Annotated in this window: 49 protein-coding genes and 2 pseudogenes (1 of these 51 running past the window's edge); 27 read left to right on the top strand and 24 right to left on the bottom strand. The window is 64.9% G+C overall.

All coding sequences use genetic code 11. From position 1 onward, the window contains the following. Nucleotides 1–144, top strand: partial view of a LysR family transcriptional regulator gene (locus IEW22_RS13765; RefSeq protein WP_188587185.1) — the final stretch only. Its footprint begins 762 nt before the window's first position; only the last 144 of its 906 coding nucleotides appear in the window; its start codon lies beyond the left edge, outside the window; the stop codon is at nt 142–144. A 61-nt stretch (nt 145–205) separates the two neighbouring features. Continuing rightward, nucleotides 206–1,105, top strand: coding sequence for a LysR family transcriptional regulator (locus tag IEW22_RS13760; protein ID WP_188587184.1), 900 nt, complete (start codon nt 206–208; stop codon nt 1,103–1,105). Here IEW22_RS13760 and IEW22_RS13755 read toward each other — a convergent pair. Together IEW22_RS13755 and fabG are read right to left on the bottom strand one after the other, a co-directional pair. Beyond that, nucleotides 1,098–2,321 (bottom strand): acetyl-CoA C-acetyltransferase, encoded by a 1,224-nt coding sequence (locus tag IEW22_RS13755; protein ID WP_188587183.1) that lies wholly within the window; start codon nt 2,319–2,321, stop codon nt 1,098–1,100. The genes IEW22_RS13760 and IEW22_RS13755 overlap by 8 nt on opposite strands. 77 nt (nt 2,322–2,398) lie before the next feature. After that, nucleotides 2,399–3,142 (bottom strand): 3-oxoacyl-ACP reductase FabG, encoded by a 744-nt coding sequence (fabG, locus tag IEW22_RS13750; protein ID WP_188587182.1) that lies wholly within the window; start codon nt 3,140–3,142, stop codon nt 2,399–2,401. 197 nt (nt 3,143–3,339) lie between these two features. Between fabG and IEW22_RS13745 the strand changes: the two genes are divergently transcribed. Then, a complete protein-coding gene (locus tag IEW22_RS13745) occupies nt 3,340–4,557 on the top strand; it encodes an acyl-CoA dehydrogenase family protein (protein ID WP_188587181.1) in 1,218 nt (405 codons plus the stop codon). Between the two features lie 96 nt (nt 4,558–4,653). Here the strand turns inward: IEW22_RS13745 and IEW22_RS13740 are convergent, their stop codons facing one another. The 4 genes from IEW22_RS13740 to IEW22_RS13725 form a co-directional block, all read right to left on the bottom strand. Further along, nucleotides 4,654–6,357: a class I adenylate-forming enzyme family protein gene (locus tag IEW22_RS13740; protein WP_229742652.1), complete on the bottom strand. Its 1,704-nt coding sequence runs from the start codon at nt 6,355–6,357 to the stop codon at nt 4,654–4,656. Further along, complete coding sequence (locus IEW22_RS13735; protein WP_188587180.1) at nt 6,354–7,118, bottom strand: SDR family NAD(P)-dependent oxidoreductase; 765 nt, start codon at nt 7,116–7,118, stop codon at nt 6,354–6,356. Before IEW22_RS13735 ends, IEW22_RS13740 begins: the two co-directional genes overlap by 4 nt. 83 nt (nt 7,119–7,201) lie before the next feature. Then, the gene (locus IEW22_RS13730; RefSeq protein WP_188587179.1) at nt 7,202–8,335 is read right to left on the bottom strand and encodes a thiolase family protein; all 1,134 of its coding nucleotides are present in this window, start codon (nt 8,333–8,335) and stop codon (nt 7,202–7,204) included. A gap of 112 nt (nt 8,336–8,447) precedes the next feature. After that, nucleotides 8,448–9,827 carry an MFS transporter gene (locus IEW22_RS13725; RefSeq protein WP_188587178.1) on the bottom strand — a complete coding sequence of 460 codons (1,380 nt, stop codon included), beginning with the start codon at nt 9,825–9,827 and terminating at the stop codon, nt 8,448–8,450. A 264-nt stretch (nt 9,828–10,091) separates the two neighbouring features. On the opposite strand from IEW22_RS13725, the gene IEW22_RS13720 reads away from it, so the two are divergent. From IEW22_RS13720 to IEW22_RS13710, 3 genes are read left to right on the top strand one after another with little or no spacing between them, the layout of a single operon-like run. Next, nucleotides 10,092–11,285, top strand: a complete 1,194-nt coding sequence (locus IEW22_RS13720) for an acyl-CoA dehydrogenase family protein (RefSeq protein WP_188587177.1) — start codon at nt 10,092–10,094, stop codon at nt 11,283–11,285. 49 nt (nt 11,286–11,334) lie between these two features. After that, nucleotides 11,335–12,492, top strand: coding sequence for an acyl-CoA dehydrogenase family protein (locus tag IEW22_RS13715; protein ID WP_188587176.1), 1,158 nt, complete (start codon nt 11,335–11,337; stop codon nt 12,490–12,492). Nucleotides 12,493–12,535: 43 nt separating this feature from the next. Continuing rightward, nucleotides 12,536–13,357: a crotonase/enoyl-CoA hydratase family protein gene (locus IEW22_RS13710; protein WP_188587175.1), complete on the top strand. Its 822-nt coding sequence runs from the start codon at nt 12,536–12,538 to the stop codon at nt 13,355–13,357. 115 nt (nt 13,358–13,472) lie between these two features. Here the strand turns inward: IEW22_RS13710 and IEW22_RS13705 are convergent, their stop codons facing one another. After that, nucleotides 13,473–15,146 carry an alpha-keto acid decarboxylase family protein gene (locus tag IEW22_RS13705; RefSeq protein ID WP_188587174.1) on the bottom strand — a complete coding sequence of 558 codons (1,674 nt, stop codon included), beginning with the start codon at nt 15,144–15,146 and terminating at the stop codon, nt 13,473–13,475. A gap of 431 nt (nt 15,147–15,577) precedes the next feature. Between IEW22_RS13705 and IEW22_RS13700 the strand changes: the two genes are divergently transcribed. The 6 genes from IEW22_RS13700 to IEW22_RS13675 all read left to right on the top strand — a co-directional run bounded on the left by IEW22_RS13700 (nt 15,578) and on the right by IEW22_RS13675 (nt 23,492). Further along, complete coding sequence (locus IEW22_RS13700; protein ID WP_308421398.1) at nt 15,578–17,134, top strand: amidase; 1,557 nt, start codon at nt 15,578–15,580, stop codon at nt 17,132–17,134. A 98-nt stretch (nt 17,135–17,232) separates the two neighbouring features. Next, complete coding sequence (locus IEW22_RS13695; RefSeq protein WP_188587172.1) at nt 17,233–18,732, top strand: ABC transporter substrate-binding protein; 1,500 nt, start codon at nt 17,233–17,235, stop codon at nt 18,730–18,732. Nucleotides 18,733–18,791: 59 nt separating this feature from the next. Continuing rightward, the gene (locus tag IEW22_RS13690; RefSeq protein ID WP_188587171.1) at nt 18,792–19,739 is read left to right on the top strand and encodes an ABC transporter permease; all 948 of its coding nucleotides are present in this window, start codon (nt 18,792–18,794) and stop codon (nt 19,737–19,739) included. Between the two features lie 83 nt (nt 19,740–19,822). Next, the gene (locus IEW22_RS13685) at nt 19,823–20,596 is read left to right on the top strand and encodes an ABC transporter permease (RefSeq protein WP_229742650.1); all 774 of its coding nucleotides are present in this window, start codon (nt 19,823–19,825) and stop codon (nt 20,594–20,596) included. Beyond that, nucleotides 20,593–22,476 (top strand): dipeptide ABC transporter ATP-binding protein, encoded by a 1,884-nt coding sequence (locus tag IEW22_RS13680; protein ID WP_229742648.1) that lies wholly within the window; start codon nt 20,593–20,595, stop codon nt 22,474–22,476. Before IEW22_RS13685 ends, IEW22_RS13680 begins: the two co-directional genes overlap by 4 nt. Continuing rightward, a complete protein-coding gene (locus IEW22_RS13675; RefSeq protein ID WP_188587169.1) occupies nt 22,473–23,492 on the top strand; it encodes a P1 family peptidase in 1,020 nt (339 codons plus the stop codon). The genes IEW22_RS13680 and IEW22_RS13675 overlap by 4 nt, the downstream gene beginning before the upstream one ends. Nucleotides 23,493–23,497: 5 nt before the next feature. On the opposite strand, the gene IEW22_RS13670 is transcribed toward IEW22_RS13675, so the two are convergent. The 4 genes from IEW22_RS13670 to IEW22_RS13655 form a co-directional block, all read right to left on the bottom strand. Then, nucleotides 23,498–25,165: a PucR family transcriptional regulator gene (locus IEW22_RS13670; protein WP_188587168.1), complete on the bottom strand. Its 1,668-nt coding sequence runs from the start codon at nt 25,163–25,165 to the stop codon at nt 23,498–23,500. A 206-nt stretch (nt 25,166–25,371) separates the two neighbouring features. Next, a complete protein-coding gene (locus IEW22_RS13665) occupies nt 25,372–26,190 on the bottom strand; it encodes a PDR/VanB family oxidoreductase (RefSeq protein WP_229742646.1) in 819 nt (272 codons plus the stop codon). A 132-nt stretch (nt 26,191–26,322) separates the two neighbouring features. Beyond that, entirely contained in the window at nt 26,323–26,544 is a 222-nt protein-coding gene (locus IEW22_RS13660) for a hypothetical protein (protein WP_229742644.1), read from the bottom strand. Beyond that, nucleotides 26,541–27,704: an aromatic ring-hydroxylating dioxygenase subunit alpha gene (locus IEW22_RS13655; protein WP_188587167.1), complete on the bottom strand. Its 1,164-nt coding sequence runs from the start codon at nt 27,702–27,704 to the stop codon at nt 26,541–26,543. Before IEW22_RS13655 ends, IEW22_RS13660 begins: the two co-directional genes overlap by 4 nt. A 145-nt stretch (nt 27,705–27,849) precedes the next feature. On the opposite strand from IEW22_RS13655, the gene IEW22_RS13650 reads away from it, so the two are divergent. Beyond that, nucleotides 27,850–28,674, top strand: a complete 825-nt coding sequence (locus IEW22_RS13650; RefSeq protein WP_229742643.1) for an IclR family transcriptional regulator — start codon at nt 27,850–27,852, stop codon at nt 28,672–28,674. Here the strand turns inward: IEW22_RS13650 and IEW22_RS13645 are convergent. The 7 genes from IEW22_RS13645 to IEW22_RS13615 all read right to left on the bottom strand — a co-directional run bounded on the left by IEW22_RS13645 (nt 28,582) and on the right by IEW22_RS13615 (nt 36,329). Beyond that, nucleotides 28,582–29,097, bottom strand: a complete 516-nt coding sequence (locus tag IEW22_RS13645; protein ID WP_188587165.1) for a MarR family winged helix-turn-helix transcriptional regulator — start codon at nt 29,095–29,097, stop codon at nt 28,582–28,584. The two genes, IEW22_RS13650 and IEW22_RS13645, sit on opposite strands and share 93 nt — an antisense overlap. A gap of 113 nt (nt 29,098–29,210) precedes the next feature. Further along, nucleotides 29,211–30,101, bottom strand: coding sequence for an amidohydrolase family protein (locus IEW22_RS13640; protein ID WP_188587164.1), 891 nt, complete (start codon nt 30,099–30,101; stop codon nt 29,211–29,213). Next, nucleotides 30,098–31,588, bottom strand: a complete 1,491-nt coding sequence (locus IEW22_RS13635; RefSeq protein ID WP_229742642.1) for an acyl-CoA synthetase — start codon at nt 31,586–31,588, stop codon at nt 30,098–30,100. Before IEW22_RS13635 ends, IEW22_RS13640 begins: the two co-directional genes overlap by 4 nt. Before the next feature lie 41 nt (nt 31,589–31,629). After that, on the bottom strand, nt 31,630–32,595 hold the full coding sequence (locus IEW22_RS13630) for a 3-hydroxyacyl-CoA dehydrogenase NAD-binding domain-containing protein (RefSeq protein WP_229742641.1): 966 nt from the start codon (nt 32,593–32,595) through the stop codon (nt 31,630–31,632). Next, entirely contained in the window at nt 32,592–34,631 is a 2,040-nt protein-coding gene (locus IEW22_RS13625) for an acetoacetate--CoA ligase (protein ID WP_229742640.1), read from the bottom strand. Before IEW22_RS13625 ends, IEW22_RS13630 begins: the two co-directional genes overlap by 4 nt. Beyond that, nucleotides 34,628–35,410 (bottom strand): crotonase/enoyl-CoA hydratase family protein, encoded by a 783-nt coding sequence (locus IEW22_RS13620; protein ID WP_188587162.1) that lies wholly within the window; start codon nt 35,408–35,410, stop codon nt 34,628–34,630. Before IEW22_RS13620 ends, IEW22_RS13625 begins: the two co-directional genes overlap by 4 nt. A gap of 121 nt (nt 35,411–35,531) precedes the next feature. Beyond that, nucleotides 35,532–36,329 carry an IclR family transcriptional regulator gene (locus tag IEW22_RS13615; protein WP_229742639.1) on the bottom strand — a complete coding sequence of 266 codons (798 nt, stop codon included), beginning with the start codon at nt 36,327–36,329 and terminating at the stop codon, nt 35,532–35,534. A gap of 109 nt (nt 36,330–36,438) precedes the next feature. Here IEW22_RS13615 and IEW22_RS13610 point away from each other — a divergent pair, with 109 nt between their 5' ends. The 5 genes and pseudogenes from IEW22_RS13610 (at nt 36,439) to IEW22_RS13590 (ending at nt 42,466) form a co-directional block, all read left to right on the top strand. Continuing rightward, on the top strand, nt 36,439–37,641 hold the full coding sequence (locus tag IEW22_RS13610; RefSeq protein WP_188587160.1) for a 4-hydroxybenzoate 3-monooxygenase: 1,203 nt from the start codon (nt 36,439–36,441) through the stop codon (nt 37,639–37,641). A 38-nt stretch (nt 37,642–37,679) separates the two neighbouring features. After that, on the top strand, nt 37,680–38,492 hold the full coding sequence (locus IEW22_RS13605; protein WP_188587159.1) for an IclR family transcriptional regulator: 813 nt from the start codon (nt 37,680–37,682) through the stop codon (nt 38,490–38,492). A gap of 86 nt (nt 38,493–38,578) precedes the next feature. After that, nucleotides 38,579–39,535, top strand: coding sequence for a PDR/VanB family oxidoreductase (locus tag IEW22_RS13600; protein WP_229742654.1), 957 nt, complete (start codon nt 38,579–38,581; stop codon nt 39,533–39,535). 117 nt (nt 39,536–39,652) lie between these two features. After that, a pseudogene (locus tag IEW22_RS13595) lies at nt 39,653–40,887 on the top strand (cytochrome P450). A 136-nt stretch (nt 40,888–41,023) separates the two neighbouring features. Next, complete coding sequence (locus tag IEW22_RS13590) at nt 41,024–42,466, top strand: aldehyde dehydrogenase (protein WP_188587158.1); 1,443 nt, start codon at nt 41,024–41,026, stop codon at nt 42,464–42,466. A 113-nt stretch (nt 42,467–42,579) separates the two neighbouring features. Here IEW22_RS13590 and IEW22_RS13585 read toward each other — a convergent pair whose 3' ends face one another. The 4 genes from IEW22_RS13585 to IEW22_RS13570 are packed head-to-tail and all read right to left on the bottom strand — an operon-like array spanning nt 42,580 to nt 47,059. Continuing rightward, nucleotides 42,580–43,788, bottom strand: coding sequence for an acetyl-CoA C-acetyltransferase (locus IEW22_RS13585; RefSeq protein ID WP_188587157.1), 1,209 nt, complete (start codon nt 43,786–43,788; stop codon nt 42,580–42,582). Continuing rightward, nucleotides 43,785–44,609, bottom strand: a complete 825-nt coding sequence (locus IEW22_RS13580; RefSeq protein WP_188587156.1) for an IclR family transcriptional regulator domain-containing protein — start codon at nt 44,607–44,609, stop codon at nt 43,785–43,787. Before IEW22_RS13580 ends, IEW22_RS13585 begins: the two co-directional genes overlap by 4 nt. Beyond that, nucleotides 44,606–45,778 (bottom strand): bifunctional 3-oxoadipate enol-lactonase/4-carboxymuconolactone decarboxylase PcaDC, encoded by a 1,173-nt coding sequence (pcaDC, locus tag IEW22_RS13575; protein ID WP_188587155.1) that lies wholly within the window; start codon nt 45,776–45,778, stop codon nt 44,606–44,608. The genes IEW22_RS13580 and pcaDC overlap by 4 nt, the downstream gene beginning before the upstream one ends. Further along, a complete protein-coding gene (locus IEW22_RS13570; RefSeq protein WP_188587194.1) occupies nt 45,779–47,059 on the bottom strand; it encodes a lyase family protein in 1,281 nt (426 codons plus the stop codon). A gap of 194 nt (nt 47,060–47,253) precedes the next feature. Between IEW22_RS13570 and IEW22_RS13565 the strand changes: the two genes are divergently transcribed. Beyond that, entirely contained in the window at nt 47,254–48,003 is a 750-nt protein-coding gene (locus IEW22_RS13565; protein WP_188587154.1) for a CoA transferase subunit A, read from the top strand. Then, on the top strand, nt 48,000–48,674 hold the full coding sequence (locus tag IEW22_RS13560) for a CoA transferase subunit B (RefSeq protein WP_188587153.1): 675 nt from the start codon (nt 48,000–48,002) through the stop codon (nt 48,672–48,674). Before IEW22_RS13565 ends, IEW22_RS13560 begins: the two co-directional genes overlap by 4 nt. On the opposite strand, the gene IEW22_RS13555 is transcribed toward IEW22_RS13560, so the two are convergent. Then, nucleotides 48,664–49,629, bottom strand: coding sequence for a LysR substrate-binding domain-containing protein (locus tag IEW22_RS13555; RefSeq protein ID WP_188587152.1), 966 nt, complete (start codon nt 49,627–49,629; stop codon nt 48,664–48,666). The two genes, IEW22_RS13560 and IEW22_RS13555, sit on opposite strands and share 11 nt — an antisense overlap. Nucleotides 49,630–49,721: 92 nt before the next feature. On the opposite strand from IEW22_RS13555, the gene pcaH reads away from it, so the two are divergent. The 5 genes and pseudogenes from pcaH to IEW22_RS13530 all read left to right on the top strand — a co-directional run bounded on the left by pcaH (nt 49,722) and on the right by IEW22_RS13530 (nt 53,853). Continuing rightward, nucleotides 49,722–50,549 carry a protocatechuate 3,4-dioxygenase subunit beta gene (gene pcaH / locus IEW22_RS13550; protein ID WP_188587151.1) on the top strand — a complete coding sequence of 276 codons (828 nt, stop codon included), beginning with the start codon at nt 49,722–49,724 and terminating at the stop codon, nt 50,547–50,549. Then, nucleotides 50,546–51,295: a protocatechuate 3,4-dioxygenase subunit alpha gene (pcaG, locus tag IEW22_RS13545; RefSeq protein ID WP_188587150.1), complete on the top strand. Its 750-nt coding sequence runs from the start codon at nt 50,546–50,548 to the stop codon at nt 51,293–51,295. The genes pcaH and pcaG overlap by 4 nt, the downstream gene beginning before the upstream one ends. 387 nt (nt 51,296–51,682) lie before the next feature. Next, nucleotides 51,683–52,290 (top strand): annotated as a pseudogene (locus IEW22_RS13540) (NUDIX hydrolase). A gap of 210 nt (nt 52,291–52,500) precedes the next feature. Beyond that, the gene (locus IEW22_RS13535; RefSeq protein WP_188587148.1) at nt 52,501–53,046 is read left to right on the top strand and encodes a YceI family protein; all 546 of its coding nucleotides are present in this window, start codon (nt 52,501–52,503) and stop codon (nt 53,044–53,046) included. A 381-nt stretch (nt 53,047–53,427) separates the two neighbouring features. Continuing rightward, nucleotides 53,428–53,853 carry a hypothetical protein gene (locus tag IEW22_RS13530; RefSeq protein WP_188587147.1) on the top strand — a complete coding sequence of 142 codons (426 nt, stop codon included), beginning with the start codon at nt 53,428–53,430 and terminating at the stop codon, nt 53,851–53,853. Nucleotides 53,854–53,863: 10 nt separating this feature from the next. Here the strand turns inward: IEW22_RS13530 and IEW22_RS13525 are convergent, their stop codons facing one another. Beyond that, nucleotides 53,864–54,844 (bottom strand): threo-3-hydroxy-L-aspartate ammonia-lyase, encoded by a 981-nt coding sequence (locus IEW22_RS13525; protein WP_188587146.1) that lies wholly within the window; start codon nt 54,842–54,844, stop codon nt 53,864–53,866. Nucleotides 54,845–54,879: 35 nt separating this feature from the next. Between IEW22_RS13525 and IEW22_RS13520 the strand changes: the two genes are divergently transcribed. Beyond that, entirely contained in the window at nt 54,880–56,931 is a 2,052-nt protein-coding gene (locus IEW22_RS13520; protein ID WP_188587145.1) for an NAD(+) synthase, read from the top strand. A gap of 331 nt (nt 56,932–57,262) precedes the next feature. After that, nucleotides 57,263–57,613 (top strand): alpha/beta hydrolase, encoded by a 351-nt coding sequence (locus IEW22_RS13515; RefSeq protein ID WP_188587144.1) that lies wholly within the window; start codon nt 57,263–57,265, stop codon nt 57,611–57,613. Nucleotides 57,614–57,671 lie beyond the last annotated feature (58 nt).

Genomic DNA, 57,671 nt, shown 5'->3' with positions numbered 1-57,671 from the left:
GCCCTGGATCCGCCCCTGCGGCGGCAGTTCGGTCTGGTGCTGCGGTCGGGTCCGCCCTCACCGGCGGCACTGGCCTTTCTCGAGGTCGCCGGTGCCGGACGGGCCCACGCCGGCGACGAGGAGATCCCGGTGACGTACTCATGACCGCGCGCGTCGTCACTGCCGAATTCATGACCCCCGACATCTACCGAAAGCGGCGCCGCCGATGGAACTGAGGCAGGTCGAGTATTTTCTCGCCGTCGCCGAGCATGACGGGATCGGCGGCGCCGCAGGGGCATTGGGGGTGTCTCAACCCACGGTCTCGCAGGCGCTGCGAGCGCTCGAACGCGAGCTCGGTACACAGCTGTTCCATCGCATCGGGCGCGGCATGGTGCTCAGTGCGGCCGGTCGGGCGATGATCGGTCCCGCTCGTCAGATCCTGCGCGACGTGGCCGCCGCGGAGGATGTCCGCACCGTCGCCGACGGCGAGCTCACCGGCAAGCTCGACATCCTCGCCTTCCCACCCACCTCGAGCGGTCCCGTCGTCGATCTCATCACCGAATTCCGCCGCCTCCACCCAGGCGTCCGTATCCGGCTGGGGGAGTTGCGCGACGAGACCAGTGCCGAGTCGGTCATCGACGACGGACACTGCGAGTTCGTCGTCGCCCACCTGCCGATCGCCGGCGACGGTCTGCAGGTGATCGTGCTCGGCGAGCAGGAGTACTGGCTGGCCTATCCGGCTGGTACCGAATTGCCCAGCGGCGCCGTGCCGATCGCGCAGATGCCGGCCATGCCGATGGTGTTCGTCCCGCGTGGTCAGTCGGTGGCAGACGAGATCGAGGAATCGATCCGCACGGCCGGGATACGGCCGCCGATCGCGGTGCTGTCCGAGCACCGCGAGCAGCGGCTGCCGATGGTGCGCGCCGGAATCGGCGGCACGATGCTCGAACGCGCCATCGCCGAATCCGCGGCTGATCGAGTGGTCGCGCGGCCGGTGGAACCCAGGCTCGCGCGACCCTTCGCCATCGCCTTCGATCCCGCCGGACTGTCACCGGTGGGTCAGGCCTTCGTCGAGATGATCACCGCGGCCGTGGGGGACGGCGCCCGGCGATCATCGATCAGCTGACGCGTTCGAATACGGCGGCCAGGCCCTGACCGCCGCCGATGCACATGGTCTCGAGTCCATAGCGCGCCTCACGTCGATCCAATTCGCGCGACAACGAAGCGAGCATCCGCACCCCGGTAGCGCCGACCGGATGTCCCAGCGAGATTCCGGAACCGTGCACATTGGTGCGGTCGAAGTCGCCGCCTGACCCGAATCGACCGAATCCCCATTCGCGGGTGACGGCGAGGGCTTGCGCGGCGAATGCCTCGTTGAGTTCGATCACGTCGATGTCGGATAGTTCCAGACCGGCCTTGCCCAGGGCCACCGCGGTCGCGGGTACCGGGCCGATACCCATCACCCTCGGTTCGACTCCGGCGACACCCCAGGACACCAGACGCACCAGCGGACGCAGGCCGTGACGTTCGGCCACCTCGGGTGTGGTGACGATACACATTGCCGCAGCGTCGTTTTGACCGCTGGCGTTGCCTGCGATGACGGTCGCCTCGGAGTCGGTGCGCCCCATGATCGGTCGCAGCTTCGACAACGACTCCATCGACACGTCGGCGCGAGGGTGTTCGTCGGTGTCGATCACCTGCTCGCCGTGTCGCGTGGAGATGGTCACCGGGATGATCTCCTCGGCGAGGATGCCGTCCTTCTGTGCACGTACGGCGCGCATATGCGACTCCATCGCGAGCTCGTCCTGCTCCTCGCGGGAGATCGCATACTCCTTGCGAAGGTTTTCCGCGGTCTCGATCATGCCGCCCGCGACCGGGAAGTTCCGGCCACCGGCTGTCGATCGGGCGCGAACAAGACTGTCGTGCATGGCGATCCCGGTCTTCGCGCCACCCCACCGCATGTCGACGGAGTAGAAGGAGGCGTTGCTCATCGACTCGGTGCCGCCGGCGACCACGAGATCGTTGTCGCCGGCCGCGATCTGCAAGGCAGCCTGGATGACGGCCTGCAGGCCGGAACCGCAACGTCGGTCGATGTGCATGCCGGGCACCGTGACCGGCAGGCCGGCGTCGAGTGCGACCACACGCCCGATCGCAGGGGCTTCGCTGTTGGCGTTGCAGTGGCCTAGGATCACATCCTCGACGGCATCCGGAGCGACCCCGGTGCGGCTGAGCAGTCCCCGCAGCGCGGTGACACCGAGATCGACGGCGGTCACCGACTTCATGACGCCGCCGTAGCGGCCGATCGGGGTGCGGACTGGTTCGCAGATCACGGCCTCACGCATGAGGATGCCTTTCTGTGGTGCTCGGGTGGAGCTGGGACGGGCTCTTGCCCGGGTGGAGCGGGGGTCGGATTCCACGGTTACATGAAGCGTCCGCCGGTGACCTCGAGTACGGTGCCGGTCATGTACGAGGACATGTCGGAGGCGAGGAACAGTGCCACACTGGCGACTTCGCTGACCTCACCGGCACGCTGCATCGGAATCTCGGCCATCTTCTGATCCCATGCCTTCTGCGGCATCGCCTCGGTCATGGCCGATCGGATGAGGCCGGGTTGGATGGCGTTGACACGCACGCCGTGATGGGCGACTTCTTTGGCCGCAGCCTTGGTCATGCCGACGATGCCGGCCTTGGCGGCCGAGTAGTTCGTCTGGCCGACCATGCCGACCTTGCCCGACAGTGACGAGATATTCACGATCGCACCGCGTTTGGCCTCGCGCATGATGGCCGCGGCCTTGCGGGTGCCGTTCCAGGTCCCCTTGAGGTGTACTGAGATGACCAGGTCGAAATCTTCCTCGGTCATCGTGCGCATCGTCGCGTCTCGGGTGATGCCGGCGTTGTTGACCATCACGTCCAACGACCCGAAGCCCTCGACGGCGGTGCCGATCAGCTCGTCCATGTCACCGGAATCGGTCACATCGCAGCGCACACCGGTCGCCACCGCGGCGCCGCCCAGCGTGTCGGCAGCGATCTTGACCGCGTCGCCGTTGAGATCGCCGAGTACGACCTTGGCACCTGCGTCGACGAACGAACGCGCGATCTCGAAACCGATGCCCCGAGCACCGCCGGTCACCACCGCGACTCGTCCGGCAAGAAGATCCTGCACGTGAATCACCCCGTCTGTTGTTGTTGAGAATGGTCTCCGGGCACGTCGGACGGACGTGTCACGTTGCGGAGATATCAGCTCGAAACCTACCGCCCCGCAGGGCGTATCCGGGTGCGGTCGGGTATTCGCGCTGACTAACGGTTCATGCTCGATCTCGTATTGGACGCGCGGTTGTGTGGTGGTGGAGCCTGAGTGATATGTCCACACCCACAGCCAGCAAGTCGGTAGTGACCACCTCTGCCGCGTCGTCCAAGCAGGTCAGCGACGACGACTTCCGCGATATCCTCGCCGCCACTCGCGAATTCGTCCGCGAGGTGGTGGTGCCGCGTGAGCAGGAGATCGCCGACTCCAATGCGATTCCCGACGACATCCGGGCCGGTGCCAAGGAGATGGGCCTGTTCGGTTACGCGATTCCGCAGGAATGGGGTGGTCTGGGCCTCGACCTCACCCAGGATGTGGAACTCGCGATGGAACTGGGGTACACCTCGCTGGCCCTGCGGTCGATGTTCGGCACCAACAACGGCATCGCCGGCCAGGTTCTGGTGAATTTCGGTACCGACGAGCAACGGGAGCAGTGGCTCTCCCGCATCGCCTCCGGTGAGGTGGTCGCCTCTTTCGCGCTCACCGAGCCGGGGGCTGGATCGTCGCCGATCGGATTGGGCACCAAGGCCGTGCGCGAGGGTGACGACTGGGTCATCAACGGCGACAAGCGGTTCATCACCAACGCCCCGTTGGCCGATCTCTTCGTGGTATTCGCCCGTACCCGTCCCGCGGACGATGATGGGGCCGGTATCGCGGTGTTCCTGGTCCCGGCGGACACACCGGGTGTGGAGGTCGGGCCCAAGGACGCGAAAATGGGCCAGGAGGGGGCGTGGACCTCGGATGTGCACTTCACCGACGTCCGGGTGGGAGCAGATGCTCTCGTCGGCGGTAGTGAGGACGTGGGGTACCGCGCGGCGATGACTTCACTGGCACGCGGGCGTGTCCACATCGCCGCGCTGTCGGTGGGAGCCGCACAACGTGCACTCGACGAGTCGGTGAGCTGGGCCGCCACCTCCACCCAGGGCGGTACGCCCATCGGCGAGTTCCAGCTGGTGCAGGCGATGCTGGCCGATCAGCAGGCCGGCGTGATGGCGGGCCGGGCGATGGTGCGTGACGCCGCACGCGCCTGGGTCGACAACACCGATCGTCGGCTCGCACCGTCCGCGGTCAAGCTGTTCTGTACCGAGATGGTGGGCAAGGTCGCCGACCTGGCCGTGCAGATCCACGGCGGCAGCGGCTACATGCGCGGCGTCCCGGTGGAACGGATCTACCGCGACGTCCGGCTCCTCCGCCTGTACGAGGGGACCAGCGAGATCCAGCGACTCATCGTCGGTCGCGCACTGGTGAAAGGTGCGATGAAGGCCCAAAGATAGTCCGCTGCCTGAGGGCACGGCAGAAATCGTCCCCCTCAGCGACGTCGAGGGCATACTGCCCTTCCCGCCGCTGAGGGGGACGATTTCTGCCACGGGTCACCGAGTAGCGGTGTGATCCCGGTGTTCACCCCTGACCTGTTCTCGCAGTCGAACCTTCTGAATCTTGCCCGCTGTCGAGACCGGGAGGGCGTCGATCACCATCACGTCGCGAATCTTCTTGTACGGCAGAACCTTCTCGGCGACGTAAGCCATCACCTCATCGGCATCGATCCGTTGGTCGGCTTTCGGGACGACGAAGGCAACGGGTTCCTGGCCCACCGCCCCCGCGTCGCGACCGACCACGGCTGCCGCCGAGATCGCCGGATGGGTGACCAGAATGTCTTCGAGCTCACGCGGATACACGTTGTAACCCTTGTAGATCAACATGTCCTTGGCGCGGTCGCAGATGAAGACGTAGCCGTCGTCGTCGCGATAGGCGATGTCACCGGTGTTGAGCCAGCCGTCCACATACTGAGCCGCAGTGGCCTCGGGATGATCGAGGTAGCCGTCGGTCACCTGGGGACCACGTACCCACAACACGCCTCGTTCGCCGGCCGGAAGTGATACCTCGGTCTCGCCTGCTTCTCGGATCTCGATGTCGGTGTCGTAGGTGGGCAGACCGACGCTGCCCAGGCGATACTCGCCGCCTTCCGACAGGGGTGCCGAACAGACCAGGCAGGTCGCCTCGGTCAGCCCGTAGCCCTCCACCACCGCTGCGGTGGGAAAGCCTGCCGACGATGCGCGCAGTGTCACCGGATCGATCGGGGCCGCACCCGAGGACATCACCCGTACCGAGGAGGTGTCGCGGGTGTCGACGTCGGGATGGGTCGCCAGCGCATGCCACATGGCCGGACTGCCGGTGATGTAGGTGGCCCTGTGCTTCTCGATCAGCTCGAGCATCCTGCCCGGGTCGAACCGTCCGGCCAGAACCTGGGTCACACCGCACAGCAACAGGAATGACATGTTGATCAGTGCATGAGCGTGGAAGAGCGGGGACACCACGATCGTGGCGCCCTCACCGGGGATGACGCCGCGCCCGGGCCCGTCACCGCGCGGCTCCAGTCGCAGCGCGGCGGAGTCGTCGACGAGCACCGCATGCCCGGCGCGCCAGCCGATCATCTGGGTCACATTCGCGATCACGTTGCGGTGCAGCACTCGAACACCCTTGGAGACGCCGGTGGTACCGCCGGTGTAGGCGATGTGCGCGATGTCGCCGGCGCTCGCACCGGTACCGACTCCACCCGCATGCGCGGGTGCTTCCAGGAATTCGGCGAGTGCGATGGTCGCATCGGTAGGGTCGGTCTGTGCGGTCGCCGCCCGATCGACGACGATGATCGCCTCGAGGGTTTCACCCGCCTCGACCAGCCGTGGGGCCTGCTCGGCCTGGGTGAACCCGATCCGGGCGGCCGTCTCCACGATCTGTGCGCGCAGACCGGCCACCGGCTGCAGCGGATTGACCAGTGTCACACTGGCACCCGACCGCAGCGATCCGTAATACGCGAGGATGAAGTCGACGCTGTTGAACAGGTAGAGCACCACCATGTCGCCGTGACCCACCCCTCGCGCGGCCAGCGCCGACGCGATTCGTTGTGTCTGCTGGTCGAGTTGGCGATAGGTCAGCGTCCGGGCCCCGTCGATGACAGCCGGCCTGTCACCGTAGAGAACGGCCATATGCGCGGGCAGCTCGCCGACGGTCACGTCGGGATAGGTGAGAACGGTTGTCGTCGAGGATGACTGGCCTGCGATGTTCGCGACACTCATCTGGGTGCCATCCGGATCGCGCCGTCGAGGCGGATCGTCTCGCCGTTGAGATAGGCGTTCTCGATGATCGACGCGGCGAGCTGGCCGTATTCGGCAGGCTTGCCGAGACGATGCGGATTGGGGACTGTCGCCGCGAGGGAGTCACGGACATCGTCGCGCAACCGGCCGAGCAGCGGTGTGTCCATGATCCCCGGAGCGATGGTGTTGACGCGGATGTGCTTGCTCGCCAGGTCTCTCGCCGCGACGATCGTCATTCCGACGATGCCGGCCTTGGATGCGGCGTAGTTGATCTGACCGATCTGGCCTTCGTATGCGGCAACCGATGCTGTCAACACGATCGCGCCACGTTCGCCGTCGACGTCGGGCTGTCGTGCCATTCGCTCGGCGCCGAGAGCCAAGGCGTTGAACGAACCGATGAGGTTGAGTCGGATCACGAACTCGAAGTCGTCGGATGAGCCGGCATTGCCCTCCTTGTCCAGGATCCGCATCCGGCGGCCCGCTCCGGCGCAATGCACCAGGGCCCGGAGTCCACCGTCGCGATCCGCGGTGTCGAGTGCGGCCGCGAACTGTTCGCGGTCGGTGATGTCGGCAGCGGCGAACTGCGCATTGGCACCGAGCTCCTTGGCGACTGACTCGCCGTCGGAGGTCGGGAGGTCGATCAGGGTGACCCGACCGCCGGCATCGATGATCCGTTGTGCTGCTGCCAGACCAAGGCCCGAGGCTCCGCCGGTGATCGCTGTGCTCACACCCTTGAGTTCCATGTCGTGGATGATCCTTTCGTGGGAGTCAGACCCGCCCGGTGAATCCGGGCGGGTCGAATGTCGGTCCGAATGCGACGCCTGGGTCAGAGGAGCTCGAGGATCGTCGCGTTGGCCATACCGCCTGCTTCACACATCGTCTGCAAGCCGTAGCGAATGTTGTTGTCGCGCATGCGATGGACCAAGCGGGTCATGAGGATGCCGCCGGATCCACCGAGGGGGTGTCCGACCGCGATCGCGCCGCCGAGCGGATTCACCCGATCCATGTCGGCGCCGGTCTCCATCTGCCATGCCAGCGGCACCGGCGCGAAGGCCTCATTGACCTCGAAGGTGCCGATGTCGTCGATGCTCAGACCCGCGCGTGCCAACGCCTTGGCGGTCGCTGGGATCGGTGCCGACAACATCATCACCGGGTCATCACCGGCGACGACGGCGGTGTGGATGCGTGCCAGCGGCGTGAGTCCGTGAGCCGCGGCGGTCTCACTGGACATCACCAACAGTGCTGCGGCGCCATCGGAGATCTGGGATGCGTTACCCGCGTGGATCACACCGTCCTCGGCGAATACCGTCTTGAGCTTACCGAGAGATTCGAGGGTCCCGCCGCGGCGGATGCCCTCATCTCCGGCGAGTACCCCCGGCAGCGGCGCGAGCTGGCCGTCGAAGGCGCCGCTGTCGGTGGCCTGCGCGGCGAGTTCATGTGAGCGCAAGGAGAACTCGTCGAGTTGGGTGCGGGAGAGCGCCCACTTCTCGGCCATCATCTCCGCGCCGATGCCCTGGTTGAACCCGTCGATGCCGTAGCGGTCGAGCACGCTGGCCGGATGGTTTTCGCCGTTGGGGGCGGCGACTCCCATCGGCACCCGACTCATCGATTCCACGCCGCCGGCGATCACCACATCGAGCTGACCCGAGATCACCGCAGCCGCGGCCATGCTCACCGCCTGTTGGCTGGACCCGCAGGCGCGCGTGACGGTGGTACCGGGGACCGACTCGGGCCAGCCGGCGGCCAGCACCGCGGTCCGCGCCACATTCGTGGCCTGCTCGCCGGCCTGGCTGACACATCCCCAGATCACATCGTCGACCAGCGTCGGGTCGATACCGGTGCGGTCGACGACCGCCTCGAGGACATGCGCGGACAGGTCGGCCGGGTGGATCCCCGCCAGCGCTCCGTTGCGCCTGCCGATCGGGGTACGGACGGCGTCGACGATCACTGCGTCTGTCATTGTGGTGTTCCCTTCATCGCCGCCCGGGGCGGAGTGATTCTGATGTATTGAGACGAACATGACTGCCCTTGGATCACAAATGGTTTCGCGTTCAGGGCGCCATAGCGAGGGCCTATGCTTGTGCCGGAGACGGCTCGCGGATGGACTTCTTGTCGCGGTCGGGGTGCACGAAGACGAGTGCGAGGATCGCGGCGACCGCGGCGATCACGCCGAGGATCTGGAAGGCGCTGGCGTAGCCGTCGGCGGGATTCTCCGCCGCGTCGACGATGACTCCGGTCGCATACGGTGCGACGAGACCACCGATTGCCATGATCGCGATGAAGAAGCCGAGGGTTCCCGCCATCTGCCGTGGGGGACAGATCTCCGAGATCGCGGCGTTGAACAACGGGAACACCGAGGCGGCGAAGGCGTAGCCCACCGAGAGCACCAGCACTGCGATGATCGGGGTCTCCAGTGTGGGCAGCGTTGCGAGCATGACGCCGCAGATCAGGACGCCGATACTCGGTACGACGATGCGAACCGTCCGCGACGAGGAGCCGCGCGACATGAGCCGGTCTCCGGTGGTGGTGGACAACAGCATCAGCGCGAGAGAGATCAGCGAGGGAAGCGCGAACAGCGAACCCGCGGTGACCCGGCTGTAGCCGAGTCCCACCTCGAAGTAGGACGGGAGCCAGGTGAGCACCACCGTGACCAGCGCATACACACTCATCACCAGCAATGCGCCGAAGACGAAGCTGCGTGAGAGAAGGATCCGGCGCCACGGGACTGTCGGTTCGGGACTGCCCTGCACGCGCTGGTCGGCGGTGGGGATATCGCTGTTGACATTGGTGTACGGTCCTTCGCGCCAGGTCAGCAGCCACACCGCACACCACAGCGCGCCCGCGATCGACAGCGCCACCAGGGCTGCTCGCCAGCCGAGGCTGACCGTGACGACGGCGAGCAGCGGTGCGATGGCGATCTTGGAGATCGACGCGGCGCCGGCCAGGAGCGCTGAGGGCAGACCGCGACGGGTGGGCGGATGCCATGAGTACGCCGACGTGTGCATCAACGCCGAACTCGGGCCCTCGGCGATGCCCAGTAGCAGGCGGCTGGCGACCAGCACGGCGAAGGTGGCCACCGCGACCAGCGGCAGCATCGCAACGGCCCAGCACAGTGCGATCAGGGCCAGTCCCCAGCGCAGTCCGAGCCAGCGGTTGAGTGCACCGGCGAAGAATCCGCCGATGGTGAAGGTGAGGAAGAACAGGCTGCCCACCAGTCCGATGTCACTCGAGCGGAGTCCGAGGTCTTCGGAAAGGGGCTGGGCGATGATGCCCAATACGGCCTTGTCGGCGTAGTTGATCACGTAGAGCGCGACCAGCAGGCTAGTCAAACCCCAAGCGGCATTGCGTGATTCGCCTGCGGGTCCGAGTCTGCGGCCACGTGCGCTCGGCGGGGGAGATGGCGCGGCGGGGGTTTCGACGGCCTCATGGTCATCGGAAGCGGCGAGCGTCATGACTGTGTCCTTCTGTCCAGGGCGTAGCAGGTGGCATGGATTACGTGATGCCGTGCCACGTGGTGTAGATCACATGACCATTGGACGTGCCCGACGGCCGATGAGGCAACAGCCGGGAGGTGATTCGACGCATAGGCAGTTCCTATATCGCCTCGGTGAGGCCCGTATTCACGGCTGCCTGAACGCCTCTCATTGCCTGGCCCTAACTGTCCGTTAGTCGACGACGGACTTACTGTGAGCGCGGTCACGAGGCATGCTGAAGCCATGACGCGGTTGGCGCAGACCTTGGGTCTGACAGAGTTGCAGACCGAAATAGTCCACAACGTGCGGACTTTCGTCGACAAGAACGTGATTCCTGTGGCTCAGGACCTCGAACATGCCGACGAGTATCCGCAGGAGATCGTCGACGACATGGCGGCGATGGGCTTGTTCGGCCTGATGATCCCCGAGGAGTACGGCGGTCTCGGGGAGTCGTTGCTGACCTACGCGCTGTGTGTGGAGGAATTGGCCCGTGGCTGGATGAGCGTGTCGGGTGTGATCAACACGCATTTCATCACCGCCTACATGATCCGCCAGCACGGCACCGACGAGCAGAAGCAGCACTTCCTGCCGCGTATGGCCACCGGTGAGGTGCGCGGCGCCTTCTCCATGAGCGAACCCGACCTCGGCTCCGACGTCGCGGCCATCAAGACCAACGCCAAGAGGGGCGCCGACGGCGACTACACGATCAACGGCGCGAAGATGTGGCTGACCAACGGGGCGACGTCGAGTCTGGTGGCGGCACTGGTGCACACCGACGAAGGCCAGGACAAGCCGCACCGCAATCTCACCACCTTCCTGATCGAGAAGCCGGCCGGATTCGGCGAAGTGCTTCCCGGACTGATCATTCCGCGCAAGATCGACAAGATGGGCTACAAGGGGATCGACACCACCGAGCTGATCTTCGACGGCTTCCATGCCGGTGCCGACGACATTCTCGGCGGTGTTGCGGGCCGGGGATTCGGGCACATGATGGACGGCGTGGAGGTGGGACGCGTCAACGTCTCCGCACGTGCCTGTGGTGTGGCGTTGCGCGCCTTCGAATTGGCAATCGACTATGCGCAGCAACGTTCCACCTTCGGTAAGCCGATCGCCGAACATCAGGCGATCGCGTTCTCACTCGCCGAGATGGCGACGAAAGTCGAAGCGGCGCATCTGATGATGGTCAACGCCGCGCGTCTGAAGGATTCCGGCGAACGCAATGACGTGGCCGCGGGCATGACCAAATACTTGTGCAGTGAGTACTGCGCCGAGGTCACCCAGGCGAGCTTCCGGATTCACGGAGGTTACGGCTACTCGAAGGAATTCGAGATCGAACGACTGATGCGCGAGGCGCCGTTCCTGCTCATCGGCGAGGGAACGAGCGAGATCCAGAAACAGATCATCAGCAAGGGCCTCATGCGCGAGTATCGACACTAGCGCCATCCACACCACAACCACTCGTCAGACCAACAGGCAGGAGCACAGCGTGCAGAGGACTCTGTTCAACGAAGATCACGAGGCCTTCCGGAAGACCGTGCGCGACTTCATCGACAAGGAAGTCGCCCCCGTCTACCGCGACTGGGAGAAGCAGGGCCATCCGCCCCGCGACTTCTACAACAAGCTCGGCGATCTGGGCGTACTCGGCCTTGAGGTTCCTGAGGAGTTCGGCGGCGGCGGTGTGCACGACATCGCCTATGCGATGCTCGTCGCCGAGGAGTGCTCGGCTGCGGGGGTGTCCTTCGGCAGTTATTCGGTGCACTCGAACCTGATCCTGCCCTACCTGCTGACCTATGGCACCGAGGAGCAGAAGCAGCGGTGGCTGCCCGGCTTCGCCAGCGGCGACATCATGTTCGCCATCGCGATGACCGAACCCGGGACGGGATCGGATCTGGCCAACATCGCCACCTCGGCGAAGTTGTCCGAGGACGGCACGCACTATGTGCTCAACGGAGCCAAGACGTTCATCACCGGTGGGGCGCTCGCCGACCGCATCCTGGTGGTCTGCCGCACGTCGCCGTTCGATCCGCAGGACCGCCGTGCGGGCCTGTCGATCCTGGTGGTCGACACCACGTCCGAGGGCTTCTCGGTGGGACGCACGCTGGAGAAGATCGGCCTGAAGGCCTCCGACACCGCCGAACTGGCCTTCTCCGACGTGAAGGTGCCCGTGGAGGACCGCCTCGGGGAGGAAGGCAAGGGGTTTTCCTACCTCACCCACAACCTCGCCCAGGAGCGCCTGGAGATCGCGATCGGTGGTTCGGCGACCGCCGCTGCGGCGCTGGAGCACGCGTTGGCGTATACGAGGGAGCGCACCGTATTCGGCAAACCGGTTGCCTCGTTCCAGAATTCGAAGTTCGTCCTGGCCGAGTGCTCGGCCGATGTGGAGGCGATCCGCACGCTCGTCGATCATGCGATCGAGTTGCACAACCGCGGTGAGCTCACGGTCGCCGACGCCGCCCGGGCGAAGCTGTTCGCCACTGAGACCGCGGGGCGTGTCATCGACAAATGCCTGCAGCTGCACGGCGGCTACGGGTACATCCTCGAGTACCCCATCGCCCGGCTGTACGCGGACACACGTGTCTCGCGCATCTACGGCGGGACCAACGAGGTCATGAAGACGATCATCGCCAAGGATCTGGGGCTGTGACCTTGTGGTCGACCCGCGGGCCTGCTCGGCTAGGGTCGCCATCATGAGCGAATGGAAAGCCTTCGAGGTGGCGGTTGCCGACGGCATCGCCGAGATCACCCTCATCGGTCCCGGCAAGGGCAATGCCCAGGGCCCCGACTTCTGGCGTGAACTGCCTGATCTGGTCGCCGAGATCGATGCCGATCCGCAGATCCGGGTCGCGATCGTCAGCGGGTCCGGGAAGAACTTCTCCTACGGCCTCGATCTGGCCGCGATGGCCGCGGACTTCGGTCCGGTGCTCGCGCCGGGTGCGCTTGCCAAGCAGCGCACCGCCTTCCACAAGCTGATCAAGGACATGCAGAGCGGGATCACCGCGATCGCGCAGAGCCGCGTCCCGGTGATCGCGGCCGTACACGGCTGGTGCATCGGCGGCGGCGTCGATCTCATCACCGCCGCCGATATCCGCTACGCCAGTGCCGACGCCAAATTCTCGGTGCGCGAGGCGCGGGCGGGGATGGTCGCCGACATGGGGTCACTGCAGCGTCTGGGCTCGATCATCGGTGAGGGGCACCTCCGTGAACTCGCCTTCACCGCCGCCGACATCGACGCGGCTCGCGCCGAGCGGATCGGACTGGTCAACGAGGTCGTCGCCGATCACGAGGCGGTGCTGGAGTTGGCACGTGCGACTGCGCGCACCATCGCCGACAATCCTCCGCTGGTGATCCAGGGCGTCAAGGACGTGCTCAACCACCAGCACGTCGGCGAGGTCGACGAGGGATTGCGGTATGTGGCGGCGTGGAATGCGGCGTTCCTGCCGTCGAAAGACATCACCGAGGCGATCACGGCGGTGTTCGAGAAGCGTGCACCGCGATTCTCCGGGGAGTGATCGCGGGGCAGTGATTGCGCGGGGCTGATCTCGCAAAATGGTCACCTCAGCGCATCGATGGGCACATATGTGTTCATCGCGGCGCTGAGGTGACTGTTTTGCTGATCGCGCCGACCTACTCCGGGTCGGCGTTGGCCTTCGCAGCCGACTGGGCCAGCTCGGTGAGCAGCGGCGGCATGTCCATCGTCGGCACCACTGCCTCGATGAGCGTCATCCGCGACTGATCGGCCGCCGCTGCGGCGATCGCCCCGTCGAGTTCAGCGGGGGTGGTCGCGCGGAACACCTGGGCCGAGTCGATACCGAAGGCCGCCGGGATCTTCTGCCAGTCCCACTCGACGATGTCGTTGTAATAGGACTTCTCGCCGTGGATGGCCCGTTCGATGGTGTAGCCGCTGTTGTTGACCACCACGATCACCGGGTTGAGTTCCTCGCGGTCGAAACTTCCGAGCTCCTGCACCGTCAACTGCGCAGCACCGTCACCGATGATGAGAACGGTTCGTCGATCCGGTTGTGCGACACCGGCTCCCAGTGCCGCGGGCAGTGTGTAGCCGATGGATGCCCACAGCGGTTGTCCGATGAAGGTGACGCCGTGCGGAAGCCGGTGCGCGGCGAGGCCGTAGAACGAGGTGCCCTGATCGGCGAGAACGACGTTGCCCGGCGTGAGTGCATCGCTGAGCTTGTCCCACAGCACATCTTGTGACAGCGGTCCGTCGACGTCGTCCACGGTAGCGGCCACCGGCGTGATCTCATCGGGGAGTTCGGGTGCCGGGGTGTCACGACGTGCGAGGATCGTGGTGAGCGCTTCGAGCGCATCACGCATGTCCAGCGGCGCGTATACCTTTCCGGCGACCCGCGATTCGTGAACCCCCACCGTGATCGTGCGCTGCTCGTCGATGTTCTGGCTGAAGAAGCCACTGACCATGTCGGTGAACTGGACACCGGCCATGACCAGCGCCGGCGCATCCTCCACCGCGCGGCGCACATGCTCCTCACTGGCCGCCCCGGCATAGATGCCCAGGTAGTTGGGCAGGCTCTCGTCGAGCAGGCTCTTGCCCCACATCAGCGTGGCGTAGGGGGCGTTGCCTGTCTTGAGCAGCGCATCGAGTTCCTCGACGACGCCGAGCCGATGGACCAGGAGGTCGGCGAGGACGGTCACCTGTTTGTCGTCGATCAGCTGTTCGGCCGCCTCCACGAACAGCGACAATGCGCGCGGGCTCGAGCCGTCGGTCCGCGGGATCAGCGGAGTCGTCGGCGGCTCGGCCGGGAATCGCGCCACGTCGGTGGCCAACAGCAGGTAGCCGGGCAGCTTCTGCTCGTGCACGTCGAGCAGCACCCGATCGATCTCTCGGGTTGCGGTGGCCGGGGTCAGATCGGCTTGCGAACAGGTGAATTCCCTTGCGGCACGCAGGAAGTGGCCGAAATCGCCGTCGCCGAGCGAGTGGTGCACCACCCGGTGACCCGCCTGGGCGTCCTTGGATGGCGCGCCCACGATGTGCACCACCGGAACGTGCTCGGCGTAGCTGCCCGCGATCGCGTTGGCTGCCGACAATTCACCGACACCGAAGGTGGTGACCACCGCCGACATACCCCGCAGCCGTCCATAGCCGTCGGCGGCGTAGCCGGCGTTGAGCTCGTTGGCGTTGCCCACCCAGCGCAGTGTGGGATGGGCCACGATGTAGTCGAGGAATTCGAGATTGAAATCCCCGGGTACACCGAACACTTCGGTGACACGGAGTTCGGCGAGGCGGTCGAGCAAATAGTCGCCGACGGTGTAGTCCGCACTGGTCATGAGTCGTGAACATCCTCTCGTGAAGGGTCGATGACGCGACTCGTCGCCCGCCATTGTGTGGCGGGCGACGAGAGTGTCGTCCTCGACGTTACGACGTTGAGCCCAGGTGTGCCGATCGGGCAGTACTGAATGTAAACAACTTGCTTCGAACTAGTGGATGTGCGCACCGTTCGAAACAGGCACGAAACGACACACTGTCGTGTGGTGGAGGTTCTCCGGACAGTCTGTCCGTCACACGGGCCAGGATTCGAGAGGTGTGCAGCTCTGGGCTGCAGATCGTGGGGAAACGCACGGCTTGTCGACCGATTGACATCATCTCTTGAGCGCACTAACTTTCTCGTCATCGCAGGTAGTAGCGATTTTCGAACTGCACTGTGACTCAAGTTTCCGGTTAGAGCCGTCGGACCGCATGCGACGTCGCGATTGGCCGAATGCACACTGCACAGCGCCGCAGATCCCCCTCATTTCGACGATTCACGATCTGGTGCGTTTGGTTCATGCGTGCTGTCTCGCGCGGACAGGCTCTCGGTGTGCCGCTTGTTGATCGTCTGGTGATTAGTGAGAGGAATTCCGTGTCTGTTAACGATGTTGATCTGAGTCTTTGCGAGCTCGATGCAAGTGAGATGGTGGATGGATTTGAATCGGGGGAATTGAGTCCGGTTGAGGTCACGGACTCTGCTCTCGGAAGGATGACGGACGCAGAGCCACACATTCACGCGATGTATCTCATCTACCACGAGCGCGCGCGTGCAGCAGCCGCTGCGAGCGCGCAACGGTGGCGAGATCGTAAGCCACTGAGTCCGATTGACGGCGTCCCGGTCACTGTCAAGGAGAACGTCAACCTCGAAGGCGAACCCACCCCATGGGGCTCAGCAGCTAGTCTGCCTACCCCCGCGTCATCTACCGCACCCCTTCTCGAGCGTCTCACCGCAAGGGGTGCGGTTGTCCTGGGAAAGACGACAATGCCTGAGTGGGGAATGCTCTCGTCGGGAGTATCAACCCTGCATCCCACAACGTGTAACCCATGGAATCTGTCCTGGAATCCAGGTGGTTCAAGCGCTGGAGCCGGCGCTGCGGCTGCCGCAGGTTATGCACCGATCCACTTCGGAAGTGACATCGGCGGATCGGTCCGCCTGCCGGCAAGTTGGTGTGGGATAGCTGGATTCAAACCATCGTTCGGTCGAATCCCCGTCGATCCGCCATACTTCGGGCGCACGATCGGTCCGATGGGCCGCGAGGTTGAAGACCTTGCCCGCGTCATGGGCGTTGTGTCCGGGCCCGATGATCGCGATCCTTACAGCTTGCCACCGCAAAAGATTTCTTGGGGCGATCTGGAGTTCAAGACTCAGGGATTGAGAGTTGGACTGCACCTCGATGCTGGGGCTGGGACAGAGACTTCCCCCGAGATTGCCGCTGCGGTGAGTGATGCGGCACAGTTCTTCGAGTCCCAGGGCAGTGCGGTTGAGATAGTCGATCCGTTCTTTTCCGACGAGATGCTCGAGCGTGTCGATATGTTTTGGCGTGCAGGACATTGGCTCGACTATGAAGCATTGCCAGTGGATCGGCGTGGTCTTCTCTTGGAGTTCATCGCCGAGTGGTGTCGAGCTGGCAGCGAGGTGAGTGGGCTGGATGCAGTTCGGAGCAGCAACGCGCAGTTAGAGGTCGCGATTCAGACACTACGTGCCACGCAACCCTACGACCTGGTCCTATCTCCGGTCTCGCCAGACGCCACCTACCCGGTTGACTGGCCGATGCCGAGCAATGATGTGACGCGACCGATGGCCCATATCGGGTTCTGCATGCCCTACAACATGTCGGGTCAGCCCGCCGCCTCCGTCCATTGCGGGTTCACGAGCGATGGCCGTCCGATCGGCCTCCAGATCGTCGGTCCGCGATTCGCCGATCGTGAGGTCCTCGCTGCCGCGACACACTTCCAACGCTCACATCCCATCGATCGTCCGTGGCCGAGGCCTTGGGAACGACCCTGAGATCTGCACGGGCCGAAACGGCGCACCCTGTGAAACTCCTGAACACCTCTGATGAAAGGCGCAACCGCACTATGAGTCGATCACGTAGAAACCGGCTGATGTCGTCACTCGTCATCCCGCTGGCGGCATCGGCGCTTGCCGTCAGCGCATGTTCGGCTGGGTCATCTTCGAGTTCGTCGAGTGGGGGAAGCGGCCAATCCTCGAGCGTGTCCATCGGTCTTGGTGCTGCGCCCAAGAACCTCGACTTTACGCAGACCGCTGGCGCGGCGATCCCACAGGCGCTCATGTACAACGTTTACGAGTCTCTGGTGAAGGTCGATGGTGAGGGCAAGATCCAACCCCTGCTCGCGAAGTCGTGGACCATCAGCCCGGACAGGAAGACCTACGATTTTGTTCTCGAGCCATCGGCGAAGTTCTCGAATGGTGACGCGTTTACTGCCGACGATGTCAAGTTCAGCCTCGAGCGAATAAAATCGTGGAAGGCGAACACCCCGAAAAACCTCGCCGCGATCGACCATGTAGACGTCGTGTCGCCCACGGAAGCAAAGGTTGTTCTCTCCAAACCTGATAACAATGTTCTGTTCTGGCTGGCGGGCCCCTTGGGTGCTATGTTCACGCCCAACGGTGTGTCTGACCTGGCAAACAAGGCAGTTGGCACAGGCCCTTATACTGTCGATTCGTACTCGACGGATGAGTCCCTCGTTATGAAGCGAAATGACTCGTACTGGGGAAAGAAGCCGGGCGTCTCGGGTGTCACCCTGAAGTATTACGTCGATGCCAATGCGCCTACGAATGCTCTCAGAAGTGGCGAGATTGACGTCGTCTATCAGGCGCAAGCTCTCGATCAGGTCAAGTCATTCGAAAGCGATAAGTCCTTCACGGTGAATGTCGGTACTACGCAGGGGATTATCTATATGTCGATGAATCCCACTCGAGCGCCATTCACCGATATCAGAGTGCGACAAGCGATTGAGTACGGTATCGACAAGAAAGAGGTCAATACCACTGTCACCAACGGTTACGGCAAGATCACCGGTGAGCCGGTGCCGTCGACGGATCCGTGGGCGGAGGACAAATCTTCGGTTTACCCCTACGATCCGGAGAAGGCAAAGCAGCTACTTGCCGATTCTGGTCACTCGAATATGACTGTTCAGTTCAACGTGCCGAGCCTCCCGTATTCCCAGTCGATTGGACAGGTTGTCAAATCGGAATTGGCGAAGATAGGGGTCACCGTTAATCTGGTCACGCAGGAATTCCCAGCAGTGTGGTTGCAGAACACATTTACGCAAGCTGATTACCAGATGACCGTGATCAATCACGTAGAGCCGCGAAGCTTCACCAACTACGCCGACTCGACCTACTACTGGCGGCTGTCGGATCCGGCCGTGAACGATGCGATCGCATCCGCAGCGTCGGCACCCTCCGATGACGAGTACGTGGCTGGGATGCGGAAGGCGGTGGACGCAGTGGTTGCGGCCGCACCTGGTGACTGGTTGTACAACGCACCGAACGTCGTTCTGGAAAAGACCGGGATTGATGGAATCAGCAAGAATGACACCGGTGTAGCACTCGATCTGACATCACTCTCCAGGTCGTAGAAGACGGCAAATGGGCAGCGGCACAGTTAAGTCGAGTTCCCGAGGAAGGAGCTGAGCGGATGTTGATGCTATTCACAAAGCGACTGCTTCTCGTGCTTGCAACCCTGCTACTGGCGTCGGCTGTCGTGTTTGGACTGCTTTCAGTCGTCCCGGGCGACCCTGCAAAGACGATGCTCGGTGTGACTGCGACGCCGCAGGCGGTCGCAGATCTACGGCATGAGTTGGGACTCGACCGGTCGGTGACCACGAGGTACTTCTCGTGGTTGGGTGGGCTGTTCCACGGAGATTTTGGCCAGTCGTATGTGACGCGCCGCTCTGTTGGCCCCGACGTTATGAGTCATCTGCAGGTGTCACTGATCCTTGTGATCGCTGCGATGCTGGTGGCGTTGATCGTGGCAATCCCCTCCGGGACGTACGCCGCGTATCGGTCACGCCATGTGGATGGTGCACTAGTCGGGTTGACGAGTCAGTTGGGAATCGCGATACCAGGATTTCTCGCAGGACTGCTATTAGTGGTGGTGTTCGCAGTCAAGCTGCGCTGGTTGCCGGCGAGCGGGTGGGCTGCTCCGATAGACGGGGCAGGGCCGTTCCTATCGCATCTAGTGCTGCCAGCGCTTGCGCTCGGGCTCGTCCAGGGCGCCATACTCAGCCGTTACATGCGTTCGGCAGTTCTCGACGTCATGCACGAGGACTACATGAGAACCGCGCGCGCCAAGGGTCTTTCCCCACTACAGACGCTGTTGCGACACGGTATGCGGAATGCTGCCATCTCGGTACTCACCATAAGTGCGATAGAACTCGCTGCACTACTCGTCGGTGCGATAGTCATCGAGAACGTGTTCGTAATCCCTGGTCTGGGTACGCTCCTGGTCAGGTCGGTGGAGAACCGCGACATGGTATCGGTCCAGGCGATCGTGATGGTGATAGTTGTCGCAGTGCTGGCGATCAATCTCCTCGTCGAATTGCTTTACTTACTTATTGATCCGAGGCTGAGGAGTGAACGGTGATGGCAAGCCGAGTCGTCAGTCTGTCGCGCCGTAGGTCGAGGTCTCGACGCCGTGTGAACTCGTCACTAATCATCGGTGGATCGATGATCGCAGTGGTCATCGTAGCGGCCCTGGCTTCATTCGTCTGGGTGCCTTTCGACCCGACCGCGGTCAATGCGTCGATCCGGCTCCAAGGTTCGTCGAGTTCACACATTCTCGGGACTGATTCATTCGGACATGATGTGTTCAGCGTGATCCTCGAGGGAAGTCGCGCGACGCTACTGGTCGGGCTTCTGTCGGTGGCTATCGCAGCCGCCATCGGTGTTCCGATTGGTGTTTGCGCGGGTATGGCCGGAAAGCGTCTCGGTGGTGCCGTCATGAGCGCAAACGACATCTTGCAAGCATTCCCCGCGCTCCTGATCGCGATCATTGTGGGCGCAGTCTGGGGCGCGGGAATCATGACGGCTGTGGTCGCACTGGGAATCGGTACAGCTGCGGCCTTCGCGAGGGTCTCGCGCAGCGGCACAATGCAAGTGATGAGCCGCGAGTACATCTCGGCGGCGCGCGCGGCAGGTCGTGGTCGGATTTTCATCGCATGGCGCCATGTACTTCCGAACATTGGGGGGATCTTGGTGGTCCAAGCCTCGGTGAACTTTGCGGTTGCTGTCCTCGCGGAGGCCGCGCTGTCGTATCTGGGGCTCGGTACACCGCCGCCGACCCCGTCATGGGGACGCATGTTGCAGGAGTCTCAGACCTTCGTCTTCAGCTCGTCGATGTTGGTCGTGTGGCCTGGAATCGCGATTGCATGGACTGTATTGGGATTCAATATCTTAGGCGATGGGTTGAGGGACTATTTCGATCCGAGGAGGTCTCGATGATGATCGCCGGTGAAACGACGTTGCCAGACTCGGAAAGCCAGACGTCCGGTGTGGCCGACGCGTCCGCACCGCTGTTGTCGGTTCGGAACTTGACGATCTCCACCTCCGCGCAGCCGCTGGTCCATGGGATCGGGTTCACTGTGGCGCGGGGTGAGCGGGTTGGACTCATCGGGGAATCTGGGTCGGGAAAGTCATTGTCCTGCTTGTCCGTCATGGGTCTGCTGCCAGATGGCCTATCGGCATCCGGTGATGTACGCCTCGACGGTGAAGACCAAAACCTGCTCGATGCTCCGGACAAGGTTCTTCGGAACCTCCGAGGCAGTCGGATGTCGATGGTTTTCCAAGAACCGATGACAGCGCTAAACCCATTGATGCGGGTGGGCAAGCAGATTCGTGAGATCATGGTCGCACACGGTGGTGATCGCAAGACTCTCGATACTCGAACGGTCGAACTGCTGTCGAGCGTGGCGATACCCGACCCGGCGGTGGCTTCACGTGCCTACCCACACCAGATGTCGGGAGGTCAACGGCAACGCGTGATGCTGGCGATGGCCATGGCGAATGACCCGGATCTGTTGCTGGCAGACGAGCCGACGACTGCGCTCGATGTGACCGTGGCCAGACAGGTACTCGAGCTCGTCGCCAAGAAGGTCGAGCAGTCCCAATCGTCTTTGCTGTTCGTCAGTCACGACCTGGGCGTGGTGTCCACGTTGTGCGAGCGCGTGGTGATCATGCGGAATGGCAGGGTGGTCGAGCAGGGCACGGTGGATCGGGTCTTCACCAGCCCCGAGCACCCTTACACGCGTGCGCTTCTGGCTGCGTCATCATTGGTGTCGAATGCGGACACGGGTCGATTGGTGACGGTTGCCGACATGGAGAATCGCAAGGTCGATACCGGCGGCACAGGAACATCTGTCGTGACCGGACCGGTGCAGGGGACAACGGGTGATTCTGGACAAGAGGCCCAAGATCGTCGCATCGAGAAGACATCGCCCCATGATGTGCTTGTCGACAGCGAGACTGCCTCCGTCGTATTCAACTCGGCTGGTGCAGGGAGCGACCAGGCTGCGATTGTTCAGGTGTCGGAACTGTCGCGGACGTACGGCGGGCGGCGAGGTGTGTTTGGCGGGGAAAGGCGTGTCGAAGCACTGCGGTCGGTTTCCTTCGACGTCCATTCCGGAGAGCGATTCGGCATCGTGGGTGAGTCCGGATCGGGCAAGTCCACGCTACTCAGGCTGTTGTGCGCGCTGGACACGCCGACGTCAGGATCGGTTCGGGTTAACGGGAAAGAGGTTGCTGGTGTACCCGAGCGAATGCTGAGCGGACTTCGCGCAAGCATGCAGATCGTCTTCCAAGACCCGATGAGTTCGCTGGACTCGAGGATGAGGATCCGTGACGTAGTCGCCGAGCCGATCAGGGAGGGTTCTCGCGAGGAGAAGCGCGCGAGAGTGAGGGAACTGCTGAACCAGGTGGGCCTGCCGAGTGATGCCGAATCACGCTATCCTCACGAGTTCTCCGGAGGCCAACGGCAACGAATTGCCATCGCCCGTGCTCTGTCGACGCGTCCTCGCATGCTGATTGCAGACGAAGCGGTTTCGGCCTTGGATGTTTCTGTTCGCGCACAGGTTCTCAACCTGATTTCTGATCTCGTCGATGAGTACCAGCTCACGTTGATCTTCGTGTCGCACGATCTCAACGTGATACGGCACACCTGCGACACGGTTGCCGTGATGCACGCGGGGCAGATCGTTGAGTGCGGGCCAACCGAAGACGTCTACTCGCATCCGCTGCATCCTTACACACAAAAGCTCATCGCTGCGCTGCCGCCGCTTCCGTCAGCTGGCAGAGGGAATCGACAGCCGATAGGAGAGTTGGCATGATCGACACCGCCTTCCGCGACGACCTCGGTCAGATCACAGACGTAGCCGGGATCCGGGTAGGCAACGTCTCGAGGGTCGGTGGCGGCTATCTGACTGGAGTGACCGCCGTCCTTCCCCCTCCGAGAACCGTTGCAGCGGTGGATGTTCGTGGTGGAGGTCCCGGGACGCACGAGACCGATGCCCTGGATCCGCGGACCTTGGTTCCGTCTGCGGATGCGATCGTCCTAACCGGTGGCAGTGCCTACGGGCTCGTGGCGACGCACGGAGCGCAACTCTGGTGTGAGCAGCACGGCAGAGGTTTTCCGGTGGGCACTGAGCCCAATGAAATCGTTCCTATCGTCCCGGGTGCGGCAATCTTCGACCTCGGCCGTGGAGGCGGGTTCACTTCGCGGCCGACCTCGGACTGGGGCTACGAAGCTCTGCAGCAGGCGAACGCCTCCGGGGATTTCGCGCGAATCGAACGCGGGAACATCGGCGCCGGCACAGGTGCTGTGACCTCCCGGGGGCGATTGAAGGGAGGACTGGGAACTGGCTCGGTGTCTCTGACGATCGCCGGCGTCACCTACACCGTTGGCGCACTAGCGATCGTGAATGCTCGCGGTGTACCTCAGATGCCGGGACTGGAGGAGTTGAGCGCGACGCAATACAGCGACGAATCGGCACTGTTCGCCGAGCCTCAACCTTTGAACACGACGATCGCAGTGGTCGCCACCGACGCCAAACTCGACGTTGCTGAGACGGCGCGTATGGCTTCGTGTGCCCACGATGGGTTCGCTCGCGCATTGGATCCTGTCCACACACTGAGCGACGGGGACACAGTGTTCGGCCTCGCCACGGGCGATGTCGACGTGCTGGGCGAGCATCAGTTGAGAACTGTGACGATGATGCGAATTCAGGCCGCAGCTGCTGATGCGATGGCATACGCGATCGTGGATGCGGTTCTCAATGCGGAGTCGGTCGAGACGCCGAACGGAAAAATCCCTTCGTACGCGGAATACCTCTCAAACGTCAGGTGAACCGACTAGTCATGTTGTGGTGATTGCTTGTTGGCGTCGTGGGCAAGTAGAGCGGCTTGCAGGGCGGCCTGAGTCTCACCATCGTCTAACTTCGCGTGGATCAGCTGTTCGATCGTTGCGATGCGCTGATAGAGAACTGATCGGGCGATCCTCAACTCGTTCGCCGCAGTGCTCCGGTTTCCCGGGCTTCTGAGGTACGCCCGCAACGTCGGGACGAGCTCGCTGTTCATCTGGACGTCGTGATCGATGAGGGGGCCCACGGTGCGTTCGATGAAGTCGCTCAGGGTGGCGGTGCCGCTCAATTCGCGAAGGAGGGGACCGAGTCGATGGCCGGAAGCCGTGGTGGCGGTCCCAGACATGTCTTGCGAGTGTGTGCCGAATCGACCGAGTCCTGTGGCCACGGCAAGCGTGTCAGTCAGCGATTCGACCAGGGTCTCGATGCGATCACTCGCTTCGCCGGCTACCAGGCGAACATCGTATCCAGGTGGCAAAGCTGCACGAAGGGGCTCCGCAATGTCGAAGACCGGCTGGGTTCGGCCGGCGGGCTCGGTCGGTTGACCATGGCCGGAGACTGCGACGAGAACGAGAACGGAGGGGTGGTTCGGACTGCTGGTCACCGCTCCTCGTGCCGTCAGGCCGCGCGCAGCGATGTTGGTGAGGGCGATCTCCAGAAGCCGGTCGTCGGCAGACACTTGGCCGTGATCTATGCCGAACACTGAAACGATGCAGGACATGAAGGTTGCTCGGTCGAGGTCGATGCCACCTGCGCGCCATTGGGCGGCGAGGTCGTCGACGTCGATCCATTTCCTGGCAAGGAGTGACTCGACGGGCCGACGGTCAACCAGTCGTTTCCACTGTCGATCCTCCGGATATGCCGCCCGACTCAGCGATAGTGCGACTGCGGCTTGCTCGAGGACCAGCGAGCGACCAGCGGAATGCGATGGGCCGGGGAAAGCTATCAACCGCCCCCATCGACTGCCTCGTGCGGCAACTGGAGTGATGAGCCAGTCTTCTGGCCCAGCAACGACTGTTCGCAGTAGCTGAGGAGACAGCCCATTTGACGTCACCGCCCGCCTCGAGCGGGTTTCCCAGTCGTTGAGTAAATCCTGCAGTGAGAGGTCGCGTTGAGCGAAGCTCACGACGGTGTGCGAGAGGTCCTCCAGGACTACTGGGCATCGCAACATCCGCGACACCTGTGCGACCACAAAGTCCGGCGGCGATCCCTGGAGTGCGAGGGTGGTGAACACCGTGTGGACCTCATCGCGAGCATCGAGGGCGTCAAGCTGTTGCGCGAGGATCTGGCGGTGTGCTGCCTCGGTGATATCGATGAACGCGGCCTCACGGTGAAGAACGATGAGGGGGATTCCCTTAGCGGCGAGTCCCTTCGTCATCGCCTGTGGAGCGCGTCGAAACCGGCTACCGAGTTCGAGTACGACTCCCGATACGCGCGCAGAGGCGAGGTCCTCCACCAAGAGCATGAGGTCGCGGTCGGAATCTGGCCAGCCGATACCGGATGTCAGGACTACATCGAATCCGCGGAGCAAGCGGGACGCACCGGCTCCCTGTTCGAATGTATGTACCCACCGCACTGGGTTGTCCAGGTGCTGCGCGGCGGCTGCCACTTCTGGACGACTGGCTTGCACACTGGGAAGCGCCAGAATGTCGCGGACCACGACCCCCTGTGGAGAACTCGCAGGCCGGTCCGACTCTGTGCCATGTCGAGAGGCGGGATCAAACAACGACGGTACGGACACGCGAGAACCTCCCCTCGGCAAGTTTAAGTGCAGACCCCTCGAGTTGCTCCGCGAGTACTGCGCATTCAACATCGGCCCACACGTTCGTGGCGGGAGGATCAGCCAATGCCGCGCGTTGCCGAGGGTCACATATCGAGAACCAGGCGTGGACACCGCGCCCGCGACACGCAGATGAACATCACGTCGCCGGCGTCCCGTTCGTCCTCGGTGAGCAGTGCATCGCGGTGTTCGACCTCCCCGGAGATCACCCCCGTTTCGCATGTCCCGCACGTTCCCTCGGTGCACGAGTACAGCACGTTGACCCCGTCGGCCTCCAGCACGCTCAGGATCGACCTGTCGGCGGGAATCTGATGCACACTCCCGGTCACCGCCAGCTCGACCTCGAAGGCGGAGTCCGCTCTCGTGTCGACCTCGACCGGGGTGAACCGTTCGATGTGCAGTCGCGCCGTCGTGCCCGCACAACGCTCCTGGACTGCGGTGAGCAGCCCCTCAGGCCCGCAGCAGTACACATCACCACCCGAGGCGCCGACGACCGGCGCCACAGCGGCATCGAGATCGATACGGCCGCACTCGTTCTCGGGCACCAGTGTCACCGCGTCGCCATATGTGGCGCTCAGTTCGTCGGCGAATGCCATCGAGTCACAGGTCCGGCCGCCGTAGATCAGTGACCACTCGACCCCGCGGGAGCTGGCCGCCCGGATCATCGGGAGCAGTGGGGTGATGCCGATCCCACCGGCGATGAACACACACCGACCCGCCGGATCGAAGTCGAAGTTGTTGCGCGGCAGACCGATCCGGATCTCGTCGCCCACGGCAAGCGTCTCGTGGACGAATCGTGATCCGCCGCGTCCGCCGACCTCATGCAGTACCGCGATACTCCAGCGGTCGGTGTCCGCGGGATCACCGCACAGCGAGTACTGCCGGAGCAGATCGCCACAGGTCACATCGATATGCGCCCCAGGTGTCCACGACGGCAGCGGCTCACCCCCCGCGGTGGCGGAAGCTGATCCGCCGCACCCCCGTCGCCGCATTGTCGATCGCGTCCACAACCGCGTCGATCATGGTCACGGTGGCGGTCATCGTGAGACCTCCTCTGCTGAGCCATCCACGCTCCGTGTGTCGTGGGTGTCGGGGTGGGCGATCAGCCACTGCCACAACTCCACCGGATCGATCCCGTCGTGGGACTGCCCGCACCAGCAGTAGCCGGTGAGCAGATCGGTGCCCAGTTGGGAGACGACCCGGTAGACATGCGGTCCATGCAGCATCTCCTCGGGAGACGGGGTGACCGCGCCGCTCATGGGGTCGGCAGCCTGTCACCGCGCGCGGATGCGGTACCGGTGCTGATCGCAGAATCGGCGATCGACGAGGTGTCCGGGTGCTGGCCTTCGGCGATCATCTTCGCCAACAGTCGCCGTGCCGCCAGCCCGCCGGTGTCGATGTTGATCGACAGCTCCTGGTATCCGTCCTTCTCGCTCTCGACCACCTCTTCGAGAATGTCGAGTGCAGTCACATCCTGGAGCACCACCGTGCGGTTGTTGGTCGCCAGGAAGTCGGTGACCTTCTCGTCGCCGAGTGCGAAATCGCGTGCCACCATCCAGAAGTCGTGAGTGGAGTGCTCGGTCTCCGGGGTGATCGCATAGACCACCTCTACGTGGAAAGCCTGGTCGTCGGGTCCGTCCTGCGGGGGCTCCACACCCACCGGTGCGATCCGGCTGTGCAGCAGGTACAGGCACGGCGGGTGGTATTCGATGTCCTGCCAGCGGGTGATGCGGCCCTGGATGCCGGTGGATTCGGCGTAGAAGGGCGGGCAGGCCGCGTCGGCCATATGCCTGCTGACGTAGATGACCCGATTGTCCTCGTCGACCTCGGTGGTGATCGGGGTCTCGGCCACCTCTGGTGTGCCGATGTACCCGCCGTGCAGGTAGGTCTCATGCGACAGATCCATCAGGTTGTCGATGAGCAGGCCGTAGCGCGCCTTCAGCGGCTCCATTCCACGAACCGTGGTGTACCCCTCGGAATCGAGCCACGGGGCGCGGGGGATGAGCGCGGTGTCGGCGCGGTCGTCATCACCCACCCACAGCCAGATCAGCGAATCCTGCTCGACCACACGGAAAGCCGGCACGCGCGCAGTGCGGGGGATACGGCGCTGTCCCGGTGCGGCCACGCAACCGCCGGCCTTGTCGTAGGTGAAGCCGTGGTAGCCGCAGACGATGGTGTCGTCGACGAGATGGCTCAACGACAGTGGGTATCGGCGGTGGACACAGCGGTCTTCCAGGGCCACCACCTCACCGGTGCTCGCCCGGTACATCACCAGGGGTTGCCCGCAGATGGTGCGGGCGAACAGTTCATGGGTCACCTCACTGGAGTAGGCGGCCACGTACCACTGGTTCACCGGCCAGGGCGGTGTCGCGGGTGTGCGTGTTGTCGCGGTGTCGGGAGGTGTCGCGTTCGCGGGCATCGTGGTGGAGTCTCCTCGGGCTGGTGGAGTGCCGACGAGATGACTATGTCCTGCGTCACAATCGTGCGGTAGAGTGATTTCCGGTGAGCGGAAGACAGGAAACCTGATGGTGTCGGCGAGCGGTCGACCTGCAGGTCGCGGAATCGTGACGTCGAATGACCAACGCGGGCACGGTCGTCGCGGTATCGACGACCGGTCACTGACGGTCAAGAGTCTCGATGTCCTCGCGGCATTCGACACCGACCATCCCGACCTGACGCTGTCCGAGGTCGCCCGCCGTTCCCAGCTGCCGCTGACCACTGTTCATCGCATCGTCGCCGATCTCACCGACTGGGGTGCGCTGGAACGGCACCCCGACGGGCGGTACCGCGTGGGATTGCGGCTCTGGGAGATCGCGGTCCACGCGCCCAACGCGATCCCGTTGCGCGACAGCGCACTTCCGTTCATGGAGGATCTCTACGAGGTCACCCACGAGAACATCCAGCTCGCCGTCCGAGACGGCCTCGACGTGGTCTTCGTCGAGCGGCTGGCAGGTCGCGACGCGGTGGGGGTGCACACGCGGGTGGGCGGGCGATTCGGCCTGTCGGCCACCGGGGTCGGTCTGGTCCTGCTCGCCCACGCACCGGCGGCGGTCCAAGAAGACGTTCTGGCGGGCGCCTTGCCCGCGTGGACCGACTACACCGTGGTCGATGCGCGCCGACTTCGTGGGGTGCTGGCGCAGATCAGACGGCCGGGATATGCGATCAGCGATCGCCAGGTGACCGACGACGCGATCTCGCTGGCCTGCCCCATCGTCGACGGTCGCGGCAGCGTGTGCGCGGCCCTGTCGATCGTGATGCACGCCGACACGGCGCAGCCGACGTTCCTGCTGCCCGCGCTACGCGCCGCGGCGCGCGGTATCTCGCGCACCATCGAGGTCGGTGGATCCGTCCACATCGGTCATCAGATTGGTGCGGCACTGCAGCAGTGATTCGCGCAGCGCCCGCGCACGCGCATCCGACATCCCCTGCAGCATTCGTGACTCCAGCTGCGCGACCGGCTCACGGTAGGTGTCGAGAAGTTCTGTGCCGGCCGGTGTCAGCGACAGTACGAGGCGCCGGCGGTCGTCGGGGTCGCGGTGACGTTCGATCAGGCCGCGTGTGAGAAGTGCGTTGATGATGTCGGCCATCGACTGGGCGGTGACGAACGAGTTGCGGGCCAGGCGTGCAGACGTCAATCCCGGATGACGTTCGAGGACGGTCATCGCGGTGTACTGCAACGGGGTCAGCCCGGCCGGGCGCACCGCGGCATCCAGATGCGCCCGCACGGCCAGCTCCACCTGTTTGACCAGGTAGGGCAGGGTGGGCTCAAACCCGCCCTGGGCACCCCGCGACTCGCGGCTCTCACCGCTCATTGTTGTTCACCGATCATCCGACCAGCGTAGGTGAGTATTGCCGGATGGCAGTGCAACCTGGGCGCACGTGGCCATCGGGGGTCGCGGGGTGCGGGCGGGCTCCAGTCGGGGCCTCAGTCGGTCAACCCGAGTACCGAGGCTGCGTTCGTCTTCAGAATCTTCTCCCGCGGGCCCTCGTCGAGGCCGAACTCGTCGAAATCCGACAGCCAGCGTTCCGGTGTGATCAGCGGATAGTCGGTGCCGAACAGCACCTTGTGGTTGAGCATCCCCCGTGCGGCCTTCACCAGCTCGGGCGGGAAATACTTCGGCCGCCAGCCCGACAGGTCGATGAAGACGTTGGATTTGTGTGTTGCCATCGAGATGGCCTCAGCCTGCCACGGTACCGACGGGTGGGCGAGGATCACCGTGAGTCCCGGGAAGTCGGCGGCGACGTCGTCGAGCAGGATCGGGTTGGAGTACCGCAGTTTTATCCCCCGACCGCCCGGCAGCCCGGCGCCGATGCCGTTCTGGCCGGTGTGGAACAGCGCCGGCACACCGAGTTCCTCGATGGCACCCCAGAGCGGTTGGTACTGCGGCTCGTTCGGGGCGAATCCCTGCAGGCTGGGGTGGAACTTGAATCCCCGCACGCCGTAGTCCTCGACCAGCACCGTGGCGCGCTTGACCGCGTCGGCACCTGAGCGGGGGTCCACCGAGCCGAAGGGGATGAGGACATCGGCGTGTTCGGCAGCTTCGGTGGCGATGTCCTCACTGGAGATCGCCGGATGGCCGGTGGCCGTGGTGGAGTCGACGGTGAAGATCACTGCGGCCATGCCGATCTCGCGGTAGCGCGCCGCCACATCGGCCACAGTCGGAGTGCGCGGTTCACCGCCCTTGAAATAGGCGGCCGAGGCGTCCATCAATTCGTCGTCGAGCGACAGGTGGCCGTGGCCGTCGGCCTCGATGTGCACGTGTACGTCGATCGCGCTCACCGACGAGAGGTCGATCTGCGGTTCGTATCGCGTCATGATCGTGTCATCCTTCCTGCCGTTGCGGCAGTTGCTCGCTGGGTCACCGGGATCGCCATCTCCTTGACCCGTGAACGCACGAGCTTTCCGGTCGGATTGTGCGGGAGTTCGGCGACGATCACCGTCTCCCTGGGGAGTTTGTAGCGGGCGATACGCCCGTCGAGGTGTGCGATCAGCTCCTCGTGGGTGAGGTTTCGACCGTCGTGGACGCGGATGAACGCCATACCGGCTTCACCCCACTTCTCGTCGGGCACGCCGATCACCGCGCATTCGGCGACCACCGGATGGGTGTAGATCGCCTGCTCGACCTCGGCGGGGTACACGTTCTCCCCACCGGAGATGTACATGTCCTTGACGCGGTCGACGATGCGGATGTAGCCCTCATCGTCGCGGATCGCGACGTCGCCGGTGTGCAGCCAGCCGTCGTCGAAACTCGCCGCGGTGGCTTCGGGGTTGTGCCAGTAGCCCGGGGAGACATTGGGTCCCTCGACGAGCACCTCACCCGGCTCGCCGACCGCGGCGGGCGTGCCGTCGGGACGGATCAGTCTCAGGTCGGTGAAAAAGCATGGCGTGCCGGCACTCCCGAGCTTGCGCGCCCCTTCGCCGGCACGCAGCATGGTCGCTCCCGGTGAGCTCTCGGTGAGCCCATACCCCTGGATGATCTCGATGCCGCGGTCGAGATAGGTGTGCAGAAGTGTTTCGGGGATGGGGGCCCCGCCACACAGCGCATGGCGTAGGCCGCTCAGATCGGCCTCGGCGAACCTCGGCTGGGCGGCCAGTGACTGGTACATCGATGTGACGCCGAACAATGTTGTCACACCGCGGTTCTCGATGGCATCGAGTGCCTGCGCCGGATCGAATCGCGACTCGATCAATGCCGTACCTCCCTTGAGGAAGGTCGGCAGCAGCAGCTGGTTCAGTGCGGCGGTGTGGAAAAGAGGTGCGGTGACCAGAGCCACCTCGGCACTGCCCATGTCGACATCGACCAGCAGGTTCATCACATTGGTGAGGATGTTGCCGTGGGTGAGCATCACACCCTTGGGACGCCCGCTCGTGCCCGAGGTGTACTGCAACATGAACAGGTCGTCGGCGCCGACTGGCATGTCCACCCGGTCCGTCTGCTCGCCGAGGAATCCCGCGGGCCACTCACCGGAGTCCTCGAGTGTCACGCGAGCGCCGGTGTAGGTTTCCGGTGCGCTGAAGCCGGGCTGGGTCACCACCAGCGATGCGTCACTGTTGTCGAGTACGTAGACCAGCTCGGGTCCTGCAAGCCGGGCATTGACCGGGAAGAAGACGCCGCCGAGTGAGGCGGTGGCGAACATCGCCTCCACATAGGCGATCGAGTTCAGGCCGAGGTAGGCGACGCGATCGCCGGGACGTATCCCGGCAGCCGAAAGGCCTTGCGCCACAGCGCACACCCGGCGGTCGAGTTCACCATAGGTCACCTCTCGCTCGCCCTCGACCAGTGCGATGCGCTCCGGGCTCATGCGTGCACGTCGGGCCGGCCATGATCCGATGCCGTGGTCTCTCATGACGGAATCCCCGCCGGTGCGCTGTGATCGGATGCCGACGGCTGATCGGAGGGCGAGCGGTCCAGTCCGTAGCGGATTTTGAGCTCGAGCAACTGCGCAAGCGCCTCGTTGCGGGCGCGTGCCACCTCGCTCTCGCGCCCGCCGAGTTCCTCGGTGACACCGGTGACCACCGTGTCGATCAATTGGGGTGTCAGTTCCGGTGTTCCGAGGTCGTCCCACCAGTCGACCATCGGCGGCCCCAGATGGTCGAGTACATGTGCCATCCCGCCGGGCCCGCCGGAAAGGTGCTGGGTTGCCAACGGCCCCAGCAGCGCCCACCGCAGCCCCGGACCGCTGGAGATGGCCAGATCGAGGTCGGATGCCGATATCGCGCCCTGTGCGACGAGGTGGTAGGCCTCGCGCCACAGTGCGGCCTGCAGGCGGTTGGCGACGTGTCCGGGGAGTTCGCGGCGCAAACGGACAGGGGTCTTGCCGAGCTCTCGCAGCACCGACATGGTGGTGTCGATGGCCGACTCCGAGGTCAGCCGACCTCCCACCACCTCGACGAGGGGCATGAGGTGAGGGGGGTTGAACGGGTGGGCGACCAGGACCCGTTCGGGATGAACGCAGTCGAGCTGGATCTCGCTGGGGCGCAGTCCCGATGAGCTGCTCGCGAGCACCACCTCCGGCGCGGTCGCCGCGTCGAGCTCGGCGAACAGTGCCTGTTTGACGTCGAGCCGTTCGGGGCCGGCCTCGAAGACGATGTCTGCTCCGCGCGCGGCCTCGCTCGCCGACGCGACCACCGTGGGGATCACCGGATCGTCGCTCACCTCGTGCAACGCGGCGGCGAGTCGCTCGGTGGCGTCCGGTGCCGGATCGGCGACCACGACGTCGATACCGTGTGAGGTCAGCAGTGCGCACCAGCTCGCGCCGATGGCGCCGGCACCGATCACGGCGGCGTGACGGATGTCGGGAATCATCATGAGTCCTTTCGGATTTTCTCGCCCGCACGCAGTTCGGCCGCGAACTCGACGAAGGAGTCCAGGCTGTGCGGGTCGGCGAGTGCGTCGGTGGCGGCCACGTCGGCAGACCGCGCACCCTGCAGGATCTTCTTGACCGGCACCTCGAGCTTCTTGCCGGTGCGGTTGCGAGGGACCGAGGCGACCTCGACGATGCGATCGGGAACGTGGCGCGGCGACAGGGCCGTTCGCAGGTCGGTCGCGATCCGGCGGCGGAGCTGGTCGTCGAGCGTCTGCCCGGCATCGAGCACCACGAACAGGATCAGGTCGCCGTTGCCGCCCTGCGGATCCTCCAGATGGATGACGAGGCTGTCGGAGATCTCGGGCATCTCCTCGACCACCCGGTAGAACTCGGCGGTACCCAGCCGGACCCCGCCGCGATTGAGTGTGGCATCGGATCGTCCCGACACCACACAGCTGCCGTCGGGATAGAAGGTGATCCAGTCGCCGTGTCGCCAGATCCCGGCGTAGCGATCGAAGTAGGTGTCGGCCAGGCGGGTGCCCTCGGGGTCGTTCCAGAAGCACACGGGCATCGACGGCATCGGCCGGGTGATGACGAGTTCACCCGGCTCGCCGACGATCTCGTTACCGTCCTCGTCGAATGCGGTGGCGGCCACCCCGAGTGAGCGTCCGGAGATGCGACCAGCGGTGACCGGGAGCAGCGGATTGTGTTGCACGATACCGGTACACACATCGGTGCCGCCCGACCCGACGTTGATGTCGACATCGCCGAGCTGATCGCGCAGCCAGGCATAGCCTTCCGGAGGAAGTGGCGCCCCGGCCGATCCGATGGTGGTGATCTTCAGGTCGAGTCCCGACAGGTCGACCCCTGCTGCGCGACCGGCCATCACGAACCCCGGCGCCGCACCCATGAAGGTGGCGCCGGTCTTGGCGGCCAGCTGCCATTGCCAGTCGGGTCCGGGGTAGGCCGGGTTGCCGTCGATCATCACGATGGATGCTCGGACGAGCAGCGCCGAGACCAGCGCGTTCCACATCATCCACGCTGTGGTGGAGAACCAGAGCATGCGATCGTCGGGACCGAGATTCCACGACAGCGCGTCGTTCTTCCAGTGTTCCAGCAGGATTCCGCCGTGACCGTGCACGATAGCCTTGGGCACCGCGGTGGTTCCGGAGGAGAAGAGCACCGCCAGCGGGTGGTCGAAGGCCACCGGCGTGAACGACAGCGGGGTGTCGTCGTCCTCGGCGAGCAGCTGCGTCCACGACCACGCATCGGGTACGCGCCACGGCCCGTAGTCGATGTCGACGACCGCGCGCAGGGTGGGCAGGTTGGCCCGGATCTCGGCGACGTTGTCGGCGCGGTCGATGTCCTTGTCGCCGTAGCGGTATCCGCCCGCCACGAGCAGGACGTCGGGTTCTACCTGGCCGAAGCGGTCGATCACGCTGCGTGCGCCGAATTCGGTGGCGCAGGTGGCCCAGATCGCGCCGAGCGAGACCACCGCCAGGTGTGCCACGAGGGTCTCGGGGATGTTGGGCAGATAGCCCACCACTCGGTCGCCCTCACCGATTCCCAACCGTGACAGTGCGTTACGGGCACGGCGCACCTGCTCGCGCAGCTCACCGAAGGTCAGTTCGACATCGGGTCGGGTCTGGGAGATGCCGATCACCGCGGTGCGGTCGGTGTCGGCGTCGGTGCCGAGCATGTGCTCGGCGAAGTTGAGGGTGGCGCCGGGGAACCACTGTGCACCGGGCATCTCGGGTCCGTCCGACTCGACGAATGCACATCGCGGTGCGTCGTGGAATCGGATCCCGGCGAAGTCGGCCAGCGCTGACCAGAATCCGTCGAGGTCGTCGACCGACCATCGCCACAGGGCGTCGTAGTCGGCGAAGGTGAGGCCGCGGTTGTCGCGCAGCCATCGCCGGAAGGCGGTGAGGCGGGCGGCGTCGATGTCAGTGGATGAGGGTGTGCGCAGCACATCGCCCTCGTGGACCGTCGTCGTGGCGGCGCTGCCGGGAGATGCCGTGGTCACGGGGGCGTTCACAGCTCGGTCACCTTCGCTGCGCGGCCGTCGAGGAAGGCGTTGAGCCGTGACTTCGCGTCATCGGTCCCCTGCGCGATCGCCGCCATCAGCGATTCCATCGCGTAGCCCTCGCGCGGGTTCGACTCCGCGATCAGCGGGAGGATCCGAGTGACGGCGAAGTTGGTCTGCACCGCGTTGGTGGCGATGCGCTCGGCCAGCTCGATCGCTCGGTCCAGCCCGGCGCCGTCGTCGACCACATACTGGCTCAAGCCGATTCGCTCACCCTCGGATGCGTCGTACCGCCGCCCGGTCAGCATCATGTCCATCATGCGGGCGACGCCGATCAGACGGGGTACGCGCACCGATGCTCCGCCGCCGACGAACAGTCCGCGTGTTCCCTCGGGCAGTGCGTAGAAGGTGGAGCGCTCGGCGATTCTGATGTGCGTGGACGCCGCCAGCTCGAGTCCGCCGCCGACGACGGCGCCCTTGAGAGCCGAGATCACCGGCACCGACCCCGATTCGATCTCGGCGAAGGCGCGATGCCACATCTGGGAGTGGGCGACGCCGGTGAGGGTGGTGGTCTCGGTGACCTCCGACAGATCGAGCCCAGCACAGAAGTGGTCGCCGTCGGCGGCGATGACCACGGCACGGATCGACGAGTCGAGCGTGCGGAAGAAGTCACCGAGGCCCAGCACCGTGCGGTCGTCGAGCGCGTTGCGCTTGTGCGGTCGGGTCAGTGTCAGAACGGCAACCGGGCCTCGGTGCTCGACGCGCAGGGAATCAGGCAGGTCAGTGGGCATGGGCTCCATCCTCAATAATCAGGAAACCTGATAATAAACCCGGCCTGCCTGCAGTCAACGCGTTTTGGTGGAATTCATCGGAATCGATGCCGACATTGCTGTGTACTCAATCGCGGTGTACTCAACCGTCTCCGGCGGTGAGCCCGCGTGTCACGAGCTCTCTCGAGATGCCCTGTGCGGCGACGTGGAGCGCCGAGACCAGCCGCGACTTGTCGCGGCGAAGGCTCCCGACCACGATGCCGATCGCAGCGATCACCTCGGCGTCGCTGCCCTCGCCGAGGCGGCGACCGCGCACCCGGATGGGCACGCCGACCGAGCAGGCGCCGAGGGTCATCTCCTCGGTCGTGGTGGCGAATCCGACGCGACGGATGTCGGCGAGCTGGCGTTCGAGGGTGCCCGGGGACATCACCGTGTATGCCGTATGCCTGCTGAGGTGGGTCAGCACATGAGTGCGCACGTCGTCGGGGGCATGTGCGAGAAGGACTTTGCCGACTCCGGTCGCGTGGAGCGGGAGGCGTCCGCCGACCCGGCTGACCACCGGCACCGAGGCGTGGCCGACGAGGCGGTCGAGATAGAGTGCGGCGTCGCCGTCCCGGGTCGCCAGATGCACCGTTGCGCGGGTGGCGGCGTGGAGATCCTGGAGATAAGGCGCGGCCACCTCGCGCAGTCCGGTGTTGACCGGGGCCAGCAGCCCGACATCCCAGAGGAATCGGCCGATCACGTAGGTCCCGTCGTCGCGCCGGGTCAGCGCCTGCGCGTCGACCAGCTGGCGGACGATGCGCAGGGTCGTGGGGGCCGGGAGGCCCGCTCGTGCGGCGATGTCGGTCAGGGACAAGCGGCGATGGCCGGGGTCGAAGGCCCGCAGGACCGCGACCGTCCGGGCGACCAGTGACGCGCCGCTGGGGGAACCGCCGGCCACGCTCGCCACCGCCTTTCGCTCAGTGAAACCACGATATCGACGTGTGATCGCAGTCTCATTACTGTGCCGCAATGACACAAGACAATCAACCAAGTCACGAGGAGTGTGCATGACCAGCGGTGATGGTGCGATTCGTACCCAGGTGGCGATCGTTGGAGGGGGACCCGCGGGCCTGATGCTCGCCCATCTGCTGCATCTGCAGGGCATCGACAGTGTGGTGGTGGACAACCGTTCCTATGACGAGATCTCGACAACCCACCGCGCCGGGATCCTCGAACACGACAGCGTCACGATGCTGGTCGACACCGGTGCCTCGCAGCGCGTACTCATCGACGGCGACGAGCACGAGGGGATCGAACTGCGGTTCGGCGGGGTGGGCCACCGGATCGACTTCAAGACCCTCGTCGGAGCGTCGTGCACCTTGTATCCGCAGACCGATGTGTTCATCGACCTGTACGCGACCGCCTCGGCTCGCGGCGCCGCGCTGCACTACGGAGTCCGTGACACCGAGGTGGTCGACATCACCGGGTCTCCTCGGGTGCTGTTCACCGACGCTGCCGGGGCGCGACGTGAGATCGCCGCGGATTTCGTTGTGGGAGCTGATGGTTCGCGCAGCATCTGCCGCAAGCTGGTGGCCGACCGCACGCAGTACTTCCGTGAGTACCCGTTCGCGTGGTTCGGCATCCTCGCCGAGGCGCCCAAGAGTGCACCAGAGCTCATCTACTGCCGCTCTGAGCGTGGGTTCGCGCTCATCAGCCAGCGCACCCCCACGATCCAGCGCATGTACTTCCAGTGCAGCCCCGATGAGAACGTCGACGACTGGTCGCAGGAGCGGATCTGGTCGGAACTGCAGGCCCGGGTGGCCGGACCTGACGGCTTCACGCTCAACGAGGGACCGATCATCGACAAGTCGGTGCTGCCCTTCCGCAGTTTCGTGCAGACACCGATGCGCCACGGCAACCTGTTGCTCGCCGGGGACGCCGCCCACACCGTTCCGCCGACCGGCGCCAAAGGACTCAACCTCGCTCTCGCCGACGTGCGGGTGCTCGCCGAGGTCCTCGACCGTGCCATCAACTCTCACGACACCGAGGCATTGGACACCTACACCGACCGGGCGCTCTCGCGGGTGTGGAAGGCTCAGCACTTTTCCTACTGGATGACCTCGATGTTGCATACCGTCGCCGACGCCAGTGACTTCGACGAGCAGCGACAGCTCGGTGAGCTCTCGACACTGGTGGCCTCGGAGGCGGGGTCGACGTACCTCGCCGAGGGGTACACGGGTTGGCCCTCGCGGCGGCGGTGGAATCAGTGAGCGCCGAGATCACGGCCGTGGGGCGCTGAGGGACGGTCATGGCCCGGTCGACCGCTGGCGAGTCGGTATTGCAGCGCGCCACACGCATTCTCGAGGTCTTCGACGTCGACAACCCCGCAGTGTCGGTCACCGATATCGCCGCGCGCGCGAATCTGCCGCTGTCGACCGCGGCACGGCTGGTCGACGAGCTGGTGGATCTCGGTCTGCTCGCTCGCGATCCCAGCCGCCGGGTCCGAATCGGAGTTCATCTTTGGGAACTCGCATCGCGCGCATCGCCGACACGGGGCCTGCGTGAGGCTGCGATGCCGTTCCTGGAAGACCTGCACGCGGTCGTGGGTCATCACGTCCAGATCGGCGTGCTCGACGACGACGAGGTGCTCTTCGTCGAGCGGCTGTCGAGCCATCAGGCGGTCATCAATGTGACCCAGGTGGCCGGGCGGCTGCCGTTGAACGCGTCGTCGTCGGGTCTGGTTCTGCTCGCGCATGCGGCACCGGCCCTCCAGGAGCGCGTGCTCAACCGTCCGATGCGCAGATTCACCGCCGAGACGATCGTCGACTCGTCTGCACTGCGTTCGTTCCTTGCCGGGGTGCGCCGCAATGATGCGGCGATCTGTCCCGGGTTCATCCACGACGATGCGATGGGAATCGCGGTTCCGATCCGCGACCGCACCGACCGGGTGGTCGCCGCACTGTCGGTGATCGTGCCGCGAGGCGATCGGCCGTCCGTTCACCTCGGTGCGCTGCGTGGTGCTGCGCTCGGCATCCGGCGCGCACTCGATCGTCCGGGACTGATCGCACCCCGGGTGCTCGCGGATGGCACCGATTGCAACGAAGTCACTCCCATTGAATGAGAACATTGTTGTGGCATAGCACTCATCACTGACTGAATGTGTCTGTGACCACATTCAGTGACGCTCCTTCGTCGTATGTCCGGCCGCTGCTTCCCCAGGCGTCGTCCGACGTCCTGACACTCCAGGTGAGGGAGAAGACCAGGGTTGCCGAGGGCGTGTGCGCGGTGACCCTCGCCGACGCCGGCGGGCTCCGTCTCCCGGACTGGGCGCCGGGATCGCATATCGACGTGATGCTCCCCGGTGACAGGGTGCGGCAGTACTCGCTGTGCGGCGACCGCTGGGATCCGCACTCCTACCGGATCGCGGTACTGCGCGAACCCGCCGGACGAGGTGGATCGGCCTACATCCACGACGAACTCGAGGTGGGCGATCAGGTACCCATCGGCGGTCCGCGCAACAACTTCGGGCTCGTACCCTCACCGCACTACCTGTTCATCGCCGGCGGCATCGGGATCACCCCGATTCTGCCGATGCTGGCGCAGGCCGAGATCCTCGGAGCACAGTGGTCGCTGCTCTACGGTGGTCGGTCGGCGGCCTCGATGGCGTTCAGCGGTGACCTCGCCGCGGATCCGCGGGTGGCGATCCGTCCCCAGGATGAGTACGGACTGCTCGACATCGAGGCTGCGGTCACACAGACACCCGCCGACACTGCGATCTACTGCTGCGGACCCGCACCACTACTCGACGCGGTGACCGGGATTGGTGAACGTCTCCGTCCGGGCCGGGTCCGCACCGAGCGGTTCGTCGCGGCGGCCATGTCGGCCCCGGTACTCGACCGACCCTTCGAGGTGAGGTTGGCGCGGACGGGTTGCAGCGTCATGGTGGCCCCCGACCAGTCGATCCTCGACGCGGTCGCCGGTGTGGGCGTGCAGGTGCTCTCGTCATGTCGGCAGGGGATCTGCGGGACATGCGAGACGGCGGTGTTGCAGGGGCAGATCGACCATCGCGACTCGCTACTCGGCGACGACGAACGAGCCGAGGGGGACTGCATGTTCATCTGCGTCTCCCGATCATGCAGCGACAGAATCACTCTCGATCTGTGAACGGGTGAATCCGATGCCGCAGAGATGGTTTCACGCTCGGCACACGTCGCACCAGTACACCGAACACGGCAACCAGCCATCGAGAGACGCGAACCGGCCAGTAACGGGAGAGATGTCATGACCATCACCGACAACAGCGAACACACGCCGAACCCGTCGGTTCTGCCGAGTACCGATGCCGACCCATTCGGGGCGGAGATACTCGAGAGCCCCCATGCTTTCCACCACGAACTGCGCGAAGCCGGCCCGGTGCAGTATCTCTCCCGCTACGACACGTACGCGATGGGTCGCTACCGCGATGTCCACGCGGCGCTGACCGACTGGCAGTCGTTCCAGTCCGGCGCGGGAGTGGGTCTCAGCAACTTCCGGTACGAGAAGCCCTGGCGCCCACCGAGTCTCTTACTCGAGACCGATCCACCCGGGCACGACGCACCCAGGTCGGTGTTGTCGTCGGTACTCAGTCCGCGGGCGTTGCGCCGGTTGCGCGATCACTGGTTCGCAGACGCCGAGCACTTCGTCGCAGACCTGCCGAGCGGCGAGATGGACGCCGTGGCGCGTATCTCTGAGGTCTTCCCACTGCGGGTGTTTCCCGACGCAGTGGGAATCGGCACGCAGGGACGCGAGAACCTGCTGCCCTATGGAGATCACCTGTTCAACGCCTTCGGGCCGTCCAACGGCCTCGTCGAGAAGGGGCTTGCCCGCATGCCCGAGATCTCGTCATGGGTGGCCCGGCAGTGTGGACGTGAGGTACTCGCCGACTCGGTGTACGACGGTGTGCCCACCTTCGGGGCTCAGATCTGGGCTGCGGCCGATCGCAGGGACATCACCGAGGAACAGCGCCGACCATCGTCCGTTCACTGCTGTCGGCCGGTGTCGACACCACCATGCACGGTCTGGCCGCGATCCTGCACTCCTTCGCGACCACCCCGCAGGCCTGGCAGCAGTTGCGCGACAATCCGGCACTCGCCCGGGTGGCCTTCGACGAGGCCGTGCGGCTGGAATCGCCGGTGCAGACCTTCTTCAGAACCGCCACCGTTCCGGTCATGGTCGGTGAGGCGCTGATCCCGGAAGGCAAGAAGATCCTCATGTTCCTCGGATCGGCGAATCGTGATCCGCGTCGGTGGGACGATCCGGACACATTCGATCTGGGGCGCAACCCGTCGGGTCACGTCGGATTCGGCATGGGCATCCACCAGTGCGTGGGGCAGCACGTGGCCCGCCTCGAGGCCGAGGCACTGCTGAGCGCACTGGCCAAACGCTTCCGGCGTATCGACATCGCCGGGGTTCCGGTTCGTCACCACAACAACACCTTGCGCGCGTGGGAATCACTGCCCATCTCCTTCGTCGAATGAGCATTTCGGTGAAACAGATCTCCGACGTCGCGTATATGCCACAGACTGCACACGACAGACGGTGCAGGCATCGAGTCACCGGCGAAGCGGCAGACGCCGCCAAATACCACCACAGCAGAAAGCGAAGGAAGACAACATGATCACCTACGACAAGCTGTTCATCGGCGGACAGTGGACCGCACCGAGTTCCGACGAGCGCATCGACGTGGTGTCGGCCAGCACCGAGGAACCGATCGGTTCGGTGCCGGCCGCTGCCGCCGCCGATGTCGATGCCGCGGTGGCTGCCGCGCGCGCGGCGTTCGACGATCCGTCCGGGTGGTCGACGTGGGAACCCGCGCGCCGCGCCGCCGCCATGGAGAACCTCGCCGACGAACTGGAAAAGCGCGGTGAGGAGATCTCACGACGCGTGTCGAGCCAGAACGGCATGCCCATCGCGATTTCGGGCGCGCTGGAGTCGGGATTCCCGGTGTCGCTGTTGCGGTACTACGCGAATCTGGTACGCGAGTTCGACTTTGAGACCGAGCAGCCGCATCTGACGGGTGGGACCACGATCGTGCGCCGGGAGGCCATCGGCGTCGTCGGCGCGATAGCGCCGTGGAACTATCCGCAGGCGCTGGCCGCGTTCAAGTACGCGCCGGCTCTGGCCGCCGGCTGCACCATCGTCCTCAAGCCCTCACCGGAGACCGTGCTGGATGCATTCGCACTCGCCGAGGCGATCGAGGCGTCCGATGTCCCCGACGGTGTGGTGAGCATCGTGCCCGGCGGACGCGACACCGGTGCCTATCTGGTGGAACATCCCGGTGTCGACAAGGTGGCTTTCACCGGCTCGACGGCTGCCGGCAGGATCATCGGGGCCACCTGCGGACAGATGCTGCGTCCGGTGACCCTGGAACTCGGTGGCAAGTCGGCGGCGATCATGCTCGACGACGCGAACCTGGACCTGTCGGTGATGGGGGAGCGCTTCTTCGAGAGCATGCTCGTCAACAACGGGCAGACCTGCTACCTGGGCACGCGTGTGCTGGCCCCGGCGTCGCGCTATGACGAGGTGATCGACACCCTCGCCGCGTTCATGACGAGTCTGCCGGTCGGTGATGCGCTCGACCCGGCCACGATGATCGGTCCGATGGCATCGAGCCGCCATCGCGATCGCGTGGAGGGATTCATCGAGAAGGGTAAGAGCGACGGCGCCCGGCTCGTGGTGGGCGGTGGTCGACCGGAGGGCCTCGACCGTGGCTGGTTCGTCGAGCCGACACTGTTCGCCGACGTCGACAACGCCTCGACCATCGCCCAGGAGGAGATCTTCGGGCCGGTGCTGTCGGTGATCCGCTACACCGACACCGACGACGCGATCGCGATCGCCAACCAGTCCGACTACGGACTCGGCGGCACGGTGTGGACGGCCGACCCCGAGCGCGGTCGCGACGTGGCACGGCGGGTGAAGACGGGCACCATCGGCATCAACCGGTACATGCCCGATCCGGGAGCCCCGTTCGGCGGCGTCAAGGACAGCGGTATCGGACGTGAGCTGGGTCCGCAGGGACTCAGCGCCTACCTGCAGTACAAGTCGATCTACGCCTGAGATCCACACGCCTCCTCGCCCAGCACACCGCCGGGTGAGGAGGCGTCACCGGATCTCTTTGCGTGGCAACGTGGTCCGGACCGTTGCAGGCAGCACGACCGGCCGCGTCTCAATCACACCCGTTCGAAGATCGCAGCCAGTCCCTGACCGCCGCCGATGCACATGGTCTCGAGTCCGAACTGTGCGTCGCTGCGGCGCATCTCGTGGAGCATGGTGGCCAGGATCCGCCCGCCGGTGGCCCCGACGGGATGTCCGAGTGAGATGCCCGATCCGTTCGGGTTCAGACGAGGATCCTCGGGATCGAGCTTCCACGAGGACAAGACTGCCAGCGCCTGAGCGGCGAAGGCCTCGTTGAGTTCGATGATGTCCATGTCGGACAACGACATTCCGGCACGCTCTAGTGCTTTCGCGGTGGCCGGAACCGGGCCGATTCCCATCGTGGCGGGGTTCACCCCGGCCACTGCCCAGCTCACCAATCGCGCCATCGGTTGCAGACCCAGCTCGGCCGCTGTGGCCGCTGTGGTCACCAGAGCCACTGCGGCACCGTCATTCTGGCCGCTCGAGTTGCCGGCGGTGACAGTCGACTCGGGATCGATCGAAGACCGGATCGCCCGAAGCCTTCCCAGCGACTCCATGCTGGTGTCCGCGCGTGGATGCTCGTCGGTGTCGACGATGGTCACCTCGCCCCGGCGCTGCGGAACGGCGACTCCGACGATCTCGTCGGCGAAGGCTCCCGAGCGCTGTGCAGCCACCGCACGCTGGTGCGACCGCAACGCCATCTCGTCCTGTTCGGTGCGGCTGATGCCGAATTCGGCACGCAGGTTCTCGGCGGTCTCGATCATCCCGCCGGGTACCGGGTAGTTCACCCCACCCGCCGTCACACGGCCGCGGGCCAGCCGGTCGTCGAGCGAGACTGCCGGCGTCTTCACACCCCAGCGCATCCCGGTGGCGTAGAACTCCGCACCGCTCATCGACTCGGCCCCGCCCGCGACGATGACGTCGGAACCGCCGGTGGCGACCTGCATGCAGCCCTGCAGCACGGCTTGAAGCCCTGACCCGCACCGCCGGTCGACCTGAAGCCCGGGTACGTCGATCCCGAGTCCGGCGTCGAGTGCGGCCACACGTCCCAGTGCCGGGGCCTCGCCATTGGGCCCGGCCTGGCCGAGGATCACGTCGTCGATGAGCGTCGGGTCGATGCCGCTGCGCTCGACGAGTGCGGTGATGACAGTGGAGGCGAGCTTTTGCACCGGGACGTCACGCAGGGCCCCGCCGAACCTTCCGATCGGAGTGCGTACCGGTGTGCAGATGACGGCGTAGATCATGGTGATGTCATTCCTGTTCTCGTCTCACGCTGTCGGGTGTCGGTTCGCGCGAGGTCGGTGGATATCGCTTCGGCGGTCTGCAGAAGCGGCGGTAGGAGATCCTTGCGGAGTTGCGGGAGGGTGTATCTCGCATAGGGGGTGGACAGGTTGACGGCCGCGACCACGCGCCCGTCGGCGTCGTGAATCGGCGCGGCCATCGAGCGCAGGCCCTCCTCGAGTTCCTGTCCGACGATCGAATAGCCCTGTGAGCGAACGGTGTCGAGTTCGGAACGCAGGTCGTCGGCCGAGGTCACCGTGTGCGAGGTGAGCGCGGTCAGCGGCGTATCCGTCAGCATCTCGTCGAGGTCCTTCTCGGGTAGGCCGGCCAGGAGAACCCGGCCCATCGAGGTCGCATGTGCGGGGAAGCGGGTGCCGATCGTGATCGACACGGTCATGATCCGGCCGACGGGGACGCGGGCGACGTAGACGATGTCGGTGCCGTCGAGAACCGACACCGAGCTCGACTCGTGCACCGAGTGCGTCAGATCCTGCAGATGGGGGGTCGACACGTCGGGAAGTGAGAGCCCGGACAGATAGCTGTAGCCCAGATCGAGAACCTGTGGGGTCAGCCAGAAGACGCTCCCATCGGTGCGCACATACCCCAGTTCGTTCAGCGTCAGCAGGAATCGTCGCGCGGTGGCGCGGGTCAGTCCGGTCGCCCGCGCGACGTCACTGAGGGTGCGTCGTGGGTGGTCCCCGTCGAATGCGCGGATCACCGACAGACCTCGTCCGAGTGACTGGACGAATTCGCCCGTCGGTTCGGCTCCCCGCTCCGATGTCACGGCGTGTCCGCCTGGGAAGTGTCGGGGATCCCGAGATCGGCCAGGGCGGCCTTGCCCAGCGCGAACGCCCGATTGCTGTTGGGCACTCCGGCGTATACCGCGGTGTGCAACAACACTTCTCCGATCAGATCGGGCTGTACGCCTGCACGCAGTGCGGCGCGGATGTGCATGTCGAGTTCGTGTTCGTTGCCCACGGCCGTCAGGATGGCGATGGTGAGCAGCCGCCGCCACTGGTGGTCGATGCCGGGACGGTTCCACACATCGCCCCACGCGACGCGGGTGATGAAGTCCTGGAAGGGTTCGGTGAACGCGGTGGTCCCGGCGACCGACCGGTCGACGTGGGCGTCACCGAGAACCGACCGGCGTGTGCGCATACCCAGATCGAATGCCGCACTGCGTTCATCGGTGCCGCGAAGGAAGTCGTCGATCAACTGGTTGACCGCACCCGCCTGCTCGACGCTGGCGACGTGTGCGGCATCGTCGAGGATCGCCAGGCGGGAGGTGGCCACACGATCGGCGATCAGGCGCTGGTGCTCAGGAGGCGTCGCGGGATCCTGGGCACCCCCGATCACCAGTGTCGGTGACCCGATGCGTCCGAGGTCAGCCCGCGAATCCCACTGTGCGAGTGCCTCACAGCACCGCGCATATCCCTCGGAGTCGGTGTCGGCGACCATCCGGGTGTATTCGGCGACCTCGGCCGGGTTGCGCTCGATGAACCCGGGGGTGAACCAGCGACCCACCACCGCGCCGGCGATGGCGGACGTCCCGTCGGCGCGGACGGTCGCCGCGCGATCGAGCCACGAGTCCGGTTCGCCGAATCTCGCCGAGGTACACAGCGCGACAACGCCGTTCACGCGTTCCGGTGAGGCGATGGCGAGTTGCTGCGCGATGGCGCCGCCGATCGACAATCCCGCCACATGGGTGGAGTCGATCGACAGCTCGTCGAGCAGTGCGATCACCGAGGTGGCGAAATCGGCGATCGTGGATCCCGGCTTGGGGAGCGGTGAATCGCCATGCCCGGGAAGGTCCACGAGAAGCAGTCGGAAATGGCGTGCGAGACGGTGCTGGGGATTCCACATCGCGCGGGTCGACCCCAATGAGCCGATCAGCGTGAGGGTGTCGGCGTCGGCGGACGGTCCGGGTATGACGCTGTGGGCGAGGGCGGTCATCTAGCTCTCCTCTTCGGTGGCGAAATGGGCGCGGATGTCGCGTACCGCGGCGTCGGCGAGGTCAGGTGCGTGTCCCAGATATCCCGACGGGTCGAGCAGCCGGCGGATCTCGTCGGCCGACAGGTGGGCCAGGATCCGCTCGTCGGTGTCCAGAGGTGTTCGCGCCGCGCAGGCCGAGGTGACGATCTCACGGGCGTCGCGGGTGTGGGGTGAAAGTGCACCGACCACACGTTCGGCCATCAGCGCGCCGCCGGTGGCGTCGAGGTTGTGTGCCATCGCATCGGTGTGCACCTGCAGTCCACTGAGACTGTCGGACAACCGGCGGGTCGCGCCGATGGTCACGCGGGCCAGCTCGATGAGCGTGGGCCATTCGGCGTGCCAGGGGCCGGCCGCGCGGGCGAATTCGTGGTCGGTGTTGGCCGCCATCGTGGCCAGCAGACCCGGTGCGCGGCGTGAGTCGGCACGGGCGGCGATGGCGGCCACGGGATTTCGTTTGTGCGGCATCGCCGATGATCCGCCGGGCTTGATCTCCGAGACCTCGCCGAGTTCGGTGGCCGACATCGCGACGATGTCGGTGGCGCATTTGTTCACCGCGCCCGCAGCCGCTGCGAAGGCCGAGGCGACTCGCAGGAACGGGATACGGTCGGTGTGCCACACCGCATCGGTCGCGGCCAGGTCGAGCCGCCGTGCCAGCGCCGTGGCGACCGCGGGGCCGTGGGGGGCCACGGCGGCCATCGTCCCTGCCGCGCCGCCGTATTGGACGGGAAGTGATGCGACGGCGTCGGCGATCAGCCCGTCGGCCTGGGCGAGTGGTCGCGCCCAGGTGGCCACGAGAGCGCCGAAACTGGTCGGCAGAGCCTGCTGTCCGAGGGTGCGTGCTGCCATCGGGGTACTCCGATGTGCGTGTGCGAGATCGGCGCCGGCGAGAGCTGCCGATGCCAGCGCCTCGTGTGATGCCCGCGCCGCCGAGCGCAGCAGCAGGCTCATCGCGTTGTCGATGATGTCCTGACTTGTGGCTCCCCGGTGGACCGCCGATGGCGGCGCAGACGTCGCGGCACGGATCCGGTGCACCACTCCCAGCACCGGGTTACCCGCCTCGGCGGCTTCGGCTCCGAGTGACACCGGGTCGATCGAGACGGTCTCGCATGTGCGGCGGACCTCCTCGGCGTCGGTGCGGTCTATCAGACCGGCGTCGGCACATGCCATCGCCAGTGCTCCCTCCACGGTGCACATCGCCGAGATCCACGCATCGTCGCCGAGGATCTCGTCGAGTCCCGACATCCCGAACGTTGCATCGAACACTGTTGAGCGCGTGGCACTTTGGTGGGCTTTCTGATGGACGTCGGATTCGCCGGAAGAGGTTGACACGCGGTCAACTCTAAGTCCGATGACGTATCGCTGGCAACGGTGCCGGCCAAATATGTTCGGAATGCAAACGCTTGTTCAGAATATGAACACGAGGTAGTCTCGTCGACATGATCGACAAAGTGGTGTCAGATGCGGGCGCGGCGGTCGCCGACATCGGTGACGGTGCGCGGATCGCGGTGGGTGGTTTCGGTCTGGTGGGAGTACCAGAAGTGCTCATCGGTGCACTGCTCGAACAGGGTGCCACCGACCTGGAGACAGTCAGCAACAACTGCGGCACCGACGGTTTCGGGCTCGGCGTGTTGCTCGAACACCACCGCATCCGTCGCACCATCAGTTCCTATGTGGGCTCGAACAAGGAATTCGCCCGGCAGTACCTCGCCGGCGAACTCGAGGTGGAGCTGACCCCGCAGGGCACTCTCGCCGAGCGCATGCGTGCCGGTGGTGCCGGGATCCCGGCGTTCTTCACCCCGGCCGGCGTGGGCACGCAGGTCGCCGACGGTGGACTCCCGATGCGCTATGACGGTGACGGCGGCGTCGCGGCCGCCTCGCCGCCCAAGGAGACCCGCGAATTCGACGGCGTCACCTATGTGATGGAACGCGGGATCGTCGCCGACTTCGCGCTGGTCCACGCCTGGAAGGGCGACCGGATGGGCAATCTCGTCTACCGCGCGAGTGCCCGCAACTTCAATCCGGCCGCAGCGTCGGCCGGTCGGATCACCATCGCCCAGGTGGAACATCTCGTCGAACCCGGCGAACTCGACCCCAATGAGATCCACACACCGGGTATCGAGGTGCAGCGCGTTGTCCACGTGGGACCGGTGACGGTCGGAATCGAGAACAGGACGGTGCGCTCATGAGTGTCACGAGTACGGATCGACCGGTGCACGGGGATGCGCCGACACCGCTGGGTCGCGACGCGCTTGCCGCGCGCGTGGCACGCGAACTGGCAGATGGGCAGTACGTGAACCTGGGCATCGGCATGCCCACGCTCGTGCCCAATCACATCCCCGACGGTGTGTCGGTCGTATTGCATTCGGAGAACGGCGTTCTCGGCGTCGGGCCGTATCCGAGCGAGGATGAAGTCGATCCCGAACTGATCAACGCGGGCAAGGAGACGATCACCGTTCTACCCGGCGCGTCCTTCTTCGATTCGGCCGCATCATTCGGGATGATCCGCGGCGGACAGGTCGACGTCGCCGTCCTCGGCGCCATGCAGGTGAGCGCGCACGGCGACCTGGCCAACTGGATGATCCCCGGCGCGATGGTCAAGGGGATGGGCGGCGCGATGGATCTCGTCCACGGCGCCAAGTACGTGATCGTGATGATGGAGCACGTCTCACGCAAGGGCGTGAGCAAGATCGTCGAGGAGTGCACACTCCCGCTGACCGGTGCGCGGTGCGTCAACCGGATCATCACCGACCGTGCGGTGTTCGACGTCACCGATGACGGACTGCATCTGGTCGAGACGGCACTGGGTTTCGGTGTCGACGACATCCGCGCGGTGACGGACGCGCGGTTCAGCGCCTGATCGTCTGGTCGGTCCCGACCTGCTCGCGCAGGACGTCGATGAACTCGGCCACGAGCGGTTCGGCGGGGTCTGGTCGCGGGGTGCGTCGGGCTGCACGCAGAATCCCGACCGGTTCGGCTGACCCGGTGGTGTCGATCGGGAGGCGGACAAGTGCTCCGGCGGCGACGTCGTCGGCGATCGTGCGCTCCGGGATCAGCCACACCGTTTCGGAGTTGACGGTCAGTGCTCTGGCCACCGACACCGTCAGCGTTTCCACGCGGCGGTCGGGTATCGCGATCCCGGCGGCGCGGAACAGGTTCTCCGCATGCGCTCGGGGCACGGTCGACTCGGGCGAGACGATCACGGGGTAGGCGGCCGCATCCCTGATCGACAGCGGTGTGTGCTCGGCCAGTTCGTGGCCTGCGCGGACCACCACGGCCAGCGGTTCGGCGTAGAGGAGTTCGAACATCAGTCCGTTCGCGCCTCCGCTGGATGGGTCGGGGAGTCGGCCCACCACGCAGTGATAATCCCCGGCGGCCAGTGCGGCGCTGAGAACCGCATTCGTGTCGGTGACCACCGTGACCACGGTGTCGGGATGATCGGAGCCGAAGGTCGCCAGGGCTCGCGGGAGTATTCCGGTGGCGACCGTGGGCAGTGCGCCGATACGCAGTGTCGCCCCAGGTGTTGCCCCGCTCGCCAGCGTGCGCGCCGTCTCGTCGAGACGGACGAGCGTGTCCGAGACCTCCAACGCGCCGCGCAAGAACTGTTCGCCGGCGCCGGTCAGGTTCGCGCCGTGGCGTCCGCGGTCGAGCAGTCTGACACCGACGATGCTCTCGAGTTCGGACAGCGTCTTGGACACCGCGGGCTGCGTCAGATGCAGCTCAGTGGCCGCGCGGCCGATGTGGCGGTGGCGCGCGACGGTCACGAAGCAGCTGATGTGTCGGAGCTTGATCTGCTCGGACAGCGGACTGATCATGAAGAAAAGTTATGCAAACTCGCCAAGATGGTCAATATACATAACAAAAGTAGGCCAATAGAGTGTGGAGCACACCACATATTGGAGGCACTATGACTGCGGTCAATGAACCGCTCGACGGACAGGCCGCACCGGCCTCGCGTCGATCGCACGACGGATTCGGCGGCGATGCGCTGATCACCCCGCGCACCATCGGGTTCGGCCCGATCACCCGACGCGTCGGCGAGGTGCATCCGCCCGCCTACACCCCCGGTTACAAGACCAGCGTGCTCCGTTCACCGCAGAAGGCGTTGATCTCGAACCCGCCCACGCTCTCAGAGATCACCGGACCCGTGTTCGGCGCCGACGAACTCGGTGAGCGCGACAACGACATGATCCTCAACTTCGCCACAGACGGTCTGCCGATCGGCGAACGGTTGATCGTGCACGGCTATGTCCGTGACGAGTTCGGCAATCCGGTGCCGGGCGCACTGGTGGAGGCGTGGCAGGCCAACGCCGGCGGCCGGTATCGGCACAAGACCGATCAATACCTCGCACCGATCGATCCGAACTTCGGTGGTTGTGGTCGAATGATCACAGATGCCAACGGCTACTACATGTTTCGTACCATCAAACCCGGACCGTACCCGTGGAAGAACCGGGTGAACGAGTGGCGTCCCGCGCATATCCACTTCTCCATCAGCGGTGACGCGTGGGCGCAGCGACTCATCACCCAGATGTACTTCGAAGGCGATCCGCTCATCGATCGCTGCCCGATCGTCAAGACGATCCCCACCCGTGAGCAGGTGCAGAGTCTCATCGCACGTGAGGATGCCGCCAATTTCGTCTCGATGGATGCGCGTACCTACCGCTTCGACATCACCCTGCGCGGACGCGCTGCCACCTTCTTCGAAGACCACATCCCCGGAGCACGCCGATGACTCACACCACATCCGACCATCCGACATCATCGGCTCCGGCGTCGGGATCGCAACGCCCAACGGTGACACCGGGTTTCGACTTCGCGCCGGTTCACTTCGCTCCGGCCGCCGAGTACAACGTGCCACGACGGCTGACGGAGACCCCGTCGCAGACCGGGGGACCCTACGTCCACATCGGGCTGGCGCCGCGACAGGCCGGCTTCGACATCTTCGACAACAACTTCGGCAACGTGCTGACCACGGATGAGACGCGCGGTGAGCGGATCACGGTGTCGGGCAGGGTGTTCGACGGGACCGGCGCGGTACTGCGCGATGTGCTCCTCGAGATCTGGCAGGCCAACGCCGACGGCAAGTACTCGCATCCGGCCGATGGTCAGGACAAGCAGCTCGACCGCACCTTTCGCGGGTGGGGCCGTACCAGCGCCGACTTCGAGACCGGGGTCTACACGTTCGAGACGATCAAGCCCGGTGCCGTACCCGGTAACGGCGGAGTGCAGGCCCCGCACATCCTGGTGATGCTGTTCGCCCGCGGAATCAACCTCGGGCTGCATACTCGCATCTACTTCGGCGACGAGCAGCAGGCCAACGCCGCCGACCCGATCCTCAACGGTATCGAGTGGGTGGGTCGCCGACACACGCTGGTCGCCGAGCGTTCCGAACGTGACGGCCAGGTCCACTACACGTTCGACATCCGCATCCAAGACACTCCGGACGGCGGCGAGGAGACGGTGTTCTTCGACGTGTGAGCGGTGGTGTCGACGTGTGGTCGGCTCTCGCGGCGTCTGGAGCTCTCGGTGAACTGGTTGCGTGTGGTGCTTTCGCGACGTGTGGTGCTTACGTGAACTGGTTGCGTTTGTACAGGCGCAGCCAGTTTTCGTAGCCGCAGCCTGTGCAATGGGTGCGTGTGTGGGAACTGGTTGCGTTCACGCGGACGCAACCAGTTTTGAAATGGACGCGACCAGTTCTGACAGGCGCAGCCAGTTTTCGTCGCCGCAGCCTGTGCAATGGGTGCGTGTGTGGGAACTGGTTGCGTTCAGACAGACGCAACCAGTTTTGAAACAGACGCAGCCAGTTCTGAACCCCGCGCAGCCAATTCTGAAGCCTGAGCAATCGCCGTTGGTATCGTTCGACAGGTGAGTCAATTCGAGCGGGACGTTGCTGCGCAGCGGGTGTCGTCGTTCGCTCACCGGGGTGTGTAGAGCCGACCGAGGGTGTGCGGCGGGCGGCGGTGGCGGTGATCGTGGCCGAGATCGACGGTGTGCGCGGTATCTGGTTGACGCGCCGCCCGACCCGGCTGCGTGATCATCCGGGGCAGTTCGCCCTCCCGGGCGGTCGGCTGGAGGCGGGAGAAGATGCCATCGACGCGGCTCTGCGGGAGACCGAGGAAGAGATCGGGGTCCACCTCGGACCCGATGCGGTGCTCGGGCTACTCGACGACTACCTCACGCGCTCGGGTTATGTGATGACGCCGGTGGTGTGCTGGGCCGGCGCGGGGCATGTCCCCACCCCCAGTGCGGACGAGGTCGCGCATCTGTACTTCATCCCACTGTCCGATCTGGCTGTCGACCCCATCTTCTTGAGGATCCCGGAGTCGGACCGACCGGTGATCCAACTGCCGTTGCTCGGTCATCGGATCCATGCACCCACGGCTGCTGTTCTCTACCAGTTCGCCGAGGTGGTTCTCGCTGGGCGCGACACCCGCGTCGACCAACTCGAGCAGCCGGTCTTCGCGTGGCACTGATCACCGCGGGACATCGATCCTGCGACGCGCGCCTCTGACCTGCGCGAACGTGAACATCTCGCGTCGGCGAAGAAAATTCTCGCCCGATGGGAATGCAATCGGACCACAGTCCGTTTATGCTTGGGTATGTGATCGAAGGGCCGCGACACTCGGCCCTATCCACCGATCAGAACAGACTCGGCCACGGCCGAGGAACACAAGGAGATCAACATGAGCAGCGCAGTCAAGGCCCCGATCGCCGCCGGTACCTGGAACATCGATCCGGTCCACTCGACCGTCGGCTTCGTGGTCCGCCACCTGATGGTGAGCAAGGTCCGCGGAAAGTTCGACACGTTCTCGGGCGCCATCACCATCGCCGAAGACGGCACGCCGTCGGTGACCGCCGAGATCGACGTGACCTCGCTCGACACCAACAACGCCCAGCGTGATGCCCACATCAAGTCGGCCGACTTCTTCGAGGTCGAGCAGTACCCGACCGCGACTTTCGTCTCCACCTCGGTCGAGCCCAAGGGTGACGACTGGAAGCTGACCGGAGACTTCACCCTCCACGGTGTCACCAACTCGGTGACCCTGGATCTGGAGTTCCTCGGCACCAACCCGGGCATGGGCCAGGGTGAGGTCGCCGGCTTCGAAGCCACCACCACCATCAACCGCAAGGACTTCGGCATCACCATCGACATGCCGCTCGAGGGTGGCGGCACCGTCGTCAGCGACAAGGTGACCATCAACCTGGAGATCGAGGCGACCAAGGCCTGATCACCTGATCCGGCTCGAGTTCGCTCGGACTGCGCCCGATGAACTCGGGCAGTGTGGCACGACCCCGCGACCATTCGGTCGCGGGGTCGTTGTCGTATCCGCCGATCTCTGCCTCTACCTGAGGCTGACGCCCACGAACCGAATGAAACTCTCGGATAACGCGATTCGGACTCTTACGAGTCGTCCGATTCGTCCTGCGACACCGCCTGCTCTCGCGACTGTGGTGAGCGCACATCCAAAAATCAAGTGACGCAGGTGGTCACGGTGGCTTACCGTTCCATGCGTCCTCGAGATCGGGTCAGACCGATCTCTGTGTGAGAGGCGCTCAGGTATGCCGGCACATGACGTGTCGTCGTGCGAGGACGTGAGGAGGTGGGCTCGATGACAATCAACCATGCTGTGTCACAACGAGATCAGTCGTACGGTATCCGGTCGCACGGGAGTCGACCCAGCAGCGATCGCCGAGGGTCCGCCGAGCAGGCGCCATCGAATGCGGTCGTCGACGCGACCGAACTGTTCGTCCGTCGCAGGCAGCTGGTCGCACGCCAACAGCGGGTCGACCGCAGATTCGTGCGGGCGACACGACGGCTGTGCGGTCAGTCGGCGCGATGGCTCATCGGCATGGCTGCCCAGCAACACTCGCCGCAGCATCACTCGACGCAGCATCACTCGACGCAGCATCACCCGACAGGGCAGTCACCCTCGCTGCAGCGCGCTGAGCTCGCGCGCCGTCACGCACTGCGCGTCGAGATCGCAGCCGAGCGTGAGCGCCACGCCCGGCTCTTGCTGCGATACGCGGTCCGCTGATACATCGCTGTCAGCTCGGATGTGGCCCTGTACTGAAGTCGGGTGGGAAGTCCAGGTTGCCGCCGCTGATGATCACCCCGACCGTCGCACCGGCGAGCTCGTCGCGCATTCCCAGCGCGCCGACGAGTCCGAGTGCGGCGGTCGGCTCGACCACCAGTTTCATCCGCGTGGCGAGCAGGGTCAGCGCCTCGACGAGTTCATGGTCGGTGGCGGTGAGGATGTCGGTTACCCGCTCGGCGATGATCGGGTAGGTGAGCGAGCCGAGTTCAGTGGTCTGGGCACCATCGGCGATGGTGACCGGCGGGCTGATCGACACGATGTGACCGGCGCGCAGCGACTGCAATCCGTCGTCCCCGGCAGCCGGTTCGACTCCGTAGACGCGCGAATGCGACGACAGGGCGCCCATCGCGAGCAGGGTCCCCGACAGCAAACCGCCGCCGCCCAGAGGTGTGAACACCGCGTCGAGTTCGGGGGCGTCCTCGATGAATTCGATTGCGCAGGTGCCCTGTCCGGCTATCACGTGCGGATGATTGAATGGGGGGATCAGCGTCCGCCCCTGCGAACGCATCAGCTCGCCGGCGATCGCCTCCCGATCCTGCGTGTAGCGGTCGTAGGTCACGATCGTCGCGCCGTAGCCCGCGGTGGCCGCGAGCTTGGCCGCAGGTGCATCGGCGGGCATGACGATGGTTGCCGACACACCGAGCATCTGTGATGACAGTGCCACGGCCCCTGCATGATTGCCCGAGGAGAACGCGACCACACCGCGGTCGCGCCGATCCTCGCCGAGTCTGCTCACCGCGTTGTAGGCACCACGGAATTTGAATGCGCCGCCACGCTGGAGGTTCTCGCATTTGAACAGCACCCGGAATCCGGCGATCTCATCGATGAGACGTGAATGCATGACGGGCGTGCGGTGGGCGATCCCGGAAATGCGGACGAGCGCATCCGCCACGTCGTCGTAGGTCGGCCGTTCGAGCGCGGGGTCAGCCATACCCCGACCATATCGCGCGTGACAGACTGGCAGACATGACCAGCGGTTCGGTGTCGGGTGCGCGTTCGGAGAGTCCCTACTCGCACGGATTTGTCCGTGTCGCCGGTGCGGTTCCGGTGGTGGCACTGGCCGATCCGGCCGCCAACGCCGCTGCGACGATCGAGTTGATGCGCGCGGCTGACCGTGACGGAGCGGGGCTGGTGGTGTTCCCCGAACTCGGTCTCAGCGGCTACAGCCTCGACGATCTGCTGCAACAGGATGCCCTCCTCGACGCAGTGCTCGACGCGCTGGCCGAGGTCGTGGCCGCGAGCAGAGGGATGGCCTCGGTGACGGTGGTGGGCGCGCCGCTGGTGTTCGGAGACGGCCTCTACAACTGTGCGGTGGTGATCTGCTCGGGTCAGATCCTCGGCGTGGTGCCCAAGTCGTTCATCCCCAACTACCGCGAGTTCTACGAGCAGCGGTACTTCTCGGCCGCCCGCGACGCCCCGTTCGACACGGTCACACTGCTGCGCACGCAGGTGCCCTTCGGCTCCGATCTACTGTTCGCCGCAGACGATCTCCCCGGGTTCGTACTCCATGTGGAGATCTGTGAGGACGGCTGGATGCCGATCCCGCCCAGCACCCGCGGTGCGCTGGCCGGCGCGACCGTACTGGCCAACCTCTCGGGCAGCCCGGTGACCGTCGGCAAGGCCGAATACCGTCGGTCGCTGTGTTCGTCGCAGTCGGCGCGCACGATGTCGGCGTATGTCTACGTGGCGGCCGGATTCGGCGAGTCCACCACCGATCTCGCCTGGGACGGCGACGCGATGGTCTGCGAGAACGGCAATCTGCTCACGCGGTCGGAACCGTTCGCGATGGATGCGCAGATCATCACCGCCGACGTCGATCTCGACCGTCTCCGGCAGGAGCGGATGCGCATGATCTCGCTGCGCGACCAGATCGGTGATCACGCAGAAGTTCTGAAAGCCATGCGACACATCACCTTCCATCTCGGTGTCCCGTCTGTTCCCGGTGCGTTGGCCCGTGAGGTGCCGCGCTTCCCCTATGTGCCCGCCGGTGCGGCCGACCGCGACATCCGGTGTCGAGAGGTGGGACACATTCAGGTGCAGGGCCTGGTCGGCAGGTTGCGCGCGACCGGCATCGAGAAGGTGGTCATCGGCGTCTCCGGTGGTCTCGACTCGACCCTGGCGTTACTCGTGGCCGTCGATGCGATGGATGCTCTCGGTCTCCCGCGCACCAATGTGCTGGCCTACACCATGCCCGGATTCGCCACTGGCGGTGCGACCTTGCGACGCGCACACGAGTTGATGGATTCGCTGGGGGTGAGTGGGCATGAGATCGACATCCGACCGTCGTGTGAGCAGATGCTCGCCGACCTCGGGCACCCCTATGCCCACGGGGAGAAGGTCTATGACGTCACGTTCGAGAATGTGCAGGCCGGGGAACGCACATCGCATCTGTTCCGGCTGGCCAATGCCAATGCCGCCATCGTGCTCGGCACCGGCGATCTGAGTGAACTCGCGCTGGGTTGGTGCACCTATGGCGTGGGCGATCAGATGTCGCACTACAACGTCAACGGTTCGGTGCCGAAGACGTTGATCCAGTATCTGATTCGCTGGATGATCACCAGTGAGCGACACTCGCCGCGCACCTCGGTGGTGCTGGCCGAGATCCTCGACGACGTGATCTCGCCGGAACTGGTGCCTGCCGACGAGGACGGACAGGTGCAGAGTACCGAGGCGACCATCGGCCCCTACGAGTTGCATGACTTCTTCCTGTATCACCTGACCCGCTACGGATTTCGGCCCGCCAAGATCGCCTATCTGGCAGATCAGGCGTGGGGGTCGGTGGACGCCGGTCGGTGGCCCGACCTCATCGGCGAGTCCGCGCGGCATTCTTATGACAGGCCGACCATCGAGAAGTGGCTGGAGGTGTTTCTGCGGCGCTTCATGTCCAGTCAGTTCAAACGCAGCGCGATGCCCAACGGCCCCAAGATCGGCTCGGGCGGTTCGTTGTCGCCGCGCGGTGATTGGCGGTCGCCGAGCGACGCCTCGGTACGTGCATGGTTGGACGGGCTGCGCCGGTAGGGGACATAATCAGGTCCGCTCACAGCCCGGTGTTCACGATCGGACAAACGATTTCACATCGTGAATTTCGGTTGTGGGGGCAGCTTTTCACCGTCACCGAGTAACGCGAGTCGGATCGGTGACGATGAGACAACCATGGGGGCTTCGGTGTCCTCCGCTGATCCCGTCGAGGTTCGCGGCACGGTGTCGTGCGCTCGACGGTGATGGGGAATCGACGCGCCCTGTGGCGCGGTGCGGAATCGACGGCGCCAGGCGCCATGAGGAGTGAGTGATGGTGGGTGTGTTCTCACGGACGAGAACGCCACGGACAGGCCGCGGAGTCGTCGGCTTCGTGGTTGCACTGCTGGTGGCGGCAATGGCGCTGGTGGGCGGGGCCGGAAATGCGTTGGCGTGGGGTCCGCCGCCGAATGAGGCGCCGACCTTCCGCCAGGATCGCATCAATGGCTATGGCATGGGTGATCCGTTGGTGCGGACGTGGGCTGCGCAGGGTGTGGATCGCACGAAGGCGCCGACTTTGGTGTTCCTCGACGGGCTGCGCGCCACTGATGATGTGAGTGGCTGGGAGCGTGACAGTAACGTCGCTTACCTGTCCAAGCGGGGCTACAACGTCGTGATGCCGGTGGGCGGACAGTCGAGTGGGCCTGGTGCACGGATAGGTGACAGGGTTAGTCACGCGGCCTGAGGGGCCTCGTGGTTGATGATGGTCTCGAATTCAATGGGGGTCAATCTGCCGAGGCGGT

This window comes from Gordonia jinhuaensis (assembly GCF_014639795.1).
Taxonomy (GTDB): Bacteria; Actinomycetota; Actinomycetes; order Mycobacteriales; family Mycobacteriaceae; genus Gordonia_B; species Gordonia_B jinhuaensis.
This window is presented reverse-complemented; position numbering and strand designations above follow the sequence as displayed.

Coding starts and splice junctions, on each gene's coding strand:
- IEW22_RS13760 (WP_188587184.1), top strand. CDS start 206: ATGGAACTGAGGCAGGTCGAGTATTTTCTCGCCGTCGCCGAGCATGAC.
- IEW22_RS13755 (WP_188587183.1), bottom strand. CDS start 2,321: ATGCGTGAGGCCGTGATCTGCGAACCAGTCCGCACCCCGATCGGCCGC.
- IEW22_RS13745 (WP_188587181.1), top strand. CDS start 3,340: ATGTCCACACCCACAGCCAGCAAGTCGGTAGTGACCACCTCTGCCGCG.
- IEW22_RS13740 (WP_229742652.1), bottom strand. CDS start 6,357: ATGAGTGTCGCGAACATCGCAGGCCAGTCATCCTCGACGACAACCGTT.
- IEW22_RS13735 (WP_188587180.1), bottom strand. CDS start 7,118: ATGGAACTCAAGGGTGTGAGCACAGCGATCACCGGCGGAGCCTCGGGC.
- IEW22_RS13730 (WP_188587179.1), bottom strand. CDS start 8,335: ATGACAGACGCAGTGATCGTCGACGCCGTCCGTACCCCGATCGGCAGG.
- IEW22_RS13725 (WP_188587178.1), bottom strand. CDS start 9,827: ATGACGCTCGCCGCTTCCGATGACCATGAGGCCGTCGAAACCCCCGCC.
- IEW22_RS13720 (WP_188587177.1), top strand. CDS start 10,092: ATGACGCGGTTGGCGCAGACCTTGGGTCTGACAGAGTTGCAGACCGAA.
- IEW22_RS13710 (WP_188587175.1), top strand. CDS start 12,536: ATGAGCGAATGGAAAGCCTTCGAGGTGGCGGTTGCCGACGGCATCGCC.
- IEW22_RS13705 (WP_188587174.1), bottom strand. CDS start 15,146: ATGACCAGTGCGGACTACACCGTCGGCGACTATTTGCTCGACCGCCTC.
- IEW22_RS13700 (WP_308421398.1), top strand. CDS start 15,578: ATGCACACTGCACAGCGCCGCAGATCCCCCTCATTTCGACGATTCACG.
- IEW22_RS13695 (WP_188587172.1), top strand. CDS start 17,233: ATGTCGTCACTCGTCATCCCGCTGGCGGCATCGGCGCTTGCCGTCAGC.
- IEW22_RS13690 (WP_188587171.1), top strand. CDS start 18,792: ATGTTGATGCTATTCACAAAGCGACTGCTTCTCGTGCTTGCAACCCTG.
- IEW22_RS13685 (WP_229742650.1), top strand. CDS start 19,823: ATGATCGCAGTGGTCATCGTAGCGGCCCTGGCTTCATTCGTCTGGGTG.
- IEW22_RS13680 (WP_229742648.1), top strand. CDS start 20,593: ATGATGATCGCCGGTGAAACGACGTTGCCAGACTCGGAAAGCCAGACG.
- IEW22_RS13675 (WP_188587169.1), top strand. CDS start 22,473: ATGATCGACACCGCCTTCCGCGACGACCTCGGTCAGATCACAGACGTA.
- IEW22_RS13660 (WP_229742644.1), bottom strand. CDS start 26,544: ATGAGCGGCGCGGTCACCCCGTCTCCCGAGGAGATGCTGCATGGACCG.
- IEW22_RS13655 (WP_188587167.1), bottom strand. CDS start 27,704: ATGCCCGCGAACGCGACACCTCCCGACACCGCGACAACACGCACACCC.
- IEW22_RS13645 (WP_188587165.1), bottom strand. CDS start 29,097: ATGAGCGGTGAGAGCCGCGAGTCGCGGGGTGCCCAGGGCGGGTTTGAG.
- IEW22_RS13640 (WP_188587164.1), bottom strand. CDS start 30,101: ATGACGCGATACGAACCGCAGATCGACCTCTCGTCGGTGAGCGCGATC.
- IEW22_RS13635 (WP_229742642.1), bottom strand. CDS start 31,588: ATGAGCCCGGAGCGCATCGCACTGGTCGAGGGCGAGCGAGAGGTGACC.
- IEW22_RS13630 (WP_229742641.1), bottom strand. CDS start 32,595: ATGATGATTCCCGACATCCGTCACGCCGCCGTGATCGGTGCCGGCGCC.
- IEW22_RS13620 (WP_188587162.1), bottom strand. CDS start 35,410: ATGCCCACTGACCTGCCTGATTCCCTGCGCGTCGAGCACCGAGGCCCG.
- IEW22_RS13610 (WP_188587160.1), top strand. CDS start 36,439: ATGACCAGCGGTGATGGTGCGATTCGTACCCAGGTGGCGATCGTTGGA.
- IEW22_RS13605 (WP_188587159.1), top strand. CDS start 37,680: ATGGCCCGGTCGACCGCTGGCGAGTCGGTATTGCAGCGCGCCACACGC.
- IEW22_RS13590 (WP_188587158.1), top strand. CDS start 41,024: ATGATCACCTACGACAAGCTGTTCATCGGCGGACAGTGGACCGCACCG.
- IEW22_RS13585 (WP_188587157.1), bottom strand. CDS start 43,788: ATGATCTACGCCGTCATCTGCACACCGGTACGCACTCCGATCGGAAGG.
- pcaDC (WP_188587155.1), bottom strand. CDS start 45,778: ATGACCGCCCTCGCCCACAGCGTCATACCCGGACCGTCCGCCGACGCC.
- IEW22_RS13570 (WP_188587194.1), bottom strand. CDS start 47,059: ATGTCGGGACTCGACGAGATCCTCGGCGACGATGCGTGGATCTCGGCG.
- IEW22_RS13565 (WP_188587154.1), top strand. CDS start 47,254: ATGATCGACAAAGTGGTGTCAGATGCGGGCGCGGCGGTCGCCGACATC.
- IEW22_RS13560 (WP_188587153.1), top strand. CDS start 48,000: ATGAGTGTCACGAGTACGGATCGACCGGTGCACGGGGATGCGCCGACA.
- IEW22_RS13555 (WP_188587152.1), bottom strand. CDS start 49,629: ATGATCAGTCCGCTGTCCGAGCAGATCAAGCTCCGACACATCAGCTGC.
- pcaH (WP_188587151.1), top strand. CDS start 49,722: ATGACTGCGGTCAATGAACCGCTCGACGGACAGGCCGCACCGGCCTCG.
- pcaG (WP_188587150.1), top strand. CDS start 50,546: ATGACTCACACCACATCCGACCATCCGACATCATCGGCTCCGGCGTCG.
- IEW22_RS13535 (WP_188587148.1), top strand. CDS start 52,501: ATGAGCAGCGCAGTCAAGGCCCCGATCGCCGCCGGTACCTGGAACATC.
- IEW22_RS13530 (WP_188587147.1), top strand. CDS start 53,428: ATGACAATCAACCATGCTGTGTCACAACGAGATCAGTCGTACGGTATC.
- IEW22_RS13525 (WP_188587146.1), bottom strand. CDS start 54,844: ATGGCTGACCCCGCGCTCGAACGGCCGACCTACGACGACGTGGCGGAT.
- IEW22_RS13520 (WP_188587145.1), top strand. CDS start 54,880: ATGACCAGCGGTTCGGTGTCGGGTGCGCGTTCGGAGAGTCCCTACTCG.